This window comes from Pseudoxanthomonas daejeonensis, assembly GCF_022637495.1.
In the GTDB taxonomy this organism is placed as follows: Bacteria; Pseudomonadota; Gammaproteobacteria; order Xanthomonadales; family Xanthomonadaceae; genus Pseudoxanthomonas; species Pseudoxanthomonas daejeonensis.
Genome location: NZ_CP093331.1, coordinates 737,695 through 794,742 on the forward strand (window position 1 = coordinate 737,695; position 57,048 = coordinate 794,742).

47 protein-coding genes, 1 tRNA gene, 1 pseudogene and 1 riboswitch (2 of these 50 cut by a window edge) are annotated in these 57,048 nt (G+C 69.6%); of the genes and pseudogenes, 22 read left to right on the forward strand and 27 right to left on the reverse strand.

Annotated elements, in window-relative coordinates:
* Window positions 1-690: the 3' portion of a methionine adenosyltransferase gene (gene metK, locus MNQ95_RS03460; protein WP_241953818.1), read on the forward strand. Its footprint begins 531 nt before the window's first position; 690 of the gene's 1,221 nt are visible here — the last part of the coding sequence; its start codon lies beyond the left edge, outside the window; the stop codon is at window positions 688-690.
* Between the two features lie 83 nt (window positions 691-773).
* On the opposite strand, the gene ppc is transcribed toward metK, so the two are convergent.
* Together ppc and MNQ95_RS03470 are read right to left on the reverse strand one after the other, a co-directional pair.
* A complete protein-coding gene (gene ppc, locus MNQ95_RS03465) occupies window positions 774-3,488 on the reverse strand; it encodes a phosphoenolpyruvate carboxylase (protein WP_241953819.1) in 2,715 nt (904 codons plus the stop codon).
* A 149-nt stretch (window positions 3,489-3,637) separates the two neighbouring features.
* Window positions 3,638-6,190, reverse strand: coding sequence for a prolyl oligopeptidase family serine peptidase (locus tag MNQ95_RS03470; protein ID WP_241953820.1), 2,553 nt, complete (start codon window positions 6,188-6,190; stop codon window positions 3,638-3,640).
* Between the two features lie 138 nt (window positions 6,191-6,328).
* A riboswitch (S-adenosyl-L-homocysteine riboswitch) is annotated at window positions 6,329-6,455 on the forward strand.
* Between the two features lie 36 nt (window positions 6,456-6,491).
* Between MNQ95_RS03470 and ahcY the strand changes: the two genes are divergently transcribed.
* The gene (ahcY, locus tag MNQ95_RS03475; protein WP_241953821.1) at window positions 6,492-7,937 is read left to right on the forward strand and encodes an adenosylhomocysteinase; all 1,446 of its coding nucleotides are present in this window, start codon (window positions 6,492-6,494) and stop codon (window positions 7,935-7,937) included.
* Window positions 7,938-8,019: 82 nt separating this feature from the next.
* On the opposite strand, the gene MNQ95_RS03480 is transcribed toward ahcY, so the two are convergent.
* Both MNQ95_RS03480 and MNQ95_RS03485 read right to left on the reverse strand, forming a co-directional pair.
* Complete coding sequence (locus tag MNQ95_RS03480; RefSeq protein ID WP_241953822.1) at window positions 8,020-8,754, reverse strand: hypothetical protein; 735 nt, start codon at window positions 8,752-8,754, stop codon at window positions 8,020-8,022.
* A gap of 208 nt (window positions 8,755-8,962) precedes the next feature.
* Complete coding sequence (locus MNQ95_RS03485) at window positions 8,963-9,520, reverse strand: DUF3228 family protein (RefSeq protein ID WP_162409619.1); 558 nt, start codon at window positions 9,518-9,520, stop codon at window positions 8,963-8,965.
* Window positions 9,521-9,661: 141 nt separating this feature from the next.
* Here MNQ95_RS03485 and metF point away from each other — a divergent pair, with 141 nt between their 5' ends.
* The 3 genes from metF (at window position 9,662) to MNQ95_RS03500 (ending at window position 12,221) form a co-directional block, all read left to right on the forward strand.
* Window positions 9,662-10,483 (forward strand): methylenetetrahydrofolate reductase [NAD(P)H], encoded by an 822-nt coding sequence (gene metF / locus MNQ95_RS03490; protein ID WP_162409621.1) that lies wholly within the window; start codon window positions 9,662-9,664, stop codon window positions 10,481-10,483.
* A gap of 44 nt (window positions 10,484-10,527) precedes the next feature.
* Window positions 10,528-11,238, forward strand: a complete 711-nt coding sequence (locus MNQ95_RS03495) for a hypothetical protein (protein WP_241953823.1) — start codon at window positions 10,528-10,530, stop codon at window positions 11,236-11,238.
* 71 nt (window positions 11,239-11,309) lie between these two features.
* Window positions 11,310-12,221 (forward strand): branched-chain amino acid transaminase, encoded by a 912-nt coding sequence (locus MNQ95_RS03500; RefSeq protein ID WP_241953824.1) that lies wholly within the window; start codon window positions 11,310-11,312, stop codon window positions 12,219-12,221.
* Window positions 12,222-12,295: 74 nt separating this feature from the next.
* Here the strand turns inward: MNQ95_RS03500 and MNQ95_RS03505 are convergent, their stop codons facing one another.
* The 6 genes from MNQ95_RS03505 to MNQ95_RS03530 form a co-directional block, all read right to left on the reverse strand.
* Complete coding sequence (locus MNQ95_RS03505; RefSeq protein ID WP_162409627.1) at window positions 12,296-13,663, reverse strand: sensor histidine kinase; 1,368 nt, start codon at window positions 13,661-13,663, stop codon at window positions 12,296-12,298.
* Window positions 13,650-14,333: a response regulator transcription factor gene (locus MNQ95_RS03510; RefSeq protein WP_162409629.1), complete on the reverse strand. Its 684-nt coding sequence runs from the start codon at window positions 14,331-14,333 to the stop codon at window positions 13,650-13,652. Before MNQ95_RS03510 ends, MNQ95_RS03505 begins: the two co-directional genes overlap by 14 nt.
* A 9-nt stretch (window positions 14,334-14,342) precedes the next feature.
* Window positions 14,343-14,831, reverse strand: coding sequence for a hypothetical protein (locus MNQ95_RS03515; RefSeq protein WP_162409631.1), 489 nt, complete (start codon window positions 14,829-14,831; stop codon window positions 14,343-14,345).
* 314 nt (window positions 14,832-15,145) lie between these two features.
* Window positions 15,146-16,015, reverse strand: coding sequence for a 30S ribosomal protein S6--L-glutamate ligase (rimK, locus tag MNQ95_RS03520; RefSeq protein ID WP_162409633.1), 870 nt, complete (start codon window positions 16,013-16,015; stop codon window positions 15,146-15,148).
* Window positions 16,016-16,088: 73 nt separating this feature from the next.
* Window positions 16,089-16,162 (reverse strand) — tRNA-Gly (locus MNQ95_RS03525).
* A gap of 89 nt (window positions 16,163-16,251) precedes the next feature.
* Window positions 16,252-18,048, reverse strand: a complete 1,797-nt coding sequence (locus MNQ95_RS03530) for an autotransporter outer membrane beta-barrel domain-containing protein (protein WP_241953825.1) — start codon at window positions 18,046-18,048, stop codon at window positions 16,252-16,254.
* Between the two features lie 144 nt (window positions 18,049-18,192).
* Here MNQ95_RS03530 and thiS point away from each other — a divergent pair, with 144 nt between their 5' ends.
* From thiS to MNQ95_RS03550, 4 genes are all read left to right on the forward strand, one after another.
* A complete protein-coding gene (gene thiS, locus MNQ95_RS03535; protein ID WP_162409637.1) occupies window positions 18,193-18,393 on the forward strand; it encodes a sulfur carrier protein ThiS in 201 nt (66 codons plus the stop codon).
* A gap of 248 nt (window positions 18,394-18,641) precedes the next feature.
* A complete protein-coding gene (locus MNQ95_RS03540; RefSeq protein WP_241953826.1) occupies window positions 18,642-19,436 on the forward strand; it encodes a thiazole synthase in 795 nt (264 codons plus the stop codon).
* 1 nt (window position 19,437) lies between these two features.
* Window positions 19,438-20,229, forward strand: a complete 792-nt coding sequence (trmB, locus tag MNQ95_RS03545; protein WP_162409641.1) for a tRNA (guanosine(46)-N7)-methyltransferase TrmB — start codon at window positions 19,438-19,440, stop codon at window positions 20,227-20,229.
* 95 nt (window positions 20,230-20,324) lie between these two features.
* Entirely contained in the window at window positions 20,325-22,184 is a 1,860-nt protein-coding gene (locus tag MNQ95_RS03550; RefSeq protein ID WP_162409643.1) for an SLC13 family permease, read from the forward strand.
* A gap of 14 nt (window positions 22,185-22,198) precedes the next feature.
* Here the strand turns inward: MNQ95_RS03550 and MNQ95_RS03555 are convergent, their stop codons facing one another.
* A complete protein-coding gene (locus MNQ95_RS03555) occupies window positions 22,199-22,555 on the reverse strand; it encodes a Rieske (2Fe-2S) protein (RefSeq protein ID WP_241954345.1) in 357 nt (118 codons plus the stop codon).
* Window positions 22,556-22,619: 64 nt separating this feature from the next.
* Between MNQ95_RS03555 and MNQ95_RS03560 the strand changes: the two genes are divergently transcribed.
* The 5 genes from MNQ95_RS03560 to MNQ95_RS03580 all read left to right on the forward strand — a co-directional run bounded on the left by MNQ95_RS03560 (window position 22,620) and on the right by MNQ95_RS03580 (window position 27,801).
* The gene (locus tag MNQ95_RS03560) at window positions 22,620-22,901 is read left to right on the forward strand and encodes a hypothetical protein (RefSeq protein WP_241953827.1); all 282 of its coding nucleotides are present in this window, start codon (window positions 22,620-22,622) and stop codon (window positions 22,899-22,901) included.
* A gap of 76 nt (window positions 22,902-22,977) precedes the next feature.
* On the forward strand, window positions 22,978-23,685 hold the full coding sequence (locus MNQ95_RS03565) for a fumarylacetoacetate hydrolase family protein (RefSeq protein ID WP_241954346.1): 708 nt from the start codon (window positions 22,978-22,980) through the stop codon (window positions 23,683-23,685).
* 72 nt (window positions 23,686-23,757) lie between these two features.
* Window positions 23,758-24,162: a large-conductance mechanosensitive channel protein MscL gene (gene mscL, locus MNQ95_RS03570; RefSeq protein WP_241953828.1), complete on the forward strand. Its 405-nt coding sequence runs from the start codon at window positions 23,758-23,760 to the stop codon at window positions 24,160-24,162.
* 87 nt (window positions 24,163-24,249) lie between these two features.
* Complete coding sequence (locus MNQ95_RS03575) at window positions 24,250-25,665, forward strand: M28 family peptidase (RefSeq protein ID WP_241953829.1); 1,416 nt, start codon at window positions 24,250-24,252, stop codon at window positions 25,663-25,665.
* Window positions 25,666-25,773: 108 nt separating this feature from the next.
* A complete protein-coding gene (locus MNQ95_RS03580) occupies window positions 25,774-27,801 on the forward strand; it encodes a glycoside hydrolase family 97 protein (protein WP_425605702.1) in 2,028 nt (675 codons plus the stop codon).
* A gap of 139 nt (window positions 27,802-27,940) precedes the next feature.
* Here the strand turns inward: MNQ95_RS03580 and MNQ95_RS03585 are convergent, their stop codons facing one another.
* From MNQ95_RS03585 to cysD, 7 genes are all read right to left on the reverse strand, one after another.
* Window positions 27,941-28,885: a TrmH family RNA methyltransferase gene (locus MNQ95_RS03585; RefSeq protein WP_162409657.1), complete on the reverse strand. Its 945-nt coding sequence runs from the start codon at window positions 28,883-28,885 to the stop codon at window positions 27,941-27,943.
* A gap of 1 nt (window position 28,886) precedes the next feature.
* The gene (locus tag MNQ95_RS03590; RefSeq protein WP_425605703.1) at window positions 28,887-30,392 is read right to left on the reverse strand and encodes an alanine/glycine:cation symporter family protein; all 1,506 of its coding nucleotides are present in this window, start codon (window positions 30,390-30,392) and stop codon (window positions 28,887-28,889) included.
* Window positions 30,393-30,498: 106 nt separating this feature from the next.
* Window positions 30,499-31,050 carry a GNAT family N-acetyltransferase gene (locus MNQ95_RS03595; protein WP_241953831.1) on the reverse strand — a complete coding sequence of 184 codons (552 nt, stop codon included), beginning with the start codon at window positions 31,048-31,050 and terminating at the stop codon, window positions 30,499-30,501.
* Entirely contained in the window at window positions 31,043-34,177 is a 3,135-nt protein-coding gene (locus MNQ95_RS03600; RefSeq protein WP_241953832.1) for an efflux RND transporter permease subunit, read from the reverse strand. Before MNQ95_RS03600 ends, MNQ95_RS03595 begins: the two co-directional genes overlap by 8 nt.
* Window positions 34,178-34,181: 4 nt before the next feature.
* Window positions 34,182-35,279 (reverse strand): efflux RND transporter periplasmic adaptor subunit, encoded by a 1,098-nt coding sequence (locus MNQ95_RS03605; protein ID WP_425605704.1) that lies wholly within the window; start codon window positions 35,277-35,279, stop codon window positions 34,182-34,184.
* A gap of 123 nt (window positions 35,280-35,402) precedes the next feature.
* A complete protein-coding gene (gene cysN / locus MNQ95_RS03610) occupies window positions 35,403-37,337 on the reverse strand; it encodes a sulfate adenylyltransferase subunit CysN (RefSeq protein ID WP_241953833.1) in 1,935 nt (644 codons plus the stop codon).
* Entirely contained in the window at window positions 37,337-38,248 is a 912-nt protein-coding gene (gene cysD, locus MNQ95_RS03615) for a sulfate adenylyltransferase subunit CysD (RefSeq protein WP_241953834.1), read from the reverse strand. The genes cysN and cysD overlap by 1 nt, the downstream gene beginning before the upstream one ends.
* 225 nt (window positions 38,249-38,473) lie before the next feature.
* On the opposite strand from cysD, the gene MNQ95_RS03620 reads away from it, so the two are divergent.
* The 3 genes from MNQ95_RS03620 to MNQ95_RS03630 are packed head-to-tail and all read left to right on the forward strand — an operon-like array spanning window position 38,474 to window position 42,853.
* A complete protein-coding gene (locus tag MNQ95_RS03620; protein ID WP_241953835.1) occupies window positions 38,474-40,327 on the forward strand; it encodes an assimilatory sulfite reductase (NADPH) flavoprotein subunit in 1,854 nt (617 codons plus the stop codon).
* A gap of 23 nt (window positions 40,328-40,350) precedes the next feature.
* Window positions 40,351-42,075, forward strand: a complete 1,725-nt coding sequence (cysI, locus tag MNQ95_RS03625; protein ID WP_241953836.1) for an assimilatory sulfite reductase (NADPH) hemoprotein subunit — start codon at window positions 40,351-40,353, stop codon at window positions 42,073-42,075.
* A 37-nt stretch (window positions 42,076-42,112) separates the two neighbouring features.
* Window positions 42,113-42,853 (forward strand): phosphoadenylyl-sulfate reductase, encoded by a 741-nt coding sequence (locus tag MNQ95_RS03630; RefSeq protein ID WP_241954348.1) that lies wholly within the window; start codon window positions 42,113-42,115, stop codon window positions 42,851-42,853.
* Between the two features lie 69 nt (window positions 42,854-42,922).
* Here the strand turns inward: MNQ95_RS03630 and MNQ95_RS03635 are convergent, their stop codons facing one another.
* Together MNQ95_RS03635 and MNQ95_RS03640 are read right to left on the reverse strand one after the other, a co-directional pair.
* The gene (locus tag MNQ95_RS03635; RefSeq protein WP_241953837.1) at window positions 42,923-43,306 is read right to left on the reverse strand and encodes a DUF6165 family protein; all 384 of its coding nucleotides are present in this window, start codon (window positions 43,304-43,306) and stop codon (window positions 42,923-42,925) included.
* 141 nt (window positions 43,307-43,447) lie between these two features.
* A complete protein-coding gene (locus MNQ95_RS03640) occupies window positions 43,448-44,431 on the reverse strand; it encodes a LysR family transcriptional regulator (protein WP_162409678.1) in 984 nt (327 codons plus the stop codon).
* Between the two features lie 163 nt (window positions 44,432-44,594).
* Here MNQ95_RS03640 and cobA point away from each other — a divergent pair.
* Window positions 44,595-45,422 (forward strand): annotated as a pseudogene (gene cobA / locus MNQ95_RS03645) (uroporphyrinogen-III C-methyltransferase); the annotation flags it as partial.
* 54 nt (window positions 45,423-45,476) lie between these two features.
* A complete protein-coding gene (gene cysK, locus MNQ95_RS03650) occupies window positions 45,477-46,436 on the forward strand; it encodes a cysteine synthase A (protein WP_241953838.1) in 960 nt (319 codons plus the stop codon).
* A 595-nt stretch (window positions 46,437-47,031) separates the two neighbouring features.
* Here cysK and scpC read toward each other — a convergent pair.
* The 7 genes from scpC to MNQ95_RS03685 all read right to left on the reverse strand — a co-directional run bounded on the left by scpC (window position 47,032) and on the right by MNQ95_RS03685 (window position 54,402).
* Complete coding sequence (gene scpC, locus MNQ95_RS03655; protein ID WP_162409684.1) at window positions 47,032-48,543, reverse strand: succinyl-CoA:acetate CoA-transferase ScpC; 1,512 nt, start codon at window positions 48,541-48,543, stop codon at window positions 47,032-47,034.
* A 174-nt stretch (window positions 48,544-48,717) separates the two neighbouring features.
* Complete coding sequence (gene gloA2, locus MNQ95_RS03660; RefSeq protein ID WP_162409686.1) at window positions 48,718-49,104, reverse strand: SMU1112c/YaeR family gloxylase I-like metalloprotein; 387 nt, start codon at window positions 49,102-49,104, stop codon at window positions 48,718-48,720.
* A gap of 72 nt (window positions 49,105-49,176) precedes the next feature.
* Window positions 49,177-50,721 carry an MDR family MFS transporter gene (locus tag MNQ95_RS03665; RefSeq protein ID WP_202922838.1) on the reverse strand — a complete coding sequence of 515 codons (1,545 nt, stop codon included), beginning with the start codon at window positions 50,719-50,721 and terminating at the stop codon, window positions 49,177-49,179.
* A gap of 55 nt (window positions 50,722-50,776) precedes the next feature.
* Window positions 50,777-51,880: an HlyD family secretion protein gene (locus tag MNQ95_RS03670; RefSeq protein WP_241953839.1), complete on the reverse strand. Its 1,104-nt coding sequence runs from the start codon at window positions 51,878-51,880 to the stop codon at window positions 50,777-50,779.
* Between the two features lie 5 nt (window positions 51,881-51,885).
* The gene (locus tag MNQ95_RS03675; RefSeq protein ID WP_162409690.1) at window positions 51,886-52,359 is read right to left on the reverse strand and encodes a MarR family winged helix-turn-helix transcriptional regulator; all 474 of its coding nucleotides are present in this window, start codon (window positions 52,357-52,359) and stop codon (window positions 51,886-51,888) included.
* Between the two features lie 167 nt (window positions 52,360-52,526).
* On the reverse strand, window positions 52,527-53,855 hold the full coding sequence (locus MNQ95_RS03680) for an aminopeptidase P N-terminal domain-containing protein (protein WP_241953840.1): 1,329 nt from the start codon (window positions 53,853-53,855) through the stop codon (window positions 52,527-52,529).
* Between the two features lies 1 nt (window position 53,856).
* Window positions 53,857-54,402, reverse strand: a complete 546-nt coding sequence (locus MNQ95_RS03685) for a UPF0149 family protein (protein WP_162409694.1) — start codon at window positions 54,400-54,402, stop codon at window positions 53,857-53,859.
* Between the two features lie 184 nt (window positions 54,403-54,586).
* Between MNQ95_RS03685 and MNQ95_RS03690 the strand changes: the two genes are divergently transcribed.
* Complete coding sequence (locus tag MNQ95_RS03690; RefSeq protein WP_162409696.1) at window positions 54,587-56,746, forward strand: putative bifunctional diguanylate cyclase/phosphodiesterase; 2,160 nt, start codon at window positions 54,587-54,589, stop codon at window positions 56,744-56,746.
* Between the two features lie 77 nt (window positions 56,747-56,823).
* A complete protein-coding gene (locus tag MNQ95_RS03695; protein WP_162409697.1) occupies window positions 56,824-57,048 on the forward strand; it encodes a TIGR02449 family protein in 225 nt (74 codons plus the stop codon).
* On the forward strand, window positions 57,045-57,048 hold the beginning of the coding sequence (locus MNQ95_RS03700) for a cell division protein ZapA (RefSeq protein ID WP_162409699.1). Its footprint extends 302 nt past the window's final position; the window shows 4 of its 306 coding nt (coding positions 1-4); it begins with the start codon at window positions 57,045-57,047; its stop codon lies beyond the right edge, outside the window. The genes MNQ95_RS03695 and MNQ95_RS03700 overlap by 4 nt, the downstream gene beginning before the upstream one ends.

The window sequence follows — 57,048 nt, forward strand, 5'->3', positions numbered from 1 at the left end:
GAGCACAACGTGCTCGGCCTGGACGCGGTGGTCCTGTCGACCCAGCACGACCCGGGCATCAAGCAGAAGGACCTGGTCGAGGGCGTGTACGAGCACATTCTCAAGCCGGTGCTGCCGAAGAAGTGGCTCGAGACGCTGCCGAAGAAGAAGGTCCACATCAACCCGACCGGCATCTTCGTGATCGGTGGGCCGGTGGGCGACTGTGGCCTGACCGGCCGCAAGATCATCGTCGACAGCTACGGCGGCATGGCCCGCCATGGCGGCGGTGCGTTCTCGGGCAAGGATCCGTCGAAGGTCGACCGTTCCGCCGCCTATGCCGCCCGCTACGTGGCCAAGAACATCGTCGCCGCCGGCCTGGCCGACCGCTGCGAAGTGCAGGTCTCCTACGCGATCGGCGTGGCCGAGCCGACCTCGATCTCGGTCACCACCTTCGGCACCGGCAAGATCAGCGACGAGCAGATCGAGAAGCTGATCCGCAAGCACTTCGACCTGCGCCCGTATGGCATCGTCAAGATGCTCGACCTGATCCACCCGGTGTACCAGCTCACCGCTGCCTACGGCCACTTCGGCCGCAAGCCGCAGCAGGTCACCTACACCGACGGCGCCGGCAAGAAGCAGACCGCCACCGCGTTCTCGTGGGAGAAGACCGATCGCGCAGATGCCCTGCGCGCGGACGCCAAGCTGAAGTAAGCGCGCGGCTCATCGCCGGACGTGGAAACGGGCCGCACAAGCGGCCCGTTTCTTTTGACGCCCGCGCCTGGTGCTGCAGCGACTCAGCCGGTGTTCTGCACGCCCTGCGAAACACCGTTCACGCTGGCCACCAGCGCGCGCAGCAAGGTCTCGTCCTCCCGTCCACTGGCGCGCCAGCGCTTGAGCAAGTCCGCCTGCAGCACGCTGATCGGATCCACGTACGGGTTGCGCAGGCGGATCGACAGCGCCAGGCGCTGGTCGTGCTGCAGCAGCCATTCGTTGCCGTTGAGGCGCATCGCCCAGTCGCGCGTGAGCGCGTGCTCGGCCTCGATCCGCGGGAAGAACTCGCCGTGCAGCGCGTCGCCGGCCAGTCGCGAGAACATCCCGGCGATGCCCATGTCGCCCTTGGCCAGGACCATGGCGATGTCGTCGAGGAAGGTCTTGAAGAACGGCCAGTCGCGGCCCATCTCGCGCAGCGCGTCCTCGCCGTACTCCCCGACCGCGGCCTGCAGTCCGCTACCCACACCGTACCAGCCGGGGATCACCGCCCGTGCCTGGCTCCACGCGAACACCCAGGGGATGGCGCGCAGGTTGGACAGCGCCGCATCCTGGCCCAGCCGGCGCGACGGCCTCGACCCCAGGGTCATGCGCTCGATCACGTCGATCGGCGTCGCGCTGCGGAAATAGTCCATGAAGCGCGGTGCGCCGACGAAACCACGATAGGCGCCGCTGCTGGCCTCGGCCACCGTGGCCATGACCTGGCGCCACCGCGCCTCGCGCGGCTCCGGCTCGCGCGGCCGGATGCTGGCCACCAGCACCGCGCCGGTGGCCTGCTCCAGCGAGCGCAGGGCCAGCGCGCGGATGCCGAACTTGCGGTGGATCGCCTCGCCCTGCTCGGTCACCCTCAGCCGACCATCGACGCTCCCGCGCGGCGACGCATCGACCGCCCGCGAGGTCTTGCCGCCACCGCGGCTGATCGAACCGCCGCGGCCGTGGAAGAAAGTCAGCTTGATGCCGAGCTCTTCGGCCGCCTGCATCAGTTCCACCTGGGCACGCTGCAGCCCCCAGCGAGAAGCGGCGATGCCGCCGTCCTTGCCGCTGTCCGAGTAGCCCAGCATCACCATCTGCACGTTGCCGCGCGCGGCCAGGTGCCGGCGGTACACCGCGTCGGCGAGCAGGTCGCGCAGCGTATCGGGGCCGTGGCGCAGGTCGTCCACGGTCTCGAACAGGGGCGCGATGTCGAGCGGCACGTTGCCCTCGGCATCGACCAGGCCGCCGCGCCGTGCCAATGCCAGCACGGTCAGCACGTCGGCGCGGCTGCGCGCCATGGAAATGATGTAGGCGCCCAGCGCGTCGGTACCGTGGCGCAGGCGGGCATCGCCCAGCGCGGCGAACACCCCGTCCAGGCGCGCGTTGCCGGGCTCGTCGACCTGCGGCAGCGCCGTGTCGCCTCCGGCGTAGGGCCCGAGCAGCGCCGCCTGGTCGACCGCATCGCGCGATTCCCAGTCCTCCTCGCCCAGCGCCGCAGCCACCGCGCGCGCGTGGATGCTCGACTCCTGGCGCACGTCCAGCCGTGCGAGGTGGAACCCAAAGGTGCGCAGGCGCCAGACCAGGCGTCGCACGGAGAACCAGCCTGCATGCACGCCGCGGTGGTTCTCCAGGCTCTGCCGGATCAGCTCGATGTCGTCGCCGAACTCGGCCGGCGAGCCGTAGCCCTCGGCGCGGTCGTCCAGGGTGGCCTGCAGCCGCGCGCGCATCAGGTCGATCAGCAGGCGGTACGGCATGTCGGCGTGGCGCGGGCGCGCGGCTGCGGCCGCCTGCGGCAACAACTCGCGGTAGCGCTCGACCTGGTCCAGCACCTGCGGATCGACCCCGACCACGCCGGTGGACTGGCTCAGCACCGTGGTCAGCTGCTGCAGTTCGCCCAGGTACTTGCCGAGGATCGCGCGGCGCTGTGCGTCGAGCGTATTGCGGATCGTGTTCGCATCGACGTTCGGGTTGCCGTCCATGTCGCCGCCGACCCAGGTGCCGAAGCGGAGCAGCCGCGGCAGGTCGGTGGCGATGCCGAAGCTCTCGCCGATCGCGTGTTCCAGCGTCTCGTAGAACACCGGCATGACCCGGTACAGCACTTCGGTCAGGTAGAAGCCGACATGCTCGCGCTCGTCCTCCACGCCCGGGCGCACCGGCGAGGAGTCGGCGGTCTGCCAGGCCGAGGTCAGCGCCATGCGGAAGCGGGCGATGTCGGCGGCGCGTTCGCCGGGCGTGCGGCCACCGTCGAGGTCGTCGACCAGCGCGGCGACCATGATCTGTTCCTTCTCCAGCAGCGCGCGCCGCACCGCCTCGGTCGGGTGCGCGGTGAACACCGGCTCGATGTCGATGCGCTCCAGCCAGTCGCGCAGTTCCTCCGGCGAAACGCCCTTTTGCTTCAAGCGGTGCAGCGCATCGTGCAGGCTGTCGGGTTGCGGCTTGCCGGTGTCGGCGCGCTGGTAGTCGCGGCGCCGGCGGATGCGGTGCACGCGCTCGGCGATGTTGACGACCTGGAAGTAGGTGCTGAAGGCGCGCACCAGGGCCTCGGCATGCACCGGCTCCAGCCCGTCCAGCAGCGCCGACAGCGAAGCCATCGAGCCACCGTTCTGGCGCCGGGCGATCGCCGTGGTGCGCACCCGTTCCACTTCCTCGAGGAAGGCCGGCGACACCTGCTCGGCGAGCATGTCACCGACCAGCGCGCCGAGCCGCCGCACGTCGTCGCGCAGCGGCAGGTCCGGCGGGGCGAATTCGAGCTGGCGGGGAGCATTCATCGACACGCGCTACGGGGAAGGAAGACGATCCCCCGAGCTTAGCCGCGTTTTGTGCGGCGCCGCAAAAGTTTCAGCAGCACCCAATGCGCCGCCACTCCAGCGCAAACGAACCGGCGCGACCCGTCGCCACGACAGGCCGCGCCCCCGTTTCAGTTTTTCGCCTGCGCGCGCTCCGCCGTGGCGTTCCGCACGTACTCCTGCAACAAGTCGTCCGTCTCGGCCAGCATGTGCAGGATCGATTCGCGGGCACGGTAGCCATGCGATTCGTTGGGCAGCATCACCAGCCGCGCATTGCCCCCCAGGCCCTTGACCGCGGCGAACATGCGCTCGCTCTGGATCGGGAAGGTGCCCGAATTGTTGTCCTGTTCGCCGTGGATCAGCAGCAGCGCGTCCTTGATCCGGTCGGCATGGTTGAACGGCGACATCGTCAGGTAGGTTTCCGGCGCCTGCCAGAAGTTGCGCTCCTCGGACTGGAACCCGAACGGCGTGAGCGTGCGGTTGTAGGCGCCACTGCGGGCGATGCCGGCCTTGAACAGGCGCGTGTGCGCAAGCAGGTTCGCGGTCATGAAGGCGCCATACGAATGGCCGCCGACCGCGACCCGCTTCGGGTCGCCGACGCCACGCCGGGCCAGCTCGTCCACCGCCGCCTGCGCGCTGGCAGTCAGCTGGGCGATGTAGGTGTCGTTGGGTTCGGCGTCACCCTCGCCCACGATCGGCATCGACGGATCGTCGAGCACCGCGAAACCGCGGGCCAGGAAAGGCAGCGGCCCCCAGTAGCTGATCCGGTTGAACCGGTACGGCGAGTCGGTGACCTGGCTGGCGGCCTGCGCCGATTTGAATTCCTGCGGGTAGGCCCACATCAGCACCGGCAACGGGCCGTCGCGCCCGGCGTCGTAGCCGGCCGGCAGGTACAGCGTACCGGTCAGTTCCACGCCATCGGCGCGCTTGTAGCGGATCTGCTCCTTGCGCACGTCGCGCAACTGCGGCGTGGGGTGCGGAAAGCGGGTCAGCGCGCGCAGCGGTTCGGTCGCGCCGGCATCGCGCACGTAGAAGTTGCCGGGCTCGGCCGGCGATTCGCGCGTGGTCAGCAGGCGCAGGCCACTATCGTCCAGCAGCGCCTGCGGCGCCTCGTAGTACGGTGCCTGCGAATGGAACAGGCGCTCTGACTTGCCGGTGGCCAGGTCGTAGCGGTCGACGAACGGACGGTCACCCTCCGGCGAAGCGCCCTCGCCGAGCAGGAACAGGCTGCCCCCGTCGGCGCTGGTCAGAAGGCGCTGCCGCCCCGCGGCGTCGGTCAGCGTAGCCGCCGAACCCGGATCGGCGTAGCGATCCTCGAAAGAACGGTCCACCAGCAGTTGCGGGGCCTGGGCTGGCGCATCGGGCGCGATGCGCCAGGTCTTCGTGCGGCGATTCTTCCACCAGGCTTCATCCAGCAGCGCCAGGTCGCCCCGGCCCCAGGTGATGCCGCCGTAGCGCGAGCCCAGGTCGGCCAGTTTCACCGGCGCGGCCGAGAACGGCGCGGCCTGCATGAACACCGCGTCGCGCACCGCCGCCTCGCGGGCCGGGTCGCCGCCGTCCTGGGCCTCGGCCCAGGCCAGCGTGGCTGGCGCGTCGGCGCGCCAGGCCACCGAACGGACGCCCGTGGGCACCGCGTCGTTGCCGGTCGGCAGTCCTTCGACCAGCGGCAGGCGTGCGACGGTGTGCACGCTGCGACCGGAAGTGGCGTCGAGCACCTCGACCACGCGCGGGAAGCGCATCAAAGGAACCAGGTAGGAGAACGGGCGCTCGATCCTTTGCGCCAGCACGAAGCGTCCATCGGGCGAAGGCGAGGTCGAGGTGTACAACGCGGCCGCACCGACACGCACCACCTTGCCCTGCAGGTCCACGCGCGCGGGCTGCGAAACCAGGTAGTGCTCCAGGGTCAGCGCATCGTTCTCGTTGCGCAGCAGGTCCTGGAACGTACGGATCGAACGCACCCCGGCACCGGCTTCGGTCTGCTGCACGCTCGGGCCGGTCGGCACCGCGTCGGCAGGCGGCAACGGGCTAGGGCTGCCGGCCTGCAGCCGCACCAGCAGTCCGCGGCTGTCCGGCAACCAGCTGTAGGCGCTGCCGGCGACCGTGTTGAGTCCGGCCACCAGCCGGCGCGCGCGCAGTGCGGCCACGTCGACCAGCCACAGCTCGTTGGCCCCGCTCGCACGGTCGATCCGGTTGAAGACGAAATGGCGCTGGTCCGGCGACCAGGCCAGCCCGGCTAGTCCCAGCGGCTCAGGCAATCCGGCGATCCGCCGCTCGCCGCCGCTGGCGACATCCATCAGCCACAACTCGCTGCCGAAGGTGAACTGGCTCGGCGCGTGGACGCGCGGATGGAAGCGCAGGCCCGCCAGCTTCAGTTCGGGCTGGGCGACCACATCGATCCCCGGCAGGTCCGGCATCCGCACCAGCGCGGCCAGGTCGCGGCGCGGCGAGAGGGTCAGCTGCGGGGCGCGGGGCGCGTCCACGATCGCACGCAGCTCGGCGACCGGTTCGCGATAGCGCGACGCCCCTTCCGCTCCGGCCTGGGCCGCCGAAGGGCCGGGCAAGGCCCAGGCCAGAGCCGCCAGGGCCAGCGCCGGCAGGGCGCCCCTGGGGGCGGACGGTCGCGGACGGCCGGAACCGGCGGTCGCCACGGGGCGGCCGGGGTCGGAGGTCTTGGGTGCGGGCATCGGCAGTTCCTGGGGTGGCTTGGGACGACCTGACTGGATACCACGCCCGTTGAGACGGCTACCCGTGGCGAAAGTCCCGCAACGGCGACGCCGTGCCCGGTTCATCCATCGATCCGGATGGACGGATATAATGCGCGCGCCGCCGAGGGGCGCTGCGACCATGGGACGTGCGGGATCTTCCGCAGGAGCCGCACGATACGTGCACGCTTCCGACCCGTGGCCAGGCTCGGCAAGGTATCCCAAGCGACAACGGCGCCCGGCGAATGCGAGATCCCTCTCGCCATTGAACCGGAGCACACACGTGAACGCACTGCCCAAGACCTTCTCCACCGAAGGCGATTACAAGGTTGCCGACATCTCCCTGGCCGACTGGGGCCGCAAGGAGATCGACATCGCCGAGCACGAGATGCCGGGCCTGATGTCCATCCGCCGCAAGCACGCCGCCAACCTGCCGCTCAAGGGCGTGCGCGTGACCGGCTCGCTGCACATGACCATCCAGACCGCCGTGCTGATCGAGACGCTGAAGGACATCGGCGCCGACGTGCGCTGGGCGTCGTGCAACATCTTCTCGACCCAGGACCATGCCGCCGCCGCGATCGCCGCGTCGGGCACCCCGGTGTTCGCCTGGAAGGGCGAGTCGCTGGAGGAATACTGGGACTGCACCCTGGACGCGCTGACCTTCACCCTGGCCGACGGCACCCTGACCGGGCCGGAGCTGGTGGTCGACGACGGCGGCGACGTGACCCTGCTGATCCACAAGGGCTACGAGCTGGAACAGGGCGATGACAGCTGGGTCAACTCGGCATCGGGCTCGCACGAGGAACAGGTGATCAAGAACCTGCTCAAGCGCGTGGCCGGCGAGCGCCCGGGCTACTGGACCCGCGTGGTCAAGGACTGGAAGGGCGTCTCCGAAGAGACCACCACCGGCGTGCACCGCCTGTACCAGATCGCCGAGCAGGGCAAGCTGCTGATCCCGGCGATCAACGTCAACGACTCGGTCACCAAGTCCAAGTTCGACAACCTGTACGGCTGCCGCGAGTCGCTGGCCGACGGCCTCAAGCGCGCCATGGACGTGATGCTGGCCGGCAAGGTCGCCGTGGTCTGCGGCTACGGCGATGTCGGCAAGGGCTCGGCGCATTCGCTGCGTGCCTACGGCGCCCGCGTGATCGTCACCGAGATCGATCCGATCTGCGCCCTGCAGGCGGCGATGGAAGGCTTCGAGGTCGCCCCGGTCGAGGACAGCCTCGGCACCGCCGACATCTACGTCACCACCACCGGCAACAAGGACATCATCACCCTCGATCACATGAAGGCGATGAAGGACCAGGCCATCGTCTGCAACATCGGCCACTTCGACAACGAGATCCAGGTCGATGCGCTGTACGCGTCCGGTGCGGTGAAGACCAACATCAAGCCCCAGGTGGACAAGTTCACCTTCTCCAACGGCAACAGCATCTTCCTGCTGGCCGAAGGCCGCCTGGTGAACCTGGGCTGCGCCACGGGCCATCCGTCGTTCGTGATGTCCAACAGCTTCTCCAACCAGACCCTGGCCCAGATCGACCTGTGGGCGAACAAGGACGTCTACGAGAAGACCGTGTACCGCCTGCCCAAGAAGCTGGACGAGGAAGTGGCGCGGCTGCACCTGGAGAAGATCGGTGTGAAGCTGACCCGTCTGACCAAGGACCAGGCCGACTACCTCGGCGTTGCGGTCGACGGCCCGTACAAGCCGGAGCATTACCGCTACTGAGCGGCGTACAGGCCTTCAGCCGTACACGGAACGGGCGCCGCAAGGCGCCCGTTTCCGTTTCGCGCGCCGCGCCGTTACGACCTCAGCCGACGCTAGCCACCGGCGCTGGCGCCACGACCTCCACCACTGGCGGGTTCCGGTCGACCCGCTCCGGTGCCGCCGCGACCTTCATCGCGATCGAACGGACCGCCTCCGTCGCCGCACCCAGTGGCACGCGCTCGGCCAGGCGCCGGAACGTGTCGCGGCTGTCGTATCCGGAGCCATCGCGGGGATACATGTCGTACATGCTGAGCAGCTCCTCGCAGGCAACCGCCAGCGATCGCTGGCTGCCGCCGGCCAGCGCGCGGCCGATCCGGTCGAAGGTATGCAGGCAGTCCGCCAGCCAGAGCAGGTCGTAGCGCGCCTTCTGCGGTTCGGGGCCGCTATGGCCGCGGGTGAAGGCGCTGTAGCCGCGGATGGCCGTGGCCACGCGCGCGACGTGCTCGAAAAGCAGGCCGATCTCGCCGGAAATGTCGAGGGTGTCGATCACCACCATCGGGAAAGGCCGCTCCTCCGGCGCTGTATCCGGGGCCTCGGCCTCGAGCCTGCGTCGCAACACGAGGTACTCGCGTTCGAGCGCTTCGAACTGCGCGGCCGTCTCCGTCGCGCGCCCCTCCAGTCGTCGCAGTGCGGCACGGTAGCGCGCGTTGCGTTCCTGTTCCGCCTCGTGCTCCCCGCGCTCGCGGCGCAGGTTCCGGCCCCAGGCGACAGCCAGCACGGTCGCCAGGACGGCCCAGCCGCCCAGCACACTCATCAGGATGATCGGGAGCGTGCCCATGTGCACCAGAGTAAAGAGTGGACGGAAAGTCGCATCCGCCCGCACCGGTGCACGCCGTCCAGCAGCGGCGTCCGGTCAAGGGGACTTGGCATAGATCGGCACCGGCACCGGAATCCTGAGCGTGCCGGCTGCGCACCGCCCGCTCCGCGCGGTCGCGACGGCCGGGTGGCCACCGGAACCCGCTCTGGAATGACGGGCCGGCGCGTCGTCAGGGCCGCCAGTTGGCGTTGGCTTCCCAGAACGCCACGCTGCGGCGGTAGGCCTCCCGATCAAGCGGGACACCCGAACCACCCTCCCCTACCCCCAGCGCGTTGCGCATCATCGTCACCGGCGCCATCGGGATCTCCTCCGGCGCCATCGTGTACAGGCAGCCGACCACGCCCCAGTCGGCATCGATCGGCGTGCCTTCCCGGGCCAGCTGGTCGCGGTCATAGAGGATGACGACCAGGTAGTCGGCCACTGGCGGCTGCACGCCCTCGAACCAGCGCACCAGCACCGGCAGCTCGTCGCGGCTGCGCGCCTCGTAGGCCGAGCGCAACAGGTGCCGGTTCCCGGCGGTGACCGGCACGGTCAGGCAGCGGGTCGAGGTCCAGTTGCGGTGGACGTGCAGCTTGCAGAACGACGCATAGCCGTCCAGGACCGCCAGCGGCGCGTGCGCGTTGAGGTACTGCTCGAACTGCCCCGGGGTGCAGTCCTGGATGGTGTTGCCGCGCGGCTGGCGCGGAAACAGGCGGGTGCGGGCGAAATCGGTGAGGAAGATCGACATGTGTCAGTTCGTGGGGCAGGCGCGACAGGGTAAACCGCCGCATCGCGTGGCGGCCGCCACCTGGCTTGGCGGCGGAAATACATATTCACATCCATCGCGATAAAGAGATATTATGGCCGCGACCCACCGAGCCAGGCCGCGATGAGCCACGTCAGTTTCGAGTTCTACCCCCCCAAGACCGACGAGCAGCGCACGCAGCTCGATCGCGCCGCGGCGAAGCTGAAGGCGCACGCTCCCGAATATGTGTCCTGCACCTTCGGCGCCGGCGGTTCGACCCTGAGCTACACCTCCGAAACCGTCCGCCACCTCAGCCAGCACCATGGCTTCGAGGCGGCGCCGCACCTGTCCTGCGTCGGCGGCAACCGCGAAGAGATCCGCGAGCTGCTCAAGCTTTACCGCGCGATCGGCTGCCGGCGCATCGTGGCCCTGCGCGGCGACCTGCCCTCGGGCATGGGCCATGCGGGCGACCTGCGCTACGCCTCTGAACTGGTCGAACTGATCCGGGCCGAGCACGGCGACCGCTTCCGCATCGAAGTGGCCGCCTACCCGGAAACGCATCCGCAGGCCGAGAATGCGCTGACGGACCTGCACCATTTCAAGGCCAAGGTCGATGCCGGCGCAGACGCGGCCATCACCCAGTACTTCTACAACGCCGATGCCTATTTCCGTTTCGTCGACGATGTGCGCCGACTGGGCGTGGACATCCCGATCATTCCCGGGATCATGCCGGTCTCGAACTTCACCCAGCTGCGTCGCTTTTCCGAAGCCTGTGGCGCGGAGATTCCGCGCTGGGTGGGTAAACGCATGCAGGCCTTCGGCGACGACGCTGAGGCGATCCGCGAGTTCGGCGCGGACGTGGTCGCCGACCTGTGCCGGCGCCTGGTCGCCGGCGGGGCGCCGGGCCTGCACTTCTACACGCTGAACCTGGCAAAGCCGACCGAAGCGGTGCTGTCGCGTCTGTGACCGAACTGCTTTCCGTGGGCGCGCGTCGCCGCTAGGCTGCGCCGATGCCCCGGCTTCTGCTGTTCCTCGCCTGCCTCTGCCTGGCGCTGCCGCCGGCGACGGTGCGGGCGCAGCAGGTGCAACGCTGCATCGGGCCGGACGGGCGCGCGGTCTACACCGACCGCCGCTGCGACGACATCGGCGCGGTCTCCCGGCTTCCGCCAGCGGCGGCCGGCGAAGGGCCGCGGCTGTTCCGTGGCGGCTGTCCGCGCCAGCTCAGCCAGCTGGTCGGCGAGATCGGCGCGGCCATCCAGAACCGCGACGTCAATCGCCTGGCCAGCGTGTACGACTGGAGCGGAGCAACCGACGCCTCGGCCTCGCGAACGCTCGATCGCCTGGAGGCGATGGCCGAACGTCCGCTGGTGGACATCGTCCCGGTCTACGCCAGTAGTGATGCCATGCCGCTGCCGGAACCGCCGCCCCCGGACAATGTGGCGCGGGATGAAGGTGCAGAGGTGGACGCCCGTGCAGCGTCGACGGGTCCCGAAGCCTGGATGCCCAGCTGGACCAGCAGCGAGGGATCCGCCAACCCTCCGGATGTCGAAGCCGCGGGCATTGCCGGCGCCGCGACCGCAACGGTACGCGCGCCCCTGCCACCCACACGACCGCGCCCGGTCGGCCTGCGCGTCGAACAGACCCTCGCCGGCCGCGCCACGCCATCGCACACGGTATTCGGCCTGCGCCGCAGCTACGGCTGCTTCTGGCTCACGCTCTAGGCCGATCCCCGCATCCCGCGCACCGTCGCGGCCTGGGGCAGAATGGCCCTGTACCCGTGCGGAGCAGGCCCATGCAGTTCCCCGAGAAGATCTGGCACAACGGAACGATCAAGCCCTGGGCCGAGGCGACCACCCACGTGATGGCGCACGCGATCCACTACGGCTCATCCGTGTTCGAGGGACTGCGCGCCTACGACACCCCCAAGGGGCCGGCGATCTTCCGCCTTGGCGACCACACCCGGCGGCTGTTCAAGTCGGCCAGGATCTACGACATCGTCATTCCGTACACGCCCGGGCAGATCGACGCCGCGTGCCGTGACATCGTGGCGGCCAACGGCCTGCGCAGCGCCTACCTGCGCCCGGTCGCATTCCGCGGCGCCGGCAGCATCGGCCTCGCCGCCGAGACGCCGATCGACGTGGCGGTCGCCGCGCTGGATTTCGGCCGCTACCTCGGCGCCGAGGCGCTGGAACAGGGCATCGACGCGTGCGTCTCCAGCTGGCAGCGATTCGCGCCCAACACGGTCCCCGCCGGCGCCAAGGCCGGCGGCAACTACCTGTCCGGGCAACTGGTGACGCGCGAGGCGCGCCGCCACGGATACGGCGAAGGCATCGCGCTCGCATCCACCGGGCTGCTCAGCGAAGGCGCGGGCGAGAACCTGTTCCTGGTGTTCGACGGCGCCCTGCACACCACGCCGGCCAGCGCTTCGATCCTGAGCGGGATCACCCGCGATTCGATCGTGAAGCTCGCCCGCGACGCCGGGGTCGAGGTGGTCGAGCGCGACATCCCGCGCGAGTACCTGTACCTGTGCGACGAGCTGCTGATGTGCGGAACCGCCGCGGAAATCACGCCGCTGCGTTCGGTCGACGGCAAGCCGGTCGGTGATGGGGTACCCGGCCCGGTGACCCGGCGACTGCAACAGCTGTTCTTCGGCCTGTTCGATGGCAGCACGGCCGACACGCGTGGCTGGCTGGAGTACGTCTGAGGCGCGAGCACGTGCGGCTGAGTCGGCGCCTGGACGGGGCCGAACCCGTCCCCGCCCGCGCACCATGATTTGCATCACCCGGCAGTACCCGTCTCCACCGGCGCAGCGCCGCTGAACGACAGCGTGGCCACCACGCCATGGTTGCCATCATGGCGTGGCCGGACGCTCACGTCCCAGCCATACAGGTCGCACAACCGGCCGACGATGGACAGGCCGATACCGGCCCCCTGCGAATGCCCCGCGTGGGTACCGCGATACCCGCGCTGGAACAGCCGCGCCGCGTCCTCCTCGCTCAGGCCCGGCCCGGTATCGACCACCTGCACCCCATCCGCCAGCAGGCAGACCACGACCTCGCCTTGCGGCGTGTACTTGACCGCGTTGCCGATCAGGTTGCCCAGCGCCACCGACAAGGCGGCCTCCGGCGCCTCGATCACCAGGCCCGGCTCGCCTTCGATGCGCAGCTCCAGCGGCTTGCCGCCCAGCTGGGCACGATGCGATTCCAGCAGCTGCTCGGCGACCTTGGCCACGTCGCTGCTGCCCTGGCCGCGCTCGTTGCGCGACAGCAGCAGCAGCGAACCGATCAGGTCGGTGCACTGCTGCTCGGCGCGCTGGATGCGTTGCAGGCGCGCGCGGGTGCGCTCGTCCAGCTCCGGCCGCGACAGCAGCAGTTCGACCGCGCCCTTGATCACCGCCAGCGGCGTGCGCAGCTCGTGGCTGACGTCGGCATTGAATTCGCGGTCGCGCTGGACCACTTCGGTCAGCCGCAAGGAATAGTCGTCGAGCGCCTCGGCCAGCTGGCCGACTTCGTCCTCGGGGAAGTGCGTCGCCAGACGGCGCGGGTGGCTGCTGCCGCGATAGGCACGCAACCGCGCCGCCAGTTCGGTCACCGGTCGCATCACCCTCGAGGCCGACCACCACCCGATCACCAGCGACAGCGCGCTGAACAGCAGGATCGAGACGTACAGCGCGCGCTTGAGCTGCGCCTCGCCGCGCATGCTCTGAGTCATGTCGTAGGCGAGGAAGAACCACTCGTTCGGGGTCTTGCGGACGGCGAGCTTGTAGGCGAACGGGTCGCCGTTGTCGTCGCGGCCGGTGATGCTGTGGATGCCGTCGGGCAGCTCGTACCAGTCCGGCTGCATGACCCGCAGCTGCTCGAAGTCGGCCCGCTTCACCACCCGGCCGCGCATCTGCTGCACCGGCAGGTCCGGGTTGCGGCTGGGATCGACGTAGAACCGGCGCGCGAACTCGTCGATGTTGGTGTTCATCACCTCCTCGACCAGCTCGCTCTCGACCCGCTGGCGCGAGTAGTCGGTCAGGAACGCGAACAGTGCCGTCAGGCCGGTGCCCAGCAGCAGGAACGAAAGGATGATGCGGGTGCGCAGCCGCCGGCGGAAGCGCCGTGGGCTGCGGGTCGCCGGCGCGGTCCCGTCAGGTGCCGCCATCGGGAGCCGCGATGCGGTAGCCGATGCCGTGCCTGGTCTGGATGTAGGGAACGGGGAACGGCTTGTCGATCACCGCGCGCAGGCCGTGGATGTGCACGCGCAAGGAATCGGAATCGGGCAACTCCTCGCCCCAGACCCGGGTCTCCAGTTCCTGGCGGGTGACCACCGCCGGCGAGGCCTCCATCAGCGCCTGCAGGATTTTCAGCGCGGTCGGGTTGAGTTGCAGCAACCTGCCCTCGCGCCGGACCTCGAGGGTGTCGAGGTTGTACTCCACGTCGCCGGTATTGAGCACGCGCGTCTGCACGCCCTTGCCGCGGCGCGACAGCGCGTTGAGCCGGACCTCCACTTCCTGCAGCGCGAACGGCTTGATCAGGTAGTCGTCGGCGCCGGAGTCGAAGCCGGCGAGCTTGTTCTCCAGGCTGTCGCGGGCGGTGAGCATCAGCACCGGGGTCTGCTTGCGGGCTTCGTTGCGCAGCTTGCGGCAGACCTCGATGCCATCCATGCCCGGCAGGTTCAGGTCCAGCACGATCGCGTCGAAGTCATGCACCACGGCCAGGTGCAGGCCGGTCACGCCATCGGCGGCGAAATCCACGGTATGGCCACGGTCCTCGAGGTAATCACCGAGGTTGGCCGCGATGTCGCTGTTGTCTTCGATGACGAGGATGCGCATGGAAGACACTCAGTTGGCGGCCGGCATCTGCACGCGGCGCATCTTCGAGAGCTGCTGCTCGGTTTCCTCGCGGGCGCGCCGGCGCTCGGCCACGGTCATGCAGCTGTTGGTGGCGCGGTGGGAACCGACCTTCTTCTCGCGGGTGCACACCAGGCGGCTGTCCTCGCGGGCCTGGGTCAGCAGCGTGTTGACCAGCTCCTGCTCGTTGAACACTTCGACCTTGGTCGCTGCCGGCAGCTGGTTCACGCTCTGCACGTCGCCGAGCAGGCCGGAGATGCGGTTGAGCGAGGAAGTCACGCGCTGCCGGTCGTCGGGGGAGATCTCGGCGTAGGTCTTGCCGTCGCCCAGTGCGGTCACGATGGCGGTGCGCTGGGCTTCGAACGAGCTGCTCAGGTCGAGCCCCTTCTCCGGCGAGAACGCGTCGCCCTGGGACTGGATGTTGGCACTGGCCACGAGCGGCGCCAGGGCGAGAGCGGAAAGCATGAGCAGCTTGTACATGGGACCTCGCAACGAGAGGGATTGGGAATCGCCAGGACGCGGGCGTATTCCGATTCTGCCTGCCGATCGGGAACCGGGCAAACGGCGGCGGACGGATACAAAAAGGCCCAGGCTGGGGAGACCGCCTGGGCCAAAGGATTGCCCCGATTACCGTATCTCGTATTGACGACCGGGGGACCTTGGTTCCCTGGCTGACGATGGAGCTGCGGTCCGACGGAGCCTAAGCCGGAATCGATTAAAGCCGTGTTAAAGCGCAGGCCCCAACGACCGGGGCAACCCACGCCAAGTAGCATATGTTGCTGATATAAAAGGAATTATCTCGAAGACACGTAGTCGATGATGGCCCCGGCTACGTCCACCTTGCAGGCCCCCTCGACCCCCTCCAGGCCCGGGGTCGAGTTGACCTCCAGGACCAGCGGACCCCGCGTCGAACGGATCAGGTCGACGCCGGCCACGCCCAGCCCCAGTGCCTGCGCCGAGCGCACGGCCACCGCCTGCTCCTCGGCGCTGGCTTCAGCCGGGAAGCCCTCGCCGCCCCGGTGCAGGTTCGAGCGGAATTCGCCCTCGGCCGCCTGCCGGCGCATCGCCGCCACCACCCGGTCGCCGACCACGAAGCAGCGCAGGTCGGCGCCATTGGCCTCGGCCACGAACTCCTGGACCAGGAAGCTGGCGTAAAGCCCGCGCAGGGTCTCCACCACCGCGCGCGAGGCCGAGGTCTTCTCGGTCAGCATCACTCCCGCGCCCTGGGTGCCCTCGTTGAGCTTGACCACGTGCGGTGGCGGCCCGAGCAGCGAGAGCAGGTCGACAGTGTCGTCCGGGTTGTCGCCGAACACCGTGGTCGGCAACCCGATCCCCTGCGCGGCCAGCAACTGGTGCGTACGCAGCTTGTCGCGGGCTCGCAGGATCGCGTCGGGCGGATTGGGCGTCCAGCTGCCCATCAGTTCGAACTGGCGCAGCACCGCGGTGGCGTAGCGGGTGATCGAGGTGCCGATCCGCGGGATCACCACGTCGTAGCCCGTCACCGGCCGGCCCTTGTAGCGCATCGAGAAACCGCCGGGCGCGATGCGCATGTAACAGCGCAGGGGATCCAGCACGCGCACGCTGTGGTGGCGCGCGCGCGCGGCTTCCACCAGCCGGCGGGTGGAATACAGCGAGGCGTTGCGGGAAAGGATCGCCAGCTTCATCGGCGCGTCACCGTGAACGATGCCTTTGGGACGCGAAACGCCGCGGATCTGTCCGCGGCGCTATCGGCATGTGTGGAGCGGGTGATGGGAATCGAACCCACGCTAGCAGCTTGGGAAGCTGCAGTTCTACCATTGAACTACACCCGCGGATGACCGGCAGTCTATGCGCCCGCGGGGCGCCCGTGCAACGCCAGCCGGGTACGCACGCGGGGTGCGCACCCGGCCGCTGTGGTGGATCAGAAACTGCCGCCCAGGCTGAGGAACACGCCGCTGTCGCTGCCGCCATCCTGGCCGGCGCTGGCGCGCACGCCCGCATCGGCGTCCAGCCCGAACAGGCCGAAGCGCGCGCCCAGCACCACGGTGCCGAAGTCGCCATCGAAGTCCACGCCCGGCACTGCGTACTCCTGGTCGGGCAGGGTCTGCAGGCGGGCGAAGACCTCCTCCTGCGCATCCTCGAATTCATGGTCCCAGGTGGCGCGCAGGTAAGGCGTCCAGCTGCCGGCGTCGTAGCGCACCTGCCAGCCGAGGCTGCCGACCAGCGAGTCCAGGGTCTGGTCCGAATAGGCCAGGGCGGTGGAGGACAGGTTGTCCTCGCTGAAGCCGTCCACCTCGACCTTCTGCCACAGCAGGCCGGCGACCGGCCCATGGCGCAGCGCGCCCTCGCCGAAGTCGTAGCCGCCGTTGACGCCGAACGCGGTATTGCTGCCATCGGTCGAACCGTTGTGGCGGCGCATCGCCGGGCCCATGCGCACGTCGCGGGTCACGTCGTAGTCCAGGCTGGTGTAGCTGGCCTGGGCGTTGACCCAGCTGCGCCCGCCGTACCAGCCGAGGAAGCCGCCGAAGGTCGCATCGGCCTGCTCGAAGTCGCCGCGGTTGCCGCCGAAGTCGGCATCCATGCGGCCATAGCCGAGGAAGCCGCCGGCGACGATGCCGTTGCCGTTGGCCCAGTCCAGGCCGAACAGGCCGGCCGGGGCCATGCCGTCGTAGAGGTCCGCATGGTCGTAGCGCTGGGTGTCGGCGCGCAGCCCGCCCCACCAGCGCAGGCCGGCCGCTTCGGGCGCTTCCGGCAGGTGGTAGGCGACCTGGTCGGCGCGGCTGCGGCCGATGACCTTGGCCGAGTGCGGCAGGACGCCGATCAGTTGAGGGCCCTCAAGTACGGAGATGGCGTAATCGGCCAGGATCGCGTGCGCGGCGCCGCTGGGATGCACGCCATCGGCGAACAGGTACGTACTGGCCGCGTCGGGCGCCACCAGCGAGGACGGGTTGCAGGTCAGCGAGCTGCCGGACGGAGGAAGGCAGGCGGTCTGGGTGACGTTGCGCATGCCGTACGTCACCGGGCTGGCGACCACTTCGCGCAGCATGCTGAAGGTGTCCAGCGGGATCACCCGGTAGCCGGCCTGCGACAGTGCGCCGTACATGGAGGTGTTGTAGGTCGTGGCCAGCTGGGTCAGCGTCGCCTGCGCCACCGGGCCGGCAGCGATGGCGTTCGGAGTGATGCCCATGTCCGGCAGGCTCGGCACCAGGATGTAGCGCGCGCCTGCGGCGTCGAGCGTGCCCACGATCTGGACGACGCCGCCCACCGCGGTGGCGAGGGTCGCCTGCGGCGGCGCGCCGGCGGCGACCGCGAACAGGTCGTTGGCGCCGGTCCACACCGTGTAGAGGGTGTCGGGGTTGGCCTTGCCGCCGTTGGCGGCCAGGTAGCGCCCGACCTGCGACACCGTCGACTCGGCCGCGCCGTTCTGCACCGTGACCCGCGAACCGCCCTGGGCGTAATTGTCGCCGCCCTGGTTGTCGGTGAAGCCGTTGCCGTCGTAGCGGTCGGCCAGGTACTCGGCCCAGACCCAGGCCGGGTTGGTGGTGAACTTGCCGGTGATCGGGCGCACGTTGGCCGGCAGCTGGTTCTGGAAGTGGCCCGAATCGGTGAGGCTGTCACCGAAGAACACGGCGCCTTCGAACTCTCCCGCCAGGGCCGGAGCGGCCGCCAGGGCCAGGGCAACGGCGAGCGTCGAGCGGAGCGGACGGGGAGCGGACATGGAGTCTCCTGTTGTGGATCTGGGTAGGCCCGGGCGGGCAAGGCATTACAGCGTACGGCTGCGAATGGTCAATCGTCCGCCCAAGCGGGCCGGCACACACGCTGCGCTGCGGCATGCCGCGAGCGGGCGATGCGACAATGGGCCATGGACATCGCATTGAACGGGGAGCCGCGCACCCTTCCGCCCGGCACGACGGTGGCGGGGCTGCTGCAGGCCGAGGGCCTGGCCGGGCGCCGGGTCGCGGTCGAGGTCGACGGCGACATCGTTCCGCGTGGCGCGCACGAGGCACGGGTGCTGGAGCCCGGCAACCGGGTCGAGATCGTGCACGCGCTCGGCGGCGGCTAGCCGACGGGAAATTCCGCGGCGCGATCGCGCCCTGGTCACACCCGCCGGCGCGAAAGCTCCAGGCCGGGGCACGTTCCGACGCGCAGCAGCCCGACTGCGGCCTGCAGTCATGATGGCGCGGCGCCGGGGCGTCGCTCGCATGGCCGCAACACCCGTTCGTGCCCTCGCATGCCGTCACCCGGACGGATCCGCAGGCAAAGCATGCACGGGCGGTTCCGGCCACGGCGCCACCGGTCCATAATCGCGCGATGGAAAACACCCCCGCACATGATCCGCTGGTCATCGCCGGCCGGACCTACCACTCGCGCCTGCTGACCGGCACCGGCAAGTTCAAGGACCTCGACGAGACCCGTCGCGCCACCGAAGCCGCGGCCGCGGAGATCGTCACCCTGGCGATACGCCGGACCAACATCGGCCAGAACCCCGGCGAGCCCAACCTGCTCGACGTCCTGCCGCCGGACCGCTACACCATCCTGCCCAACACCGCCGGCTGCTACACCGCCGAAGAAGCGGTGCGCACCTGCCGGCTGGCGCGCGAACTGCTCGACGGCCATACGCTGGTCAAGCTCGAGGTGCTCGGCGACCAGCGCACGCTGTACCCGGACGTGGTGCAGACGCTCAAGGCCGCCGAGCTGCTCGTTGCCGACGGTTTCGACGTCATGGTCTACACCAGCGACGACCCGATCCTGGCCCGGCAGCTCGAGCAGATCGGCTGCTGCGCGGTGATGCCGCTGGCCGCGCCCATTGGCTCTGGCCTGGGCATCCAGAACCGCTACACGCTGCTGGAGATCATCGAGAACGCCAAGGTGCCGATCATCGTCGACGCCGGCGTGGGCACCGCCTCCGATGCGGCGATCGCGATGGAACTGGGCTGCGACGGCGTGCTGATGAACACCGCCATCGCCGGCGCGCGCGACCCGGTGCTGATGGCCGGCGCCATGCGCAAGGCGGTCGAGGCCGGGCGCGACGCGTTCCTTGCCGGCCGTATCCCGCGCAAGCGCTACGCCAGCGCATCCTCGCCGGTCGACGGCTTGATCGGCTGACATGACCGACCCCTTCAGCAGCGACGGCGCCAAGGCCCCGCCCAAGCCCTACACCCCCGGCGACGGCCGCCGCGAGATCCGCAGTTTCGTGCTTCGCCAGGGCCGCTTCACCCCTGCCCAGCAGCGCGCGTTCGAAGACCGCTGGCCGCGCTTCGGCCTCGACTACACCGGCACGCCGCGCGACCTGGATGCGGTATTCGGTCGCACAGCGCCGAAGGTGCTGGAAATTGGTTTTGGCAACGGCGAGGCGCTGCGTTTCGCCGCGCGCCAGGACCCGTCGCGCGACTACATCGGCCTGGAAGTACATGCCCCGGGCGTCGGCCGCCTGCTCAACGCACTGGCCGACGACGACAGCGGGCACGTCCGCCTCTACCACCACGATGCGGTCGAGGTGCTGCAGAACGAGATCGCCGACGGTTCGCTCGACGAGGTCCGGATCTACTTCCCCGACCCGTGGCACAAGAAGCGCCACAACAAGCGCCGCCTGGTCCAGCCGGAGTTCGCCGCGCTGTTGGTGCGCAAGCTGCGTCCCGGCGGCCGCTTGCATGCAGCCACCGACTGGCGCGACTACGCCGAGCAGATGTGGGACGTGCTCGACGCCACCCCGGGGCTGGCCAACCGTGCCGGCCCGCGCGGCCACGTGCCGCGTCCGGACTGGCGGCCGGAAACCCACTTCCAGCGACGCGGCGAGAAACTCGGCCACGGCGTGTGGGACCTGCTGTACGACCGCATCGAACGTGACCGGATCGAGGATCACGCCGGCGCGCCGGCGCTAGACTCGCCAGCACGATGACCACCGCGCCGCCCGAACTCCGACCAGGCTCGACCGCACCCGCCGGCCGCGCGTACCGCACCGCCACCGCTTCGCCCTAAGGACACCGGCGCGCAATGGAATCCGGCCTGACCCTGACCAACGACATGCGCCTGGTGCTCGGGCTGGTCGGGTTCACGATGGCCATGTTCCTGTTCGAGCGCATCCGCGCCGACCTGGTCGCGCTGGTGGTGCTGGTCATCCTGGGCATCACCGGCCTGATCCCGCCGGAGGAGATCTTCAGCGGCTTCTCCGGCAACGCGGTGATGAGCATCATGGCCACCATGATCCTGGGCGCCGGGCTCGATCGCACCGGCGCGCTCAACCGGCTGGCCGGCTGGCTGCTGCGGCGCGGCCATGGCAAGGAACAGCGGCTGCTGACCCTGACCACGCTGATCGCGGGCCTCAATTCGTCCTTCATGCAGAACCCGTCGGTCATGGCGCTGTACCTGCCGGTGGCCGCGCGGCTGTCCTCGCGCAGCGGCCTGGCGATGTCGCGGCTGCTGCTGCCACTGGCGGCGGCCATCGTCATGGGCGCGGCCCTGACCATGGTCGGCAACTCGCCGCTGATCCTGCTCAACGACCTGCTGGTCTCGGCCAACAACAACCTGCCCTCGGGCATGGCCACGCTCGAGCAGCTGCCGATGTTCGCGCCCGCGCCGGTGGGCGTGGTCCTGCTCGCCGCATCGCTGCTGTACTTCCGCTTCTACGGCAACCGCAAGCTGGCCGAACTGGAGGATGGCGGCGGCGAGAACGTCACCCCGGCGCGCACCGAAAGCTACTTCGCCCGCACCTACGGCATCGAGGGCGACGTGTTCGAGCTGGTGGTCAGCGCCGAGAGCCCGCTGGTGGGCATGTCGGTGGCCGAGGCCGAGTCGATGCACGATGCGCCGCTGCTGCTGGCGCTGAAATCCGGCAACGACACGCGCCTGGCACCGCCGGCGGACATGCGCATCTGGGTCGGCAGCGTGCTGGGCGTGATGGGCCCGCGCCAGCAGGTCCACGATTTCGCCCAGAACCACTTCCTGCGCATGTCCTCGCGCCTGCGCAACCTGGGCGACCTGTTCAATCCGGCGCGCGCGGGCATTTCCGAGGCGGTGGTGCCGCCGACCTCGCGCTTCATCGGCAAGAGCGCGCGCGAGCTGCGCCTGCGCCAGCAGGCCGGGATCAGCCTGCTGGCGATCAACCGCGACAAGCAGGTGATCCGCGACGACGTGCGCTCGACCACGTTGCGCGCCGGCGACATGCTGGTGTTCCACAGCATCTGGCAGGACCTGGCGCGCGCGGCGGAAAGCCGCGACTTCGCCGTGGTCACCGACTACCCCAAGGGCGAGCAGCGCCCGCACAAGTTCAAGCTGGCCATGGGGATCTTCGCGATCACCATCGTCATCGCGCTGACCGGGAAGCTGCCGGTGGCGCTGACCCTGATGACCGGCGTGGCCGGCATGCTGCTGGCGGGCGTCCTGAAGATGGACGAGGCCTACGCGGCGATCAACTGGAAGACGGTGTTCCTCACCGCCGGCCTGATCCCGCTGGGCTGGGCGATGGACAGCAGCGGCGCGGCCGCCTGGGTCGCCGGCCACACCCTGGACAAGTTGCCCGACGGCATGCCGCCCTGGGCGCTGCAGATCGTGCTGGCGATATTGACCACCGCGTTCTCGCTGGTGATCAGCCATGTCGGCGCGACCATCGTGATGGTCCCCATCGCGATCAACCTGGCCCTGGCGGTGGGCGGCAATCCCACCGCGTTCGCCCTGATCGCCGCGCTGTCGGCCTCCAACAACCTGATGACCGCGTCCAATCCGGTGATGTCGATGATCACCGGCCCGGCCAACTATTCGGCACGGGAACTGTGGCGCGTCGGCGCGCCGCTGTCGCTGATCTATACCGTGGTCGCGGTGACCGTGGTCAACCTGATGTTCTGGGGCGCGCGTTGAACGCCACCACCTGATCAGGCGTCCGCGGCACCCACAAGCCAGACCTGGCCCTCGCGCACCTCCACCGCCACAGCGCGCAATGCATCGCCGCGGCAGGGCCCCGCCACGCACTGGCCGCCTTCGAGCTCGAACGATGCGCCGTGCGCGGCACAGACCAGCAGTCCCTCGCGACTCTTCAGGAACTGGCCGGGCGCCCAGTCCAGGCGGCGGCCGGCATGTGGGCACACATTCAGCCAGGCGCGGACGACATCACCCTGGCGATGGATGACCAGGGACTCGGAATCGTCGCCCAGCCTCGCTTCGGCCTCGACCAGCGCCCCATCGGCCAGCCCGTCAAGACTGAGCAGTGGTTCGGAATTTAACGAACCCATCACAACCTCGCCGACGCACACGCCGATACTTCGCACTGGCCGTCATTCTGGCACGTGAAATCGCATGCACGCCCGTTCTTTCCGCTTCGACTCCGCCCACCTCAACGCGTTCTTCTCCCCGCGCAAGCCGCGCACGCCGCTGCTGCGCGCCGTGCTGGGCGTGGTCGGCCTGGCACTGCTTGCAATGCTGGTGTTCTTCGGCCTGTTCGTCGGCGCGGCGATGCTTGCCGTCGGACTGGCCTGGCGACTGCTGCGCCGTAGCCCGGCGCGCCCGGCCTCCCCGACCCAGGTCGTCGATGCGGAGTACCGCGTCGTGCGCAAGTCCGAGCTGCCCGCGCCGCGCTGACCGCCGCGCCGCGCCGCGTAGACTGCAAGGCCCCAACAAGCCGGGCCGAACCGTGACAGACGCGCACCCCACCGACCTGCACCCCACCGACGTGATCCGTGCCCCCGCCGTACCGCGGGTCCCGGTGCGTGGGGGCGGCAATTTTCCCGTGCGGCGCATCTATTGCGTCGGCCGCAACTTCGCCGACCACGCCCGCGAGATGGGCGCCACCGCACCGGCATCGAAGGCCGAACGCGGCGTGCCGGTGTTCTTCATGAAGCCGGCCGATGCCATCGTCATCGACGAGGTCGTGCCCTATCCCAGCGGCACTTCCGACCTGCACCACGAAGTCGAACTGGTGGTGGCGATCGGCCGCGACGCGCCTGCCGGCGTGCTGCCGCTGGAGCAGGCACCGGCGCTGGTGTTCGGCTACACCGTCGGCCTGGACCTGACCCGGCGCGACCTGCAGGCCGCGGCCAAGGCCAAGGGCCTGCCCTGGGATACGGCCAAGGGTTTCGATCATTCGGCGCCCATCGGCCCACTGGTCCCCGCCGCCGAGGCCGGCGACATCGACACGCGCTCGCTGTGGCTGCGCGTGAACGGCGAACTGCGCCAACAGGCGCCACTGACGGACCTGATCTGGGATGTTGCGGACATCCTGCACGAACTGTCGAAACTCTATGCGCTGCGCGCAGGCGACCTGGTGTTCATGGGCACGCCGGCCGGCGTGGCCGCGTTGCAGCCGGGCGACGGTTTCGAGGCATCGCTGGATGGCATCGCCACGCTGCGTGGCAGGATCGACTGAACCACCGGCGACCGTGGCCGGGTTAGGCTTAGGACCGCACCCGCGCCGGGTGCCGCACACCAGGAGACAGGCATGGGCATGTTGAGCGAGTTCAAGGAATTTGCCATGCGCGGCAACGTGATCGACCTCGCCGTGGGCGTGGTCATCGGCGCCGCGTTCGGCAAGATCGTCACCGCGCTGGTGGAGAAGGTGATCATGCCTCCGATCGGCCTGCTGCTGGGCGGGGTCGACTTCTCCAAATGGGTGTGGGTGCTGAAGGAAGCCAGCGTGGACGCCGCGGGCAACGTGGTGCCGGCGGTGGGCATCGGCGTCGGCGAATTCCTCAACGCGATCGTCCAGTTCATCATCGTGGCCTTCGCCATCTTCATGGTGGTCAAGGCGATCAACCGCATCTCGCGCCGCGAAGCCCCGCCACCGCCGGGCCCGACCGACGAGGTGCTGCTGCTGCGCGAGATCCGCGACTCGCTCAAGCGCTGAGCCGGGGCCTGCCGCTCCCGTGACCATGCGCACGGGAGCGCGCCGCCACTGTTTGCTAGGCTCGACGGATTGTCTCCTGGAGTCCGTATGCGCCCTGCCCTGCGTGCCGCCGCCCCGCTGGCCCTTGCCCTGTTCTTCGTCGGTTCCGCGAACGCCGCCAGCGAAACCCGCATTCCCGCCAGGGCACTGGAGCAGGCCGCGCAGCTGCGCGAGCGCGCCCTGGCCGACGACACCGGCTGGAAGGTCACCGAGTCGCTGACCACGGAAGTCGGACCGCGCCTGGCCGGCAGCGAAGCGGACGCGCGCGCGGTGGAATGGGCCAAGGCCAAGTTCCGCGAGCTGGGCTTCGACAAGGTCTGGACCGAGCCGGTGACCTTCCCGAAGTGGGAGCGCCGCAGCGAGAGCGCAGCGGTGCTGGGTCCGCATGCACAGCCGCTGGCGATCACCGCCCTGGGCGGAAGCCCCGGCGGCACCGTCGAGGGCGAGGTCGTGCACTTCGCCGACCTGGCCGCGCTGGAAGCGGCGGCCGAGGGTTCGCTGGTCGGCAGGATCGCGTTCGTGGATTACCAGATGCCGGCGTCGCGCGATGGCAGCGGCTACGGCAAGGGCAGCGCGGTGCGCTCCAGGGGTCCGTCGGCGGCGATCCGCAAGGGCGCCAGCGGTTTCCTGATGCGCTCGGCCGGCACCGACAACCACCGCGTGCCGCACACCGGCATCACCCGTTATGACGCGGGACTGACGCCGGTGCCGTCGGCCGCGCTGAGCATTCCCGATGCCGACCAGCTCGCGCGCCTGGCCGCGCGCGGCCCGGTCAAGGTCCGCCTGGCGATCGACGCGGGCTGGGACGGCGAATACACCTCGCAGAATGTCATCGGCGAAATGACCGGGCGCGGCAAGCCGAAGGAAGTCGTACTGATCGGCGGCCACCTGGATTCCTGGGACCTGGGTACCGGTGCGATCGACGACGCGGCCGGCATCGGCATCACCATGGCCGCGGCGAAGCTCATCGCGCAGATGCCCAGGCGCCCGGCGCGCAGCATCCGCGTGGTCGCCTTCGCCAACGAGGAACAAGGCCTGCATGGCGGCAAGGCGTACGCGGCGGCGCATGCGGCCGACGCTGCCCGCCACCAGCTTGCCGCCGAGAGCGACTTCGGCGCGGGTCGCATCTACGCCTTCAACACCGGCGCACCGGAACATGCGCGCGCGGCGACGCAGCAGATCGCCGAAGCGCTGGCGCCGCTGGGCATCGAGTACGCACCCGGCAAGGGCGGCGCTGGCCCCGACATCGGCCCGCTTTCGGCCAAGGGCACGACGTGGGCCTGGCTGGCGCAAGACGGCAGCGACTACTTCGACCTGCACCACACCGCCGACGACACCCTCGACAAGATCGATCCGGCGGCACTGGCGCAGAACGTAGCCGCCTATGCAGTGTTCGCGTATCTCGCCGCCGAAGCCGAGGGCGATTTCGGCAGCACAGTGAAGGCGGAGACGAAGGCGCCCTGACCCGGAACGCGCGCAGGTCGCATATGCCACCTGCGCCGCCTTGGTATTCCAGACACGCGGCACGCCTGCGGTTTAACCTCCGGGGCCTGTCCTGGAGGGGATACCGGAATGCCTGGAAGCCGTGCTCTCGTGCTGATCGTCGCCATGCTGGCTTTCGCTCCGCGGGGCGAAGCGGCAACCGCCGCGCCACTGCAGCTGCAGTCACCCGGGGGCCAGGCCACAGTCGCGCTGTCGCTGGATGGCGAAGGCCAGGCCTTGTACTCGGTGGAGTGGAACGGCACGCAGGTGCTGCTGCCCTCGCCGCTGGGCCTGCAGCTCGGACCGGATGACCGCCTCGATCGCGGGCTGCGCGTCGTCGACGTGCGCCACGGCAGCCACGACAGCACCTACGCGCTGGTCGCCGGCAAGGCCAGCCAGGTGCGCGACCATTACCGGCAGATGGAAGTGGACCTGGCCGACGCCGGCGGCCGCAGGCTGGGCGTGATCCTGCGTGCCTACGACGATGGCATCGCGCTTCGCTACCGCGTGCCGTTGCCGGCCAAGGGCGACCTGGTGGTGAAGGAAGACCTGACCGGTTTCCTGTTTCCGCGCGACTACGCGTGCTGGATGCTCAACCTCGGCACCTTCGGCACCAGCCACGAAGGCGAGTACGACCGGTTCGCCGCCGCCAAGCTGCGGCCGATGCATCTGATCGAACTGCCGCTGGTCTGCCGGACCGGCGACGGCGAAGCCAGCTTCGCCATCGCCGAAGCGGACCTGGACCGTTTCGCCGGCCTGTACCTCAGCGGCCGCGGCGATGGACGCCTGGGCGTGGAAGCGCGCCTGTCTCCGCGCCTGGACGAGCGCAGCATCGCGGTGCGCCTGCCGCGCGCGCAGGTCGCCCCCGAAGGCCACCTGACCCCCTGGCGCGTGCTGATGCTCGGCGACAGTCCCGGTGCGCTCGTCGAATCCAACCTCGTCTCCAGCCTCAATCCGCCCACGCCGATCAAGGACACCTCCTGGATCCGCCCGGGCAAGACCGCCTGGGACTGGTGGTCCGGCGGCCTCGCCCCGGATGTACCCGACCCCGGCATGAACACCGCGACCATCAAGCGTTACATCGACCACGCCGCGGCGCTGAAGCTGGAGTACATGCTGATCGACGACGGCTGGTACGTGGGCAGCCTCGGCAACGGCGCCTACAACCCGGACGCCGACATCCTGCGCCCGGTTCCGCAGCTGGACCTGCCCGCGCTGGTCGCCTATGCGCGCGAACGCGGTGTCGGCATCTGGCTGTGGGCGCACTGGAAGTCGCTGGAGCCGCGCATGGATGCGGTGTTCGCGGCCTACCGCGACATGGGCATCCAGGGCGTCAAGGTCGACTTCATGGACCGCGACGACCAGGAGATGGTCGAGTTCTTCCACCGCATGATGGCCAGCGCCGCCGAACACCGGCTGATGCTCGACCTGCATGGCGCCTACCGCCCGACCGGCCTCAACCGCACCTGGCCGAACTTCCTCACCCAGGAGGGCGTGCTCGGCGCGGAATACAACAAGTGGAGCCGGCGCATCACGCCCACGCACAACGTGACCCTGCCGTTCACCCGCATGCTGCTGGGTCCGATGGACTACACCCCGGGCGGTTTCCGCAACGTCGCCCCGGCGCAATTCCAGAAGTCGTTCGTCGGCCCGCAGGTCATGGGCACGCGCGCGCACCAGCTGGCGATGTTCGTGGTCTACGAAAGCGCGCTGCAGATGGTGGCCGACAGCCCTGACGTATACGTGGGCGAAGCTGGCGGCCTGGCGCCCGGTGCAGACTTCCTGTCGATCGTGCCGGCGACCTGGGACGAGACGCGCGTGCTGGCCGGGGAGATCGGCGAGTACATCGTGGTGGCAAGGCGCAGTGGCCGTGACTGGTACATCGGCGCGATGACCAATGAGTCCCCGCGCACGCTCGAAGTGCCGCTGGACTTCCTGCCTGCCGCCGACTACCAGGCCACGCTGTGGCGCGACGGCGCCGCGGCGACCGACGTGCGGCGCGAGGAGCGACGCATCGATGCGGCCAACCGCACGCTGAAGTTGGAGCTGTCCGGCGGCGGCGGCGCGGCGGTGCATCTGGTGCCACCCGCGCCGCGGATCGCCGGCAGCGCACGCTGAGGTTTCACTGGCCGCCCCGCGGGACTGCAGCGGATTGCAGGCGAGTGCCCGACCGCGATCGCAACCTCGCGGCGGCCAGTACCTCGCGCATGCGCAAGCGGTCCGGGTGGCGGCCACGCCGGCGCCCGCACGCAACGGCCTAGATAGAACGGGCCGCCCACCGTGACAGGAACACCGCCGTGGCGGCGGCCACGTTGAGGCTCTCCACCGCTCCGGTGCCGGGGATCGACAGGCGCAACTCGCAGGCGGCGGCCAGTGCGGGATCCATGCCTTCGCCCTCGGCCCCCATCACGTAGACCAGCCGCTGCGGAAGGCGCGCGCCGAACAGGTCGTCGCCCCCGCGCACCAGGGTGGCCGCCATCGCGAATCCGGCCGCACGCAGTGGCGCGAAGGCCGCAGCGGCATCGGGCAACCGCACCAGGGTGACCGCCTCGGCGCCGCCTTCGGCCACGCGCGCGGCCGCGCCTGAAAGCGCCAGCGGCGAGCGCGCCGGCAGCAATACCGCCGCCCCGAAATGCGCGGCCGAACGCAGGATCGCGCCGAAGTTGTGCGGATTGCCGACGCCGTCCAGCCAGATCGCCAGTGCCGGCGCACCGGGCGCCAGGCCGCGCAACCAGGCCTCCAGCGGCAATGGCTCGATCCGCTGCACGTCGGCGACCACGCCCTCGTGGTGCGAGCTGGCCGCGAGGCGGTCGAGGTCTTCCTCCTCCACCACGCGGTAGCCGACCCGGTGCTTCACGCACCAGGCCAGCAAAGGCTTGAGCGCGTGGATGCGCGACTGCGCCAGATAGACCTTGCGGATCGCCTCGGGCCGGCGGTCGAACACTGCCTGCACCGCGTTGAGTCCGTAGAGCCGGAGCTCCTCGCGGCGCGTCGCATGTCCGCTGCCGCCGCGCTCGTGCGCACCGTGCGCCGGTTCGCCCGCTCCTGCCGTCGCATGCACCGGCGCATCGCGCGTCGGCGCAGGCACAGCTGCGGCCGATAGCCGCGGGTTCGACGACGGCCCGGCACGATCGTCCGGCCCACGCGGTCCGCGCGGCGGCGCAGGCCGGCGCGGCGGACGGTTGTCCCAGGGGCCGGCCATGTCAGCCGCGCCTGTTCCAGAAGCCGGCGTTGCGGATGCCCAGCGCCTCCGGATCGAAGGTCGGGTCCAGGCCCATCTTCTTCTGCCGCTCGTAGTCGCGCAGCGCCAGCAAAGCCGGCTTCTGCAGGATCAGGATGGCGACGATGTTCAGCCACGCCATCAGGCCCACGCCGATGTCGCCCAGGGTCCAGGCCATGGCCGCGTTGTGGTACGCGCCGAACACCACCATGCCCACGATGCCCAGCCGCAGCAGCAGCGTGGCCAGCGGGTGGGTCTTCTTCACGCCGGCCAGGTAGGTGAGGTTGGTTTCGGCCATGTAGTAATAGGCCATGATCGTGGTGAAGGCGAAGAAGAACAGCGCCAGCGCCACGAAGCCCGCGCCCCAGCCGGGCAGCACCGATTCCACGGCCGCCTGGGTGAACTGCGCGCCTTCCGAAGGCTGCACGCCCGGCACGCCGCTGAAGATCTCCACCAGGGTTTCCTTGCCGTCCTGGGTGACCGTCTTGAAGGTGTTGTACATGCCGGTGGACAGCAGCAGGAACGCGGTCGAGGTGCACACCAGCATGGTGTCGAAGTAGATCGCGAACGCCTGCACGTAGCCCTGCTTGGCCGGGTGCGAGACCTCGGCGGCCGCGGCGGCGTGCGGGCCGGTGCCCTGGCCGGCTTCGTTGGCGTAGATGCCGCGCTTGACGCCCCAGGCCACCGCCTGCCCCACGATCGCGCCGAACGCGGCGTGCCCGCCGAACGCGCTGGAGAAGATGTCGGCGAACATCGCCGGCACCTTGTCGGCGTTGGCGACCATCACGATCACCGCCATCAGGATGAAGGCCAGGGCCATGAACGGGACCACGACCTCGGCGAAGGTGGCGATGCGCTTGATGCCGCCGAAAATGATGACCGCCAGCATCGCGGCCACGCCCAGGCCGATCCACAGCTTCATCGCGCCGGTCCCGCCGACCGCCGTGCAGCCGTCGATGCCGCACAGCACGTTGGTGGCGCTGTCGGCAATGGCATTGGCCTGCACGCCTGGCAGCAGCAGGCCCGCGGCGACCACGGTGGCGATGGCGAACGCCACCGCGTACCACTTCAGGCCCATGGCCTTCTCGATGTAGTAGGCCGGCCCGCCGCGGTAGCGCCCCTCGGCGTCCTTCTCCTTGTAGATCTGGGCCAGGGTGCACTCGATGTACGAAGTCGAGGCGCCGAGGAAGCCCATCACCCACATCCAGAACACCGCCCCCGGGCCGCCATAGGCGATCGCGGTGGCCACGCCGGCGATGTTGCCGATGCCCATGCGCCCGGCCATGGAGATGGCCAGGGCCTGGAACGAGGACACGCCAGCCTCGGACTTCTGCCCGGACACGGTGAGCCGGCACATCTCGGCGAAGCCGCGCACCTGCATGAAGCGGGTGCGGAACGAGAACCACAGGCCGGCGCCCAGGCACAGCGCGATCAGCGCGTTGCTCCAGATGATGCCGTTCAACCAGACAAAAAAGGCTTCCACGGGCATGGGTCTCCGGCCGTCGTGTCGCGGGAAAGGGAGGGTGGCGTGCAACGCCGCCCGGTGCCTGAAAGATACCCGCAACACGTGCCGGTGCGCAGTACCGCGTTGCCGCTCAGTGCGTCCAGAGTTGCGCGAACAGCCTCAGGTCGCGCAGGCCGTCCGGTTTGAGGATGGCGCCGCGGCGCACGCCTTCCTCCTGGAACCCGTTCTTCTCGAGCACGCGCGCCGAGGCCGGGTTGCTGTCCAGCACGTTCGCCTCGACCCGTTGCAGGCGCAGAATCGGAACGACCCAGTCCAGATAGGTGGCCACCACCTGCGTCATCAAGCCTTGGCCCCAATGCCGCCGGCCCAGCCAGTAGCCCAGCTCGGCGCCGTGGCTGCGTTCACCAAGCCCGGGACGCGCGGCGATGCTGCCGCAGGCCTCGCCATCGATCTCGATCGCCAGCACCGGATGGTCCAGGTCCACCACGCGACCGGCAAGGAAGGCCTCGCCGTCTTCGCGGGTATACGGGTGCGGGAACATGTCGCTCAGGCCACGCGGCACCTGCGGGTCATCGGCATGCCGGAGCAGTGCCTCAAGATCGTCCGCGTGCCAGGCACGCAGCACAAAGCTGTCGCCGGCCAAGCGCACACCGGCATACGGCCGCGATGCGCGCTCAGCCATGGCCACCTACCGGAGGCGTGTCCGCTTCGAGCTTTTCCAGTTCGTGCGCCAACGCCTCGGGCGAGCGCGTATACGGCGCCAGCAACGCGTAGAACGCCGGCACCACGTACAGCGACAGCAGGGTCGAGAAGGTCACGCCGAAGATGACCACGATGCCGATGGTGGCGCGGCTGGCCGAGCCCGGGCCGCCGGCGAGCACCAGCGGGACCGCACCCATGACCGTGGCGACCGAGGTCATCAGGATCGGCCGCAGCCGCACCTTGGCCGCTTCGGCGATGGCGCTGTGCACGCTCGCGCCTCCGTCGCGCAGCTGGTTGGCGAACTCCACGATCAGGATGCCGTTCTTCGCCGCCAGACCGATCAGCATGACGATGCCGATCTGGCTGAACAGGTTGAGCGAGCTGCCGGTCACCCACAGCCCGAGCAACGCGCCCAGCACCGCCAGCGGCACGGTCAGCATGATCACCAACGGATGCAGGAAGCTCTCGAACTGCGCGGCCAGCACCAGGTACACGATCAGCAGCGCCAGGGTGAAGGTCAGCACGATCGCGCCACCCGCCTCCTGGTACTCGCGCGACTCGCCCTTCCAGTCGACCTGGGCATAGTCCGGCAGTTCCTCGTCCACGACCTGCCGGGTCCACTCCAGCGCTTCGCCCATCGTGTAGCCAGGAGACAGCCCGGCACTGATGGTGATCGCGCGCAGGCGGTTGAAGCGGTTGAGGCTGCCCGGCTCGGCGATCTCCGACAGGGTGACCAGGTTGGACAGCGGCACCAGCGCTTCGCCGCGGCCGCGCACGTAGGTCTGGGCCAGGTCGGAAGGATCGACGCGCTTTTCGCGCCCGGCCTGCAGCATCACGTCGTATTCCTCGCCGTTGTCCACGTAGGTGGTCACCTGGCGCGAGCCCATCATCGTCTCCAGCGTGCGGCCGATCTCCTGCACCGGCACGCCCAGGTCGGCGGCGCGGTCGCGGTCGATCTCCACGCGCATCTGCGGACGCGTTTCCTTGTAGTCCGAATCCGGGTCCTGGATGCCGGGATTGGATTCCATCCGCTGCAGGATCCGGTCGCGCCACTGCGCCAGCTCGGCGTAGTCGGGACCGCCCAGCACCAGCTGGTAGCGCTGGCCGCGGCTGCCGACCAGGCCGCCGGGAACATTGGCGCGCACCTGCACGCCCGGCAGCTTGGCGAACTGGGCGCGCAGCGAATTGACCACCTCGTCGGTCGTGGCCTCGCGCTCGTGCCAGTCCTGCAGGAAGACGATCACCTGCCCGGTATGCATGTCCTCGCCACCGCCCCAGCCGCGCGGCACCCGCGAGTTGGCGCGCTGGATCGGCTGGTCGGCGCCGACCTTGGATAACACGATCTCCTCGACCTGCTGCATCTGGCCGACGGTGTAATCGAAGCCCGCGCCTTCGGGCCCATCGACCATCACGAAGAAGCGGCCCCGGTCCTCTGCCGGCGCCAGTTCGCTGGGCACGCGCAGCCCGAGGCCCACGATCGCCACCACGCACAGCCCCATCGCAACGAGGAGGACCACCAGCAGCCTCCGGCCGGGCACGGCGACCATGCGCGCGACCTGGCGGCCGTAACCCTCGCCGATCCGGTTGAGCGTGCGCTGGGTGAATGCATTGAGGCCGCGCGGCTTGCCGTGCGGGCGCACCAGCTTGGACGACATCATCGGGGTGAGCGTCAGCGCCACGAAGGCCGAGATCGCCACCGCCGCGGCCAGCGCCACCGAAAGCTCGCGGAACAGGCGCCCGGTATTACCCTCCATGAAACCGACCGGCAGGAACACCGCCACCAGCACCGCGGTGGTGGCGATCACCGCGAACGCGACCTGCTGGGTGCCACGACGCGCGGCGACCAGCGGCGGTTCGCCCAGGTCGGCGCGGCGCTGGATGTTCTCCAGCACCACGATCGCGTCGTCGACCACAAGACCAATACACAGCACCAGCGCCAGCAGGGTCAGCAGGTTGATCGAGAACCCGAACGCGTACAGCGCGATGAATGCCGCGACCAGGCACACCGGCACGGTCACCGCGGGAATCAGCGCGGCGCGCAGGCTGCCCAGGAACAGCCAGATCACCAAGAACACCAGCACCATCGCCTCGCCCAGCGTCCAGTACACGCGCTCGATCGAGGCTTCGATGAAGGTGGTGCTGTCGAAGGCGATGAAGATGTCGGTGCCTTCCGGCAGCGTCTGCTGGATCACCTCGGCCTCGGCGCGCGCGGCGCGGGCCACGTCCAGTGCGTTGGCGGTGGACGTGCGGACGATGCCCAGGCCCACGTTGGGCACGCCGTTGCTGCGCAGGTAGGAACGGCGTTCCTCCGCGCCCAGTTCGACCTTGGCCACGTCGCCCAGCCGGACCACGTAGCCGTCGGCGCCCTTGCGCAACGGCAGTTGCGCGAACTGCTGCGGCTGCCGGTAGCCGCGCTCCACGCGCAGGGTGAAATCGCGGGTTTCCGATTCGATGCGACCGGCCGGCAGTTCCACGTTCTGCGCACGCAGCGCGCTTTCCACGTCGCTGGTGGTGATGCCGCGCGCGGCCATCGCCTCGCGGTCCAGCCAGATCCGCATCGCGTAGCGCTGGCCGCCACCGAGCTGGACGCGGGCCACGCCATCCAGCGAGGACAGCCGGTCGACGACGTAGCGGTCGGCGTAATCGGTCAGCTCCATCGTGTCCATCACGGTGGAGCGCATGTTCAACCAGACGATGACCTCGGCGTCGGCCTCGACCTTGGAGATCTCCGGCGGATCGGCCTCGTCCGGCATCCGGTCCATCACCCGGCTGACGCGGTCGCGCACGTCGTTGGCCGCCGCCTCGATGTCGCGGCTGAGGTTGAATTCGATGGTGACGTCGGAACGGCCGTTGCGGCTGGACGACTGGATCGTCTTGATGCCCTCGATGCCGGCCAGGCCATCCTCGAGGATCTGGGTGATGCGGGTTTCCACCACCGCAGCCGACGCGCCGGGATAGTTCACCTCCACCGATACGATCGGCGGGTCGATGTTGGGCAGCTCGCGCAGGGTCAGGCGCAGGAACGACATCACCCCCAGCACCACCAGCAAGAGGCTGACCACCACCGCGAACACGGGGCGCTTGATCGACAGGTCCGACAGCTTCATCCGCTCAGTCCTGCTTTGGCGCGTCGGCGTCCGGCGCCGGGGCGGCCGGCTTCTCCGGCGCAGCCGCCGGGCCGCCCTCGGCCACGGTCACGCCGGGGCGCAGCTTGCCGGTGCCGTCGACCACGATGCGGTCGCCGGCCTGCAGGCCTTCCACGATTTCGGCCTTGCCGTCGCGACGCACGCCGGCCGTCACCATCGCCCGCTCGACCTTGTCGTCCTGGCCGACGCGGTACACGAACGTGTCCCGGCCTACCTGCACCACCGCGATCTCCGGGACGACCAGCGCCTGGCGCTCGGGACGGAACAGGTGCACGTCCAGCAGCATGCCGGGACGCAGTAGGCGCTCGGGATTGTCGAACTCCGCACGTACCGTCACCGCACGGGTGGTCGGGTCGATCCGCGCGTCGACGGTCTGCACTTCGCCCTCGAACTTGCGCCCCGGCCAGGCGGCGGTCCCGGCGGTCACGCGCGCACCGGGCACCATCGCCGACAGCGCGGCCTCGGGCACCTGGAAGTCGACGTACATCCGCGAGATGTCGTCCAGCGTGGCGATCACGGCATTGGGAGTGAGCAACGCGCCCGGGCTGACCTGGCGGATGCCCAGTACGCCGGCGAACGGCGCGCGCACGTGGCGGTCGCGGATATCGGACTTCATCTGCCGCACGCGCGCGGCGGCGACTTCGCGCAACGCCCGCTGCGCATCCAGGGTCGAGCGCGCCACCAGCTGCTGCGCGGCCAGTCCCTGCAGGCGCTGGTACTGCTGCTCGGCTTCGGCCAGGGTCGACTCCGCCTCGCCCAGCGCGGCCTGCTGCGCATCCACGCGCAGGGTCACCAGAGGCTGGCCGGCCTGGACCTGCTGCCCGCTCTCGAAGTGGACCTGGTCGACGATCTCGCTGACCTTGGCGGTCAGGGTCACTGATTCGCGTGCCTGGGCCGTGCCCAGTGCCTGCACCGTGTCGCTCCATGCCACCGGCTGCACCACGGTCGTGGTGACCGGGATGGCGGGCGATGCGTTACCGGTTTTCTCGGGCGGCCGGTTGCATGCCGCCAGACCCACCATGCCGACCAGGACCAGACCCCTGGCCAGGAAACGTGACGCCATCGACCGCCTCGCTGCTTTCATTACTCGACCGCGAAGTGTAACGAGCGATTGTTAACGTCTGTATGTGCCTTTCGTTGACATGGTGCGCCGACGACATGGGAGAACCCGTGCCGGACGCCCGCCTCAGAGCCAGGAAGTGCCCGAGCTCCCCTCCGGGTCGAGCGCCTGCAGCACCTGCGCCACCATCGCCTCCGGGATGCTGCCCGCGGCTTCCAGGTGGACTTCGGGCCGCTCCGGCGCCTCGTAGGGCGAGTCGATGCCGGTGAAGTTGGGGATCAGGCCGGCGCGCGCCTTGGCATACAGGCCCTTCACGTCGCGCGCCTCGGCCACGGCCAGGGGCACGTCGACGAACACTTCGATGAACTCGCCTTCGGCGAAGCGCTCCCGCGCCATCTGCCGCTCGGCCCGGAACGGCGAGATGAAGCTGACCAGCACGATCAGGCCGGCATCGGCCATCAGCCGGGCGACTTCGGCGACGCGGCGGATGTTCTCGACCCGGTCCTCGTCGGTGAAGCCCAGGTCGCGGTTGAGGCCGTGGCGCACGTTGTCGCCGTCGAGCACGAACGTGTGGTAGCCCAGCGCGTGCAGGCGCTTGTCCACCAGGTTGGCGACGGTCGACTTGCCGGCGCCGGACAGGCCGGTGAACCACAGCACCTTCGGCACCTGGCCCTTGATCCGCGCGCGCGCGGCCCGGTCCACGTCCAGGTGCTGCCAGTGCACGTTGTCGGCGCGGCGCAGGGCGAAATCCAGGGTGCCGGCGGCGACGGTATCGTTGCTCTGGCGGTCGATCAGGATGAAGCCACCCAGCGCGCGGTTCTCCGCATAGGCGGCAAAGGCGACGGGCTCCTCCAGGCTGAGGTTGCAGTAGCCGACCTCGTTGAGCTCCAGGCGCTTGGCGGCCAGGTGCTCCTGGGTGTTCACGTCGACCCGGTGCTTGATCTCGCTGATGCTTGCGGCCACGGTGCGCGCGCCGATCTTCAGCCAGTAGGGGCGGCCCGGCAGCAGCGGCGCATCGCTCATCCACAGCAGGTGCGCGGCGAACTGGTCGGCCACGGCCGGCGGGTCGCCGGCGGCGGCGATGACGTCGCCCCGGCTGATGTCGACCTCGTCGGCCAGCGTCAGGGTCACCGCCTGTCCGGCGAAGGCGCGCTCGACCGGGCCGTCCGCGCCCAGGACGCGGGTGACGGTGGAGCGCCGCGCCGAGGGCAGCACCACGACCGCGTCGCCCGGCGCGACCTCGCCGGCGGCGATGGTGCCGGCGAAACCGCGGAAATCCTGATTGGGCCGGTTCACCCACTGCACCGGCAGGCGCAGTCCGGAAGCGGCGTCGCCGGCTTCGACCTCGACGGTTTCAAGGTGCTGGAGCAGGCTGGGTCCGTCGTACCACGGCGTGTGCGTCGAAGCCGAGGAGAGGTTCTCGCCCTCCAGCGCCGACAGCGGGATCGCCTGCACGTGCGCGATGCCCAGCTGCGCGGCCAGCGCGCGGTAGCCTTCGACGATGTCTTCGAATACGCCGCGGTCGTAGCCGACCAGGTCCATCTTGTTCACCGCCAGCACCACGTGGCGGATGCCCAGCAGCGAGACGATATAGCTGTGCCGGCGGGTCTGCGGCAGCAGGCCCTTGCGCGCGTCGACCAGGACCACGGCCAGGTCGGCGGTGGAGGCACCGGTGGCCATGTTGCGGGTGTACTGCTCGTGGCCGGGGCAGTCGGCGACGATGAACTTGCGCTTCTCGGTATCGAAGTAGCGGTAGGCCACGTCGATGGTGATGCCCTGTTCGCGCTCGGCGGCCAGGCCGTCCATCAGCAGTGCGTAGTCGATGCGCTCGCCCTGGGTGCCATGCCGGCGGCTGTCGGCCTCCAGCGCGGCGAGCTGGTCGTCGAACAGGCGCTTGCTCTCGTACAGCAGGCGTCCGATCAGGGTGCTCTTGCCGTCGTCCACGCTGCCGCAGGTGATGAAGCGCAGCAGCGGCTTGTCCTCGTGCTGGCGCAGGTAGGCGGCGATGTCGGTCGTGCCGGCGTCGGTATCCGCAGTGATGCCTTCGAGGGACGCGGCCATCAGAAATACCCCTCGAGCTTCTTCTTCTCCATCGACGCGGTCGGATCCTGGTCGATGACCCGGCCCTGGCGCTCGGAACTGGTGGCCACCAGCATCTCGGCGATGATCTTCTCCAGCGAATCGGCCTCGGACTCGATCGCGCCGGTCAGCGGATAGCAGCCCAGGGTGCGGAAACGGACGTTGCGCAGCTGCGGGACTTCGCCCGGCGCCAGTGGCAGGCGCTCGTCGTCGACCAGGATCAGCGCGCCGTCGCGCTCGACCACCGGCCGGGGCGCGGCGAAGTACAGCGGCACCACCGGGATCTTCTCGCGGTAGATGTAGAGCCACACGTCCAGCTCGGTCCAGTTCGAGATCGGGAAGGCGCGCACGCTCTCGCCCTTGCGGATGCGGGCGTTGTACAGGTTCCACAGCTCCGGGCGCTGGCGCTTGGGATCCCAGCGATGGTTCTCGTTGCGGAAGGAGAAAACGCGCTCCTTGGCCCGTGACTTCTCCTCGTCGCGGCGCGCACCGCCGATGGCGGCGTCGAACTGGTACTGGTCCAGCGCCTGCTTCAGGCCCTGGGTCTTCATCACGTCGGTATGGATGGTGGCGCCGTGGCTGACCGGGCCGATGCCCTGGGCGATGCCGTCCGGATTGATGTGGACCCGCAGGTCGACGCCCGTCTCGGCGGCGCGCCGGTCGCGGAACGCGATCATCTCGCGGAACTTCCAGCGCGTGTCCACGTGCAGCAAGGGGATCGGCGGCGGCGCCGGGGCGAACGCCTTGAGCAGCAGGTGCAGCAGCACCGAGCTGTCCTTGCCCACCGAATACAGCAGTACCGGGTTCCGGAACTCGGCAGCGACCTCGCGCAGGATGTGGATGCTCTCGGCCTCAAGGCGGTCGAGGTGGGACAGGCGGTGGGTCAGGCTCATCAGGCGTTCGGGCAGCGGGGGCGGGCGAAGGCCATGGGTCTCCGGCGACGGAGGGCCGGCCTGGAGGGACCCGGTGGCGGTCCGGGACGGTGGATGTTCCGGGCGGCGGCGAGTCCGACGAAATAAGCTCAGAGCATAAGCCAATAACTACAGGGCGTTTCAGCCGGGCTTTGCAGGTTCCTAACATCGGTGGTCCGTCGAACCCGACGCCCGCCGAGACCCCGCATGACCGCTGCGCCCACCGCGCTGCCCCCCAGCCCGCTCAACGAAGACCGCAAGGTCCTGCTGGGCCGGCTGGTCGATGGCCTGGACGGGCCGTCGCTGTGGTGGCTTTCGGGTTACACCGCCGGCCTGGCCCAGGTCCATGCACCGCCCCAGCTGGCGGTGCTTCCCGGCGGCGCTGCGGTGGCAGCGAGCCAGGCGGGGCAGCGGCTGACCGTGCTGTACGGCAGCCAGACCGGCAACGCCCGCCGTGAGGCGGAGAAGATCGCCCAGGCCGCCGAAGGCGCCGGCCTGGCCGTGCGCCTGCTCCGCACCGATGCCTATGCCACCCGCGAACTGGCCAGCGAGCGCCTCCTGTATGTCGTCATCAGCACCCAGGGCGAAGGCGATCCGCCGGACGATTCGATCGGTTTCACCGAATTCCTGCTCGGCAAGCGCGCGCCGAAGCTGCCCGAACTGAAATTCGCGGTGCTTGGCCTGGGCGACACCAGCTATGCCGACTTCTGCGGCATCTCCCGCAAGCTCGATGCCCGCCTGGCCGAGCTGGGCGCGCAGCGCGTGCTCGAAGCCGGGCAGGCCGACCTGGACATCGACACGGTCGCCGGTCCCTGGCGCGACAGCGCCCTGGCCCAGGCGCGCGAGCTGCTCAAGGCGAGCCCCACCCCGGCCCCCGCGCACCTGGCCACGGTCACTCCCCTGCGCGCGGTGTCGGCCTGGTCGCACGAACGACCGTTCCCGGCCGAGGTGCTCGCCAACCAGCGCGTGAGCGGGCGCGAGTTCAAGGGCCAGGGTTTCCTGCAGTACGGCTCAGGCGACAAGGATGTGCGACACATCGAGCTGTCGCTGGAGGGTTCGGGCCTGGCCTACGAACCGGGCGATGCGCTGGGCATCCGCCACCGCAATCCCGCCGTGCTGGTCGACGCCGTGCTGCAGGCCACGCGCCTGGACGGCAACACCGCTGTCACCTCCGGCGAGCAGACTCTGCCCCTGTCCGAGTGGCTGGCCACCCGCCGCGAACTGACCCGGCTTTCGCGCCCGTTCCTGGCCGCGCATGCCGAACGTTCCGGTGCGGCGTCGCTGAAGCAGCTGCTCGACCCGACCCAGCCCGCCGGCCTGGCTGCGCTGCTTGCCGACCACCAGCTGGTGGACGTGCTGCGCCGCTGGCCGGCGGATTGGGACCACGACGGCCTGCTCGCCGCGCTGCGCCCGCAGGCACAGCGCCTGTATTCGATCGCCTCCAGCCGCAAGCGCGTTGGCGAGGAAGCGCACCTGACCGTCGACATCCTCGGTTACCACGCCCACGGTCACGACCATGGCGGCGCGGCCAGCGGTTTCCTCGCAGCGCTGGACGAGGGCGGCCAGGTTCCGGTCTACATCGAACCCAACGAGCGCTTCCGGGTGCCGGCCGACGGCGCGCGCGACATCATCATGGTCGGCCCCGGCACCGGCGTGGCGCCGTTCCGCGGCTTCGTCCAGGAACGTGCCGAGACCGGCGCCAGCGGTCGCAACTGGCTGTTCTTCGGCGCCCAGTACTTCAATACCGGCTTCCTTTACCAGGTCGAGTGGCAGGATGCCCTGCGCCGCAGGGAACTGCACCGCCTCGACCTGGCCTTCTCCCGCGACCAGGCCGACAAGATCTACATCCAAAGCCGCCTGCGCGAGCGCGGCCGCGAGGTCTACGACTGGCTGCAGAGCGGCGCGCACTTCTATGTCTGCGGCGCGATCGCCATGGGCAAGGACGTGCACGCCGCCCTGCTCGAGATCGTCGCCGCGCACAACGGCGGCGACGCCGAGGCCGCATCCGACTACCTGACCGCACTGCAGACCGAGGGCCGCTACAGCCGCGACGTCTACTGAAGACGCCTCGGCCCAGCCACCGCATGAGCACCACCCATTCCGTCGAAGACATCAAGGCCGAGAGCCGCCGCCTGCGCGGGTCGCTGCTGGAAAGCCTGGCCGATCCGGTCACCGGCTCGCTGCGCGAGGACGACCAGACCCTCATCAAGTACCACGGCAGCTACCAGCAGGACGACCGCGACATCCGCGACGAGCGCCGCCGGCAAAAGCTCGAGCCGGCCTACCAGTTCATGATCCGCACCCGCACGCCCGGCGGCGTGATCAGCCCCGAGCAGTGGCTGAAGCTAGACTCGGTCGCCACGCGTTTCTCAAACCACTCGCTGCGCGTCACCACGCGCCAGGCGTTCCAGTTCCACGGCGTCATCAAGCGCGAACTGAAGTCGACCATGCAGGCGATCAACGCCGCGATGATCGACACGCTGGCCGCCTGCGGCGACGTCAACCGCAACGTCCAGGTCGCCGCCAATCCGCTGCTGTCGGAGGCACATGCCGACCTGTACGGCGACGCCGCGCGCACGTCCGAGCACCTGCTGCCCAATACCCGGGCCTATTACGAGATCTGGCTGGACGAGGAACAGGTGGCTGGCAGCGGCGAGGAGACCGAACCGGTCTATGGCGACAAGTACCTGCCGCGCAAGTTCAAGATCGGCTTCGCCCTGCCGCCGGTGAACGATGTCGACGTGTACGCCAACGACCTGGGTTTCATCGGCGTGCTCGGTGCCGATGGCCAGCTCGAAGGCTACGACGTCACCATCGGCGGCGGCATGGGCTCGACCCATGGCGACGCGGAAACCTACCCGCGGCTGGCCAATAACGTCGGCTTCATCCCGCGCGATGCGCTGCTGGAGGTCGCCACCGCGGTGGTCACCACCCAGCGCGACTTCGGCAACCGCGTGCTGCGCAAGCGCGCGCGCTTCAAGTACACGATCGACGACCATGGCCTGCAGTTCATCGTCGACGAGATCGAACGTCGCGCCGGCCTGAAGTTCGCCGCACCGCGCGCCGCCGCCTTCGAGCACAACGGCGACCGCTACGGCTGGGTCGAGGGCGAGGATGGCCGCTGGCACCTGACCCTGTCGCTGCCGGCCGGTCGCATTGCCGATCGCCCCGGCGCGCCGCACCTGACCGGCCTGCGCGAGATCGCCAACGTGCACCGTGGCGAGTTCCGGATGACCGGCAACCAGAACCTGGTGATCGCCGGCGTGCCGGCCGGCGAGCGCAAGCGCATCGAAGCGCTGGTCCGCGACCATGGCCTCGATGCCGGCAACCGCGCGCCGACCGCGCTCGCCCGCGCGGCGATGGCATGCGTTTCCCTGCCGACTTGCGGCCTGGCCATGGCCGAGGCCGAGCGCTACCTGCCGGATTTCGCGGCCAGGCTTGAGCCGCTGCTGGACCGGCACGGCCTGCGCGAGGCGCCGATCCTGGTGCGCATCTCCGGCTGCCCGAACGGCTGCTCGCGGCCGTACCTGGCCGAGATCGCGCTGGTCGGCAAGGCACCGGGCCGCTACAACCTGATGCTTGGCGCCGACCACCGCGGCCAGCGGCTCAACACGCTGTACCGCGAGAACATCGCCGAGGCCGAGATCATCGAGGCGCTCGATCCCCTGTTCGCCCGCTATGCCGGCGAACGCCAGTCCGGCGAAGGCTTCGGCGATTTCCTGCACCGCGCCGGCCTGGTCGCGCTGCCGCCCTATCCCACCCATGTCCGCGTCGACCCGGCCCCGGCCGCGCTCGGCGAGGCCGCCTGATCCCATGTCGCTGCAGAACCTGCGTCCGGAGCCTCCGATGAGCCTCACCGCCACTACCCGTGAAGCCGCCAACAGCCCGCAGGCAACGCCCGTGCTGGACCTCGACGCGCTCAACAGCCGGCTCGAAGCGATGGATGCCGAACAGCGCGTGGCCTGGGCACTGGAGCACGGTCCCGGCACCGCGGCGCTGTCGTCGAGCTTCGGCGCGCAATCGGCGGTCACCCTGCACCTGCTCACCCTGCAGAAGCCGGACATCCCGGTGATCCTGATCGATACCGGCTACCTGTTCCCGGAAACCTACCGCTTCGCCGACGAACTGGCCGAACGGCTCAAGCTCAACCTGCAGATCTATCGTCCGCTGGTCAGTCGCGCGTGGATGGAAGCGCGCCATGGGCGCCTGTGGGAACAGGGCGTGACCGGCCTGGACAACTACAACCAGCTGCGCAAGGTCGAGCCGATGCGCCGCGCGCTGGACGACCTGGGCGTGGGTACCTGGTTCACCGGCCTGCGCCGCAACCAGTCGGCCAGCCGCGCCGAAACGCCGATCCTGCAGCGCCGCGGCGAACGGCTCAAGGTCAGCCCGATCGCCGACTGGTCCGACCGCGATGTCTGGCAGTACCTGAAGAAGCACGACCTGCCCTACCACCCGCTGTGGCACGAAGGCTATGTCTCGATCGGCGACTTCCACACCACCAGCCGCTGGGAGCCGGGCATGCGCGACGAGGACACCCGCTTCTTCGGCCTCAAGCGCGAGTGCGGCATCCACGAGGAGATCTGATCGGGCTGCGGTGCCGCCCGCACGGTTAGCGTTGCCGGGCACCGGATTGAAGCTGGCCGCCGCTGGCGCCTAGCGGTACTGCTTCTCCTCGATGAACTGGGATCCCGCCAGGCGGTTGATCTCGTTCTTGATCCCGACCCGCTCGCCGTTGCGGGTCGCCACGGCGCGCGCCAGCGTGATGAAATCCTCGCCGAAATCCTGCGCCGCTTCCTTCGCGCGCAGGGCGTCCTGCACGTCCCACATACGCTCGTTGACCGCGCGCAGCTGCGCCTTCAGCGCCGGCAGCTCACCCGACCCCGCCGCCAGCGACTCCCACAGCGGGCGCAGGCCGTCGAGTTCGACTGCCACGTTCCGGCGCTTGTCCTCGGCCGCGATCCGCTCGGCCTTGATCTCGAGGATGGTGATCTTGTCGATGAGCTCCCCGACCGAAACGGGGACCATGATGGTGTTCATGCCGGGATCCTGTGGCGTGCGCAGGAGCGCAGTCTACCGGCAGGCTGCATGATGGGGCCCGCATCCGTTGCGCAGCGGCCGATGCATCGCGTGTCGCCCTCCATCGCGCTGGTGTATTGCGCCGCCGGCAGGCGCCACGGATCAGCTGGTGATGGTCTGGGTCAGCGATTCCCAGGTCGGAGGCTCGGGCCAGTCGGCCGCCTGGTTTCCGTCCAGCACGCGGCGCAGGTCGCGCTTGTCGATCTGCGGGGCGAGCACGTTGACCAGCTCGAGCGCGTAGTCGCGCAGCACGCGTTCGCGCGGCAGCACCGCCCAGGCGATGCATTCGGAAACCTCGGTGGGCGCCGGCCAGCCGCGCAGATCGGTATCGCCGGTGCTGACCGCCATCTCCGCCAGCAGGCCCACGCCCAGTCCGGCACGCACGTAGGTCTTGATCAGGTCGGCATCCAGCGCGGTCAGGGCCAGGTTCGGCTCCAGGCCGACGCTGCTGAAAGCGCGCTGCAGCGAGGATTCCGGACGGGTCGAGGATTCGTAGCTGATCAGCGGGTACTGCGACAGCTCCTGGATGTCCGGCGCCTTGCCGGCCCGGTCCAGCGGATGGCCGCGCGGCACCAGCGCCAGCCGGCGCCAGCGGTACAGCGGTACGGCCACCCCGCCCTGCGGTTCGCCCCCGGCCGTGCTGACCACGGCCATGTCGGCCTCGCCGCTGCCCAGCAGGTCCAGCGCCGCCCCCTCGGCGGACTGCTGCAGGTGCACGCTGACCTGGGGGAACTCGCGCTTGATCCGCGCGATCGCCGGCGGCAACACGAAGCGGGCCTGGGTATGGGTGGTGGTGATGGTCAGCTGGCCCTGGCTCTCGCGGCGCTGGTTGGCGGCGTAGGCCCGGATGTTGGCGGTCTCGGCCAGGATCACCCGGGCCCGGTCCAGGACCTCGGCGCCGGCCGGGGTGATCGCCTCCAGGCTGCGCCCCTTGCGCACAAACAGCAGGAAGCCCAGCTCGTCCTCCAGCTGCTTGAGCTGCTTGGACAGGCCGGGCTGGGTCGCATGAACGCGCGCCGCCGCCAGGGTGATGTTGAGCCCGGCGTCGGCGATGGCAACGAGGTAGCGCAGCTGGGTAAGCGTCATTCGGGGGCCGGGCGACCGGGGGGGTCAGGTCGTGACAGGTCTGGCGACTGTAGTGGTAATCAGTGCTCCCATCTTATAACTGGGAGGCATAAGCATTGTGCGGCAAGTTATTTCCGCCCGTTATGAGCACGGGGGTACGGTCGGCATCCCACTCCCTGCCGGGCCTGCCGTGAGCCTGTCCCCTTCCGCCGCCTTCGACCTGCCCCCGGGCGGCGTCGCCCTGGTCGGCGCCGGTCCCGGTGATCCGGGCCTGTTGACCCTGAACGCGCTGCGCGCGCTGGAGGCGGCCGAGGTCGTGCTGTACGACCGCCTGGTCGGCGCCGGCGTGCTGGCCCTGGCCAACCCGGCGGCGTTGAGGATCGAGGTCGGCAAGTCGGCCGGCAACCACAGCATGCCGCAGGAGCAGATCCACGCGCTGATGCTGGAGCACGCCCGCGCCGGCCGCCGCGTGGTCCGTCTCAAGGGCGGCGACCCCTTCGTCTTCGGCCGCGGCGGCGAGGAACTCGAGTACCTGCATGCCCACGGCATTCCCTACCGGGTCGTGCCCGGCATCACCGCGGCGGTCGCCTGCGCGGCCTATGCCGGCATCCCCCTGACCCATCGCGACCACGCGCAATCGCTGCGACTGATGACCGCCCACTGCAGGGACTCGGTGGACACCCTGGACTGGGCGTCGCTGGCGCAGGAACGGCAGACCCTGGCCGTGTACATGGGCGTGGCCGCACTCGGCCACCTGCGCGAACGCCTGCTCGCTGCGGGCCGCGACCCGGCGACGCCGTTCGCCCTGGTCGAAAACGGCTCGCGCCCGGAGCAGCGCGTGGTCACCGGCACCCTGGACGACCTGGCCGCGACCGCCCAGGCGCACGCCGTCGCCTCGCCGGCGCTGCTGATCCTGGGCGAGGTGGCGGCACTGGCTGCACAGCTGCACTGGTTCGGCGCGACGCCGCTCGGCCCGCCACCCGCTGAACCGGCCTTGGCCCAGGCCGCCTGAATCACGCGTACTGAATCCCACATTCCCCGCCTCCTGGAACCACGGAACCCGCTCATGGCCATCTACGACAGCATCCTCGACACCATCGGCCGCACTCCGGTCGTCAAGCTGCATCGCATCGCTCCGGCGCACGTGGAGCTCTATGCCAAGGTCGAGGCGTTCAATCCCGGCGGCTCGGTCAAGGACCGCCTGGCCCTGGCGATCGTCCTGGACGCCGAATCCAAGGGCCAGCTCAAGCCCGGCGACACGATCATCGAGGCCACTTCAGGCAATACCGGCGTCGCCCTGGCCCAGGTCGCTGCCGCGCGCGGCTACAAGTTCGTCGCGGTGATGGTCGAGACGTTCTCGATCGAGCGCCGCAAGCTGATGCGCGCCTACGGCGCCAAGGTGATCCTGACGCCCGCGGCCGAGCGCGGCACGGGCATGGTGCGCCGCGCCGAAGAGCTGGCGAAAAAGCATGGCTGGTTCCTCGCCCGCCAGTTCGAGAACCCGGCCAATCCTGCCTACCATCGCCAGACCACCGCCGCCGAGATCCTGCGTGACTTCGCCGGTCGCCGACTGGACCACTTCGTCAGCGGCTGGGGCACTGGCGGCACGCTGACCGGCGTGGGCGAGGTGCTGCGCGTCGCCCGCCCGGAAGTGAAGATCACCGCCGCCGAACCGGCCAATGCGTCGCTGCTGGCCGGCAACGAATGGAAGCCGCACAAGATCCAGGGCTGGACCCCGGACTTCGTGCCGGCGGTGCTCAATCGCGAGGTCGCCGACCAGATCCTCGGCGTCACCGACGAGGACGCCATCGCCACCGCACGCCGCCTGGCGGCAGAGGAAGGCATCTTCGCTGGCATCTCCTCGGGCGCGACGGTCGCTGCGGCGCTCAAGGTCGCCGCCGATGCGCCGGCCGGCACGGTGCTGCTGGCGGTGCTGCCGGACACGGGCGAACGCTACTTCTCCACTCCGCTGTTCGAGGGCGTCAACGAAGGTTCGGACGACGAGTGGCTGGCTTCACTGAGCTGAGTCTTTCCAGAGTGAGAAACGGAACGGGCGACACGCAGGTGCCGCCCGTTTTCGCTTGGCGCTAGGCCGCCGCGCGCTAGCAGCCTGGCTTGCGGCGGGACGCAGAAAGCAAGGCAAGGGCAAAAGCAAAAGACGGAGCGTGCGTCGCGGTTGCGCTGCGGGGTGTTCCCTTCCGCGAATGTCCCCCGGCACCGATGAGGCCGGTGCCTCCTCCTTTATTTCGCTGCAGGGAACACCCCACATCGCCTGAAGGTGGCAGCGGCCTGGCTGGGCGACGCACGGTCAATGCAAAAGGCTGAACCCGGCAGCATGCGTCGAGTGGCGCAATGTGTTCATCGCGTGCGCGCCAGATTTCTGGAGGAAGCGCCTGGTACCTGTCGGGACGTGGTGCGATGCCCTCGGGGCGAAATCAAGGAGGAGGCACCGGCTTTATCGGTGCCGGGGGACATTCGCCCCGAGGGGCATCGCAGCGCGTCTTGCCGCGACCCGTCCGCCCAAACCAATGCTGTGCTCGCTCTTTGACGAAACCGCATCGCGATGCGCTGCGAGAATCACAGTGCAGCAGCCGTGCAGGACACGGCTGCCACGTACCTCATCACACCCGCATGGTGCCCGTTTCCAGATAGCGCTCGTGCCAGGACAGTGCCTCGCCCAGCAGGTGCGGGGTGTGCTTGCCCTTGCTGTGCCTGCAGGCCCGGTCGAAGTAATCCTCCAGCATCGGCCGGTAGTCCGGGTGCGCGCAGTTCTCGATCACCTTGCGTGCGCGCTGCTTGGGCGACAGGCCTCGCAGGTCGGCCAGACCCTGCTCGGTGACGATCACCGCGACGTCGTGCTCGGTGTGGTCGACATGGCTGACCATCGGCACGATCGCAGAGATCGCACCATTCTTGGCCGTACTCGGGGTCAGGAAGCACGAGAGGAAGCCATTGCGCGCGAAGTCGCCCGAACCGCCGATGCCGTTGATGATGCTGGTGCCGGCCACATGGGTGGAATTGACGTTGCCGTACAGGTCCGCCTCGACCATGCCGTTCATACCGATCACGCCCAGGCGCCGGATCAGCTCGGCGTGGTTGGAGATCTCCTGCGGACGCAGCACGATCTTCTCCCGGTAGCGGTCGATGTTGCGCACGAAGTCGTCCACGCCGCCCGGGCTCAGCGCGAACGAGCTGGCCGATGCGACTTCGATGGTGCCATCGCCGATGAGTTCCAGCATCCCGTCCTGGATCACCTCGGTGAAGGCGGTCAGCCCACGGAATCCCGCCTCGCGCAGGCCGGCCAGCACCGCGTTGGCGACGTTGCCCACGCCCGACTGCAACGGCAGCAGCTTCTCGTGCAGCCGCCCGGCGCGGATCTCGTGGCGGAAGAACTCGACCAGGTGATCGGCAATCCGCCGCGAAGTCTCGTCCGGCGGCGCGAAGGCCCCGAGCCGGTCCGGTGCGTCGGTCTCGACCACGGCGATGACCTTGTCCGGATCGCAACGCAGGTAGGGCTCGCCGATACGGTCGCCCGGCTGGGTCAGCGGAATCGGCACGCGTTGCGGTGGCAAGGCCGTGCCGTAGTAGATGTCGTGCATCCCTTCCAGGCCCCGCGGCTGGCGCTGGTTGACCTCGATGATCACCTTGTCGGCCAGGTCCAGCCAGGTCTTGTTGTTGCCCACCGACGTGGAGGGCACCAGTTGCCCGTCCGGCAGGATCGCGCTGACTTCGACCACGGCCACATCGAGCTTGCCGAGGAAGCCGAACCAGGTGTACTGCGCGACATGGCCCAAGTGGATGTCCATGTACTCGATCTCGCCCTGGTTGATGCGGGCGCGCAGGTCGGGATCAGACTGGTAGGGCAGGCGGAAATCGATGCCGCCGGCACGGGCCAGCGCACCGTCGAGCTCCGGCGCGGTGGAAGCGCCGGTGAGGATGCGCAATGCGAAGGGTTCGCCGCGGTCGTGCGCGGCGGTGATCCGGTGCGCCAGCGCAAGCGGGATCGCTTTCGGATAGCCGGCGCCGGTGAACCCGCTCATGCCGACTGCCATGCCCGGCCCGATCAGCGCGGCCGCCTGTTCGGCCGTCATCCGCTTCGCCGCCAGCCCTGCGTGGGCGATCCTGTTGCTCATTCGGTTGTTCCGTGGGGGATTGGCCGATTTTACCGGCTCGTCGCGACCGGATCATGATGCTGGACAAGGCCAGTCACGCGACTTTCGGCTAACTGCCAAGACAGTCGCATTGTGCGCACCCCGGAAATGCAGCCCGGACCGCGGCGATCCGGCCGCTCGCGGCCCCGCCAGGCCTCAGCCTTCGTAAAGCTCCAGCGGCAGGCCGTCGGGATCGGCGAAGAAGGTGAAGCGGCCGCCGGTGTATTCATCCACGCGCACCGGCTCGGTGGCCACGGCGTGCGCGCGCAGGTGCTGGACCGCTTCATCGAGATCGGCCACGCGCAAGGCGAGGTGGCGCAGGCCGCAGGCCTCCGGCCGCGATACGCGCGGCGGCGGCGCGGGAAACGAGAACAGCTCCACCTGGGTGCCGTCGGCCAGGCGCAGGTCGAGCTTCCACGAGCCGCGCGCCTCGCGGTAGGCCTCGGCGACCACCTCCAACCCCAGCACCTCGACATAGAAGCGCTTCGAGCGCGCGTAGTCGGAGGCGATGATCGCGACGTGATGGATGCCGGCGAGCTTCATGGTGCGAGTGCAGGCCTGGGCGCTGAGGCGCCCCGATCCCCGGGCATGCGGCGGAGATTCAAGGCGCGCACATCAATGCGCCGCGGCCGCCGCGTCGGCGGCGCCGCCCTCGCGCGCTTCGTGCCGCCCGCTGTGCATCAGCAGCACCAGCGGCATCGCGCACAGGGTCAGCACCATCATCATCCAGAAATCGTTCGAGTAGCCGATCGCCGCCGACTGGCGCATCACCTCGGCATTGAGCATGGCTGCACCCGATTGCGTGGCCGGGTTCCAGATCGCCGGCAGCAAGGTCTGCTCCGCGCCGTACGCAGGGATGCGGGCGCTGATCTCGGCGTGGTTGACCTGGCTGGCCCGGGCCAGCAACGCGACCACCATCGAGATGCCCACCGACGAGCCGATATTGCGGACCAGGCTGAACAGGCCGGCGGCCTCGGTGCGCTGCGATGCCGGGAGCGTCGAGTACGCGATCGTGGATATCGGCACGAACACCAGGCCCAGGCCCATGCCTTGCAGCACGCCCAGCCACACCACCGCCTCGATCGAGGCCTCGATGCCGAACTGCGACATGCCGTGCAGCGACAGCACCATCATCGCCATGCCAACGAGGATCGGAATGCGCGCGTCGACCCGGCCGAGCATCCGCCCCACCAGCATCATCGTGAACATGGTGCCGATGCCGCGCGGCGCCAGCACCATGCCGATGGTCAGGATCGGATAGTGCATGAGCGTGTTGAGGTACGGCGGCATCAGCGCGAGCGTGGCGAACAGGACGATGCCGACCACGAAGATCAGCACGCAGCCGACCGCGAAGTTGCGGTTGCCGAGCATGCCCAGGTCCAGCAGCGCGCGGTCGCGCCGGTTCCACCACCACAGGCCGTACAGGTACAGCGCCAGGAAGGCCAGCGCGGCCTCGACCTGGATCTCCAGGCTGCCGAACCAGTCCATGGTCTCGCCGCGGTCCAGGAACAGCTGCAGCGCGCCGATGCCCAGCGCCAGCAGGGCCAGGCCGACCGCATCGAGCGGACGCGGACGCGGCGTTTCGCGCTTCACGCTGGCCATGATGCCGACCAGCGCGATCGCGCCCACCGGCAGGTTGATCAGGAACACCCAGTGCCAGCTGTAGTACTCGGTCAGCCAGCCGCCCAGCGGCGGGCCGAGGATCGGGCCGACCATGATCCCCATGCCCCACATCGCCATCGCCGCGCCGTGCTTTTCCTTGGGGAAGGCATCGAGCAGCAGCGACTGCGAGATCGGCACCAGCGAGGCGCCGAACACGCCCTGCAGGATGCGGAACATCACCATCTGACCGATGCCGGTGGCCATCGCGCACAGCAGCGAGGCGACGGTGAATCCGGAGACGGCGATGATCAACAGGCGGCGCCGGCCCAGTCGCGCCGCCAGCCAGCCGGTGACCGGCGTCAGGATCGCCGCAGCCACGATGTAACTGGTCAGCACCCACGACGCCTGGTCCTGGGTGGCCGACAGCGAACCCTGCATGTCCGGCAGGGCGACGTTGGCGATGGTGGTGTCCAGCGCCTGCATCAGCGTGGCCAGCATCACCGAGCCGACCAGCAAGGCACGGCTGCCGCCTTCGGAAGAACTCAGGCGCGAAATCATGTCCGGTATCCGGGAAGTACGGTCGCGGCCCGCAGGCGCGGGCCGGAACGTGGAATCAGTGCTGGCCGGCGGCCACGGCGGCGGTGCCTTCGGCCCTGGCGGGCGGCGCGCGCAGGTCGACCTCGACCTCGGCGCTCATGCCGGCGCGCAGCACGGGGGCGTCGTCGCGGTCGGCGGAATCGATCTCCAGGCGCACCGGGATGCGCTGCACGATCTTGACCCAGTTGCCGGTGGCGTTCTGCGCGGGCAGCACGCTGAACTCGGCGCCGGAGGCCGGTGCGATCGAGGCCACGTGGGCCTTCCATTTCGCGCCGGGATAGCTGTCGACCTTGATCGTCGCCGGCTGGCCGACCTGCATCTTCGCCAGCTCGGTCTCCTTGAAGTTCGCTTCGATCCAGATCGGCGAGGTCGCCACCAGCGGCATCGCGGTCTGGCCGACGTTGAGGAATTCGCCGACCTGCAGGTCGTGGGTGCCGATGACGCCGTCCACGGGCGCGCGCACTTCGGCATGCGCCAGGTCGAGCCTGGCCTTGGCCAGCATCGCCATCGCGGCGCGGTAGTCGGGCAGGTCTTCGGTCGGCGTGTTCGCCTGGCCGCTGAGCGTGGCGGCCGCTTCGCTCTGCGAAGCGATCGCATCGGCCAGGTCGGTGCGCGCCTCGGCCACGGCATGGCGCGCATCGTCGACCATCTTGCGCGACACCAGCTGCTGGTCGCCCAGCTGCTGCAGGCGCTGCAGGTCGCGCTGGGCCCAGGCCAGGGTCTCGCGCGACGCCTGGATGGTGGTGCCGGTACCGGTGACCTTGGCCCGGCTGGCGTCGGCGGCATTGGCCATGTGCGCCAGCAACGCCTCGTTCTGCGCCACCGCGATCTCCAGCGGCTGGGCGTCGATGCGGAACAGCAGGTCGCCCTTCTTCACCGGCTGGTTCTGGCCGACCGCGACCTCTACGACCCGGCCGCCGACCTGCGGCGCGACCAGGATGCGTTCGGCCTTGACGTAGGCGTTGTCGGTATCGACTTCACGGCCGGAATTGACCCACTGCCAGCCGAAGAAGCCGGCGACCGCCAGTGGCCCGGCGATCCACAGCCAGACCGGCACGCGGCGCTTGCGTGCCGGAGCCGGAGTCGCGTCGGCGAGGGTGTTGTCGGACTTGCTGGTCATGGGGTTCAGCTCTTGGGAGAAGGTTCGCCGCGGTCTTCGCGGTCGAGCCGGGTGAGGTTTTCGCGCACGCGATCGAGTACCGACAGCGTGTTCGCCAGTTCTTCGGTGGAGATGCCGGCCATCGCCTCCTTGCGCAGTGCATGGGCCACGGTTTCCACCGGGCCCATCACCTGCGCCGACTGCGGCAGCAGATACAGGCGCCAGACCCGGCGATCGGCCGGATCGGCGCGCCGTTCGACGAAACCGGCCTTCTGCAGCCGGTCGATGACCCGGCCCAGCGCGATCGGCTCCATGTCGAGCCGGTCGGCCAGCTCTACCTGGGTGACGCCCTCGGCGTGGCCCAGATGCTTGAGCGCGCGCCACTGCACGCGGGTCAGCTCGAGGTGCGCGACGCGGCGATCGAACACGCGGCCGAACAGGCGGTGCAGGTCGGCGACCTGGTAGCCGAGGCTCTCGCGGGGGTCTGTCTTGGCAGGCATGGGTGCATAGGATATAGATGCCTAGGCAGGTATTTCAAGGGGAGCCCTGTCCCGTTCAGCCGCCGGCAGGCACCCGCTGCCGCGGGACACGCTGAACCCGCCTCAGGCGGTGGATCGGGTGGCTTGGGGTTGGGGATGTCCGGGATGCAGCCCGGAGCGGTGGCGCCCTACGCCGACGCCATGAACGCTTCGATCTCGTCCGCAGAACGCGCGAGGTCGCCGGTCAGCACCCGGTGACCGGCGCCGGTGATCAGCACGTTGTCCTCGATGCGGATGCCGATGCCGCGCCACTTCGCATGCACCGACTTGTCGTCCGCGCCCACGTACAGGCCAGGCTCGATGGTGAAGACCATGCCGGGCTCGAGCTGGCGCGACTCGCCGTCAATCCGGTAATCGCCCACGTCATGCACGTCCAGCCCCAGCCAGTGCCCGCTCTTGTGCCGGTAGAAGCGCTTGTAGTGCCCTTCGGCGATGTTCTTCTGGAGGCCACCCTTGAGCAGCCCCAGCCGCAGCAGGCCTTCGGTCAGGACCTCCACCGCCGCGTCGTGGATCGCCGACCAGGCGACGCCGGGCCGCGCGCAGGCCAGCGCCGCGGCCTGGGCCGCGCCGACCAGGTCGTGCAGCGCGCGCTGCTCCTTCGAGAAGCGGCCGTTGACCGGGAAGGTGCGGGTGATGTCGGCGGCGTAGTTGCGGTATTCGGCGCCGGCGTCGATCAGCACCAGCTCGCCGTCCGCGGCGCGGGCATTGTTGGCCACGTAATGCAGCACGCAGCCATTGGCGCCGGCGCCGACGATGCTGTTGTAGGCCGGGCAGGCGTCGGCGGCGCGGAACACGCGCTCGACCTCGGCCTGCAGTTCGTACTCGTGGATGCCCGGCCGCGCCGCGCGCATCGCCGCTTCGTGCGCACGCATGCTGATCGCCGCGGCCTTGTCCATCAGCCGGATCTCGTCCCTGGACTTGAACAGGCGCTGCTCGTGCAGCAGGTGCCCCAGCTCGAGGAACTCGTGCGGCGGCTGCGCGCCGTGCCGCACCTGGGCACGGACCCGGTTGAGCCAGCCGATCAGCTTGAGGTCGAAATCGGCGTCGCGACCGAAGTGGTAGTAAACCCGCGAGCGCCCTTCCAGCAGCCCGGGCAGGATCTCGTCGAGGTCGTCGATCGGGTAGGCATCGTCCATGCCGAACGCCTCGACCGCGCCTTCCTGGCCGGCGCGGGCGCCATCCCAGCCCTCGCGCTCGGGATCGCGTTCGCGACAGAACAGCAGGGCCTCGCCGTGCTTGCGCCCGGGGACCAGCACCAGCACCGCGTCCGGCTCGGGGAAGCCGCACAGGTACCAGAAGTCCGAATCCTGCCGGTACGGATAATGGGTGTCGTGGCTGCGCACCCGCACCGGCGCGGCCGGCAACACCAGGATCGCGTCGTCGCCGGCCATGCGCATGAGCTGGCGGCGCCGGCGCGCGAACTCGGTCGCGGAAATGCCGGTCAGCGAACGCTGCATGTCAGTTCAGGCTGCGGCGATGGCGCGGTCCAAGCACGCAGTCCCCATGCAGCAGCAGGACGGCGACGCGGACGAACTCTTCCAGTTCGGAGAGCGCGTCCTCGTCCTCGTCGTCCTCATCGATGTCTTCCACGCTGGCGCCTGCCAGGCGCGCCAGGTCCTGCAATGCCTCCGCGCCTTCCTCCGACAGCGGCGGCTGCGCGCCGGCGGCCAGGCCGAAGCCGCCAAGGAAGCTGCGACACCAGTCGAACAGGCCCTGCGCGCGCTCCCGCAGCGGCATGTCGTCCGCGCCGAGCAGGAGCTGGAAGGTGAACTCGCCATCGCCAAGCTGGGCGGCCGTCGCCTTGCGCAGGCGGTCCAGGGCACTGCCGGGTGCCGGCGTGGCCACGCCGGCATCGGCCAGCACGCGCGCCGGCCACGCCGCGGTGTCCTCGCCACCTCCCGCCAGCCAACCGCACAGCGAGCCGTGCAGCTCCGGAACAGTGGCGCCCAGGCCCAGCGTGCGGCTGGCTTCGGCGACCTCGTCGGGGGCGGGGAAATCGGGCATGCGGAACCGTGATCGCGATGGATGATCGGGCGAAGTGTAGCAACCGCTCCGGCCGTGCCGCTTGTCGCGGTTCCCCGGCCATGCCTACACTCGTGAAGATCACCCATCCCACCGCCCGCCATCCCATGCCGTCCGACGTCGCTGCGCGATACCGCCAGACAGGACCCATCCGGATGGGTCGTCCATGACTGCCGCTCTGATGGCCCTGGCCGCCGGGCTGATGCTCGCGGTGCTGGTCCTGCTCTGGCGCTGGCGCAACAGCCACATGAAGCAGCACGAGGCACTGCAGGCCCGCGAGGAGCACCTGACCGTGGCCTTGTGGGGTTCGGGCGAGCAGTTCTGGGACTTCGACCTGGACCGGCGCGAGTTGCACCTGCTGCATGCCGACGAATCCGAACCGGACCTGGGCAAGGGCCTGGCGGTGAGCAGCCGCCGGGTCTCGCTGCCACTGGTGCATCCACACGACCGGGCCACCCTGCGCCGGCGCCTGCGTGCGCACCTGCGGGGCCGCGAGCCGCTGTTCACCTCCGAGCACCGGGTCGACCCGGACGGCGACGGCAACTGGGTGTGGGTCCGGATCCACGGCCGCACCGTCCTGCGCGATGCGCGCGGGCGCACCCGCCGCCTCGCCGGCACCGCGCGCGACACCACGGCCAATCGCCATGCCGAAGCCGAACGCCGCATCGCCAGCGAGGTGCTGCGCAGCATGAGCGAGGCGGTGGCGGTGCTGGACCGCGAGCTGCACTTCGTCGCGGTCAATCCGGCTTTCACCCAGATCACCGGGTACAGCGACGTGGAGGCGCTGGGCCGGCCGTTCACCATGCTCGACAGCGACCACAGCGAGGGCGGCGGCACCCTGCGCCAGGACCTCAACCGGCAGCACTGGCAGGGCAACGTCTGGATGACGCGCCGCGACGGCGAGGAGATCCTCTGCCACGTCAAGCACAACGGCATTCCCGATGCGGCCGGCGACGTCAATTTCCACGTGGTCGTGCTCAGCGACATCACCGAACAGAAGCGTGCCGAGCAGGAGCTGCGCTACCTGGCCAACTACGACGCGCTGACCAGCCTGCCCAACCGCTCGCTGCTGTCCGAGCGCCTGGCCCGGGCGATCGTGCGGGCGCGCCGCGAAGGCGGGCACGTCGCCGTGCTGTTCCTGGACCTGGACCGGTTCAAGGACGTCAACGACTCGCTCGGCCACGCCACCGGCGACCGCGTCCTGCGCGCGGCGGCCGAACGCGTGCAGCAGGCGGTGGGGCCGCAGCACACCGTCGCCCGGCTGGGCGGCGACGAATTCACCGTGGTCCTGGAGGGGCTGGCCGCCCCGCGCGAGGCCGAGGACGTCGCGCAAAGGGTGATCGAATCGTTCGCCATGCCGCTGGTGCTGGACGAACACCATGAGATCACCGTGTCGCCGTCGATCGGGATCAGCCTGTTCCCGGACCACGCCCAGGTTCCGACCGAGCTGCTCAAGCACGCCGATACCGCGATGTACCAGGCCAAGGCGGCCGGTCGCCGCACCTGGCAGGTCTACTCGGCCAGCATGGACGAGGCGACCCGCCGCCGCGCCACCCTCACCGGCCTGCTGCGCCGCGTGGTCGAGCGCGAAGAGCTGGCCCTGGTCTACCAGCCGCGCTATTCGCTGCACGAAGGCCGGGTGGTCGGCGCCGAGGCGCTGCTGCGCTGGCGCAACCCGGAGTTCGGCTCGATCCCGCCGGACCAGTTCATCCCGCTGGCCGAAGACACCGGGCTGATCCTGGAGATCGGCGAATGGGTGCTCAAGGAAGCGTGCACGACCCTGCGCCAGTGGCACGAGGCCGGCCTGGAGGGGATGCGGATGTCGGTGAACGTCTCGCCGATCCAGCTGCTGCGCGGCGACCTGGCCGCGACCCTGGCGCGGATCCTGGCCGAGACCGGCGTGGCCTCGGGCCAGCTGGAGCTGGAGCTGACCGAGAGCGCGATCATGGCCAACGTCGGCCGCAGCGCCAGCGTGCTGCACGCCTGCCGCATCCTGGGCGTGGGCGTGGCGGTGGACGACTTCGGCACCGGCTACTCCTCGCTGGCCTATCTCAAGCGGCTGCCGCTGACCACGCTGAAGATCGACCAGGAGTTCGTCGGCGACCTGACCCGCGACCCGGACGACGAGGCCATCACCAGCACGGTCATCGCGATGGGCCACTCGCTGTCGCTGACCGTGGTCGCCGAGGGCGTGGAGACCGCCGGCCAGCTGCAGTTCCTGCGCGACCACGGCTGCGACGAGGTCCAGGGCCACTACATCGCCGCGGCGATGGAGCGCGACGAATGCATGGCGTTCATGGCGCGGCCGATGGCCGAGCCGGCCTGAACAGGCCCGGGACGCATCCGCGGGCGACTTCCCGCGCCGCTTGACCGCTCCGGCGGGCGCTGCCTATCGTGACCGCCATGGATTCCTCCGCCGACGCCACCGCCCAGCTCCGCGCCCTCGCCACGCGGGTCGAGGCGCTGGCCGAGCGTTGCCAGCGCCTGGCCGACGAGAACCGCAGCCTGCGCCAGCAGCAGGAGCAGCTGTTCACCGAGCGCGCCCAGCTGCTCAACAAGAACGAGCAGGCGCGCTCGCGCGTGGAAGCAATGATCGCGCGGCTGAAATCGCTGGAGCAGCACACGTGA

Coding starts and splice junctions, on each gene's coding strand:
- cysI (WP_241953836.1), top strand. CDS start 40,351: ATGAGCACCACCCATTCCGTCGAAGACATCAAGGCCGAGAGCCGCCGC.
- MNQ95_RS03640 (WP_162409678.1), bottom strand. CDS start 44,431: ATGACGCTTACCCAGCTGCGCTACCTCGTTGCCATCGCCGACGCCGGG.
- MNQ95_RS03675 (WP_162409690.1), bottom strand. CDS start 52,359: ATGCCTGCCAAGACAGACCCCCGCGAGAGCCTCGGCTACCAGGTCGCC.
- scpC (WP_162409684.1), bottom strand. CDS start 48,543: ATGAGCAACAGGATCGCCCACGCAGGGCTGGCGGCGAAGCGGATGACG.
- metF (WP_162409621.1), top strand. CDS start 9,662: ATGAGCCACGTCAGTTTCGAGTTCTACCCCCCCAAGACCGACGAGCAG.
- MNQ95_RS03590 (WP_425605703.1), bottom strand. CDS start 30,392: ATGCCCGTGGAAGCCTTTTTTGTCTGGTTGAACGGCATCATCTGGAGC.
- MNQ95_RS03600 (WP_241953832.1), bottom strand. CDS start 34,177: ATGAAGCTGTCGGACCTGTCGATCAAGCGCCCCGTGTTCGCGGTGGTG.
- MNQ95_RS03680 (WP_241953840.1), bottom strand. CDS start 53,855: ATGCAGCGTTCGCTGACCGGCATTTCCGCGACCGAGTTCGCGCGCCGG.
- MNQ95_RS03510 (WP_162409629.1), bottom strand. CDS start 14,333: ATGCGCATCCTCGTCATCGAAGACAACAGCGACATCGCGGCCAACCTC.
- ppc (WP_241953819.1), bottom strand. CDS start 3,488: ATGAATGCTCCCCGCCAGCTCGAATTCGCCCCGCCGGACCTGCCGCTG.
- gloA2 (WP_162409686.1), bottom strand. CDS start 49,104: ATGAAGCTCGCCGGCATCCATCACGTCGCGATCATCGCCTCCGACTAC.
- MNQ95_RS03605 (WP_425605704.1), bottom strand. CDS start 35,279: ATGGCGTCACGTTTCCTGGCCAGGGGTCTGGTCCTGGTCGGCATGGTG.
- MNQ95_RS03670 (WP_241953839.1), bottom strand. CDS start 51,880: ATGACCAGCAAGTCCGACAACACCCTCGCCGACGCGACTCCGGCTCCG.
- thiS (WP_162409637.1), top strand. CDS start 18,193: ATGGACATCGCATTGAACGGGGAGCCGCGCACCCTTCCGCCCGGCACG.
- MNQ95_RS03505 (WP_162409627.1), bottom strand. CDS start 13,663: ATGGCGGCACCTGACGGGACCGCGCCGGCGACCCGCAGCCCACGGCGC.
- MNQ95_RS03555 (WP_241954345.1), bottom strand. CDS start 22,555: ATGGGTTCGTTAAATTCCGAACCACTGCTCAGTCTTGACGGGCTGGCC.
- MNQ95_RS03575 (WP_241953829.1), top strand. CDS start 24,250: ATGCGCCCTGCCCTGCGTGCCGCCGCCCCGCTGGCCCTTGCCCTGTTC.
- MNQ95_RS03620 (WP_241953835.1), top strand. CDS start 38,474: ATGACCGCTGCGCCCACCGCGCTGCCCCCCAGCCCGCTCAACGAAGAC.
- MNQ95_RS03585 (WP_162409657.1), bottom strand. CDS start 28,885: ATGGCCGGCCCCTGGGACAACCGTCCGCCGCGCCGGCCTGCGCCGCCG.
- MNQ95_RS03530 (WP_241953825.1), bottom strand. CDS start 18,048: ATGTCCGCTCCCCGTCCGCTCCGCTCGACGCTCGCCGTTGCCCTGGCC.
- MNQ95_RS03480 (WP_241953822.1), bottom strand. CDS start 8,754: ATGGGCACGCTCCCGATCATCCTGATGAGTGTGCTGGGCGGCTGGGCC.
- MNQ95_RS03595 (WP_241953831.1), bottom strand. CDS start 31,050: ATGGCTGAGCGCGCATCGCGGCCGTATGCCGGTGTGCGCTTGGCCGGC.
- MNQ95_RS03485 (WP_162409619.1), bottom strand. CDS start 9,520: ATGTCGATCTTCCTCACCGATTTCGCCCGCACCCGCCTGTTTCCGCGC.
- cysK (WP_241953838.1), top strand. CDS start 45,477: ATGGCCATCTACGACAGCATCCTCGACACCATCGGCCGCACTCCGGTC.
- cysN (WP_241953833.1), bottom strand. CDS start 37,337: ATGGCCGCGTCCCTCGAAGGCATCACTGCGGATACCGACGCCGGCACG.
- MNQ95_RS03630 (WP_241954348.1), top strand. CDS start 42,113: ATGAGCCTCACCGCCACTACCCGTGAAGCCGCCAACAGCCCGCAGGCA.
- MNQ95_RS03690 (WP_162409696.1), top strand. CDS start 54,587: ATGACTGCCGCTCTGATGGCCCTGGCCGCCGGGCTGATGCTCGCGGTG.
- cysD (WP_241953834.1), bottom strand. CDS start 38,248: ATGAGCCTGACCCACCGCCTGTCCCACCTCGACCGCCTTGAGGCCGAG.
- MNQ95_RS03685 (WP_162409694.1), bottom strand. CDS start 54,402: ATGCCCGATTTCCCCGCCCCCGACGAGGTCGCCGAAGCCAGCCGCACG.
- MNQ95_RS03580 (WP_425605702.1), top strand. CDS start 25,774: ATGCCTGGAAGCCGTGCTCTCGTGCTGATCGTCGCCATGCTGGCTTTC.
- mscL (WP_241953828.1), top strand. CDS start 23,758: ATGGGCATGTTGAGCGAGTTCAAGGAATTTGCCATGCGCGGCAACGTG.
- MNQ95_RS03560 (WP_241953827.1), top strand. CDS start 22,620: ATGCACGCCCGTTCTTTCCGCTTCGACTCCGCCCACCTCAACGCGTTC.
- MNQ95_RS03500 (WP_241953824.1), top strand. CDS start 11,310: ATGCAGTTCCCCGAGAAGATCTGGCACAACGGAACGATCAAGCCCTGG.
- trmB (WP_162409641.1), top strand. CDS start 19,438: ATGACCGACCCCTTCAGCAGCGACGGCGCCAAGGCCCCGCCCAAGCCC.
- MNQ95_RS03515 (WP_162409631.1), bottom strand. CDS start 14,831: ATGTACAAGCTGCTCATGCTTTCCGCTCTCGCCCTGGCGCCGCTCGTG.
- MNQ95_RS03550 (WP_162409643.1), top strand. CDS start 20,325: ATGGAATCCGGCCTGACCCTGACCAACGACATGCGCCTGGTGCTCGGG.
- rimK (WP_162409633.1), bottom strand. CDS start 16,015: ATGAAGCTGGCGATCCTTTCCCGCAACGCCTCGCTGTATTCCACCCGC.
- MNQ95_RS03540 (WP_241953826.1), top strand. CDS start 18,642: ATGGAAAACACCCCCGCACATGATCCGCTGGTCATCGCCGGCCGGACC.
- MNQ95_RS03635 (WP_241953837.1), bottom strand. CDS start 43,306: ATGAACACCATCATGGTCCCCGTTTCGGTCGGGGAGCTCATCGACAAG.
- MNQ95_RS03665 (WP_202922838.1), bottom strand. CDS start 50,721: ATGATTTCGCGCCTGAGTTCTTCCGAAGGCGGCAGCCGTGCCTTGCTG.
- MNQ95_RS03695 (WP_162409697.1), top strand. CDS start 56,824: ATGGATTCCTCCGCCGACGCCACCGCCCAGCTCCGCGCCCTCGCCACG.
- MNQ95_RS03495 (WP_241953823.1), top strand. CDS start 10,528: ATGCCCCGGCTTCTGCTGTTCCTCGCCTGCCTCTGCCTGGCGCTGCCG.
- MNQ95_RS03470 (WP_241953820.1), bottom strand. CDS start 6,190: ATGCCCGCACCCAAGACCTCCGACCCCGGCCGCCCCGTGGCGACCGCC.